General features: G+C 70.1%; 55 protein-coding genes and 2 tRNA genes (2 of these 57 cut by a window edge). 28 read left to right on the top strand and 29 right to left on the bottom strand.

The genetic code is table 11. The features are described from left to right. The 8 genes from BLA60_RS26960 to BLA60_RS26925 all read left to right on the top strand — a co-directional run. Positions 1-264, top strand: the 3' end of a protein-coding gene (locus tag BLA60_RS26960) for a PPE domain-containing protein (RefSeq protein WP_162293014.1). 834 nt of this gene lie to the left of the window's left edge; the window shows 264 of its 1,098 coding nt (coding positions 835-1,098); its start codon lies off the left edge, out of view; it ends in the stop codon at positions 262-264. Further along, positions 257-1,012, top strand: a complete 756-nt coding sequence (locus BLA60_RS26955; protein ID WP_075135798.1) for an ESX secretion-associated protein EspG — start codon at positions 257-259, stop codon at positions 1,010-1,012. The genes BLA60_RS26960 and BLA60_RS26955 overlap by 8 nt, the downstream gene beginning before the upstream one ends. Positions 1,013-1,052: 40 nt before the next feature. Then, positions 1,053-2,999 (top strand): acetoacetate--CoA ligase, encoded by a 1,947-nt coding sequence (locus BLA60_RS26950; protein WP_075135885.1) that lies wholly within the window; start codon positions 1,053-1,055, stop codon positions 2,997-2,999. A gap of 53 nt (positions 3,000-3,052) precedes the next feature. After that, positions 3,053-3,142, top strand: a tRNA-Ser gene (locus BLA60_RS26945). A 30-nt stretch (positions 3,143-3,172) separates the two neighbouring features. After that, a tRNA-Arg gene (locus tag BLA60_RS26940) sits at positions 3,173-3,248 on the top strand. Between the two features lie 196 nt (positions 3,249-3,444). Next, on the top strand, positions 3,445-3,978 hold the full coding sequence (locus BLA60_RS26935) for a GntR family transcriptional regulator (protein ID WP_075135797.1): 534 nt from the start codon (positions 3,445-3,447) through the stop codon (positions 3,976-3,978). Positions 3,979-3,991: 13 nt separating this feature from the next. Beyond that, positions 3,992-4,657 carry a YdcF family protein gene (locus BLA60_RS26930; protein ID WP_075135796.1) on the top strand — a complete coding sequence of 222 codons (666 nt, stop codon included), beginning with the start codon at positions 3,992-3,994 and terminating at the stop codon, positions 4,655-4,657. 654 nt (positions 4,658-5,311) lie between these two features. Next, entirely contained in the window at positions 5,312-6,232 is a 921-nt protein-coding gene (locus tag BLA60_RS26925; RefSeq protein WP_084735293.1) for a NotI family restriction endonuclease, read from the top strand. 8 nt (positions 6,233-6,240) lie between these two features. Here BLA60_RS26925 and BLA60_RS26920 read toward each other — a convergent pair whose 3' ends face one another. The 5 genes from BLA60_RS26920 to BLA60_RS26900 all read right to left on the bottom strand — a co-directional run bounded on the left by BLA60_RS26920 (position 6,241) and on the right by BLA60_RS26900 (position 9,444). Then, entirely contained in the window at positions 6,241-7,242 is a 1,002-nt protein-coding gene (locus BLA60_RS26920; protein WP_084735306.1) for a DNA-methyltransferase, read from the bottom strand. Between the two features lie 637 nt (positions 7,243-7,879). Beyond that, entirely contained in the window at positions 7,880-8,308 is a 429-nt protein-coding gene (locus tag BLA60_RS26915; RefSeq protein WP_075135794.1) for a hypothetical protein, read from the bottom strand. Continuing rightward, complete coding sequence (locus tag BLA60_RS26910; protein WP_154814627.1) at positions 8,305-8,571, bottom strand: hypothetical protein; 267 nt, start codon at positions 8,569-8,571, stop codon at positions 8,305-8,307. Before BLA60_RS26910 ends, BLA60_RS26915 begins: the two co-directional genes overlap by 4 nt. Continuing rightward, entirely contained in the window at positions 8,568-9,173 is a 606-nt protein-coding gene (locus BLA60_RS26905; protein WP_075135792.1) for a hypothetical protein, read from the bottom strand. The genes BLA60_RS26910 and BLA60_RS26905 overlap by 4 nt, the downstream gene beginning before the upstream one ends. 19 nt (positions 9,174-9,192) lie before the next feature. Then, the gene (locus BLA60_RS26900; RefSeq protein ID WP_075135791.1) at positions 9,193-9,444 is read right to left on the bottom strand and encodes a hypothetical protein; all 252 of its coding nucleotides are present in this window, start codon (positions 9,442-9,444) and stop codon (positions 9,193-9,195) included. Between the two features lie 317 nt (positions 9,445-9,761). Between BLA60_RS26900 and BLA60_RS26895 the strand changes: the two genes are divergently transcribed. Next, the gene (locus tag BLA60_RS26895; protein WP_154814626.1) at positions 9,762-11,192 is read left to right on the top strand and encodes a tetratricopeptide repeat protein; all 1,431 of its coding nucleotides are present in this window, start codon (positions 9,762-9,764) and stop codon (positions 11,190-11,192) included. A gap of 201 nt (positions 11,193-11,393) precedes the next feature. On the opposite strand, the gene BLA60_RS26890 is transcribed toward BLA60_RS26895, so the two are convergent. After that, positions 11,394-11,630 carry a hypothetical protein gene (locus tag BLA60_RS26890; protein ID WP_075135789.1) on the bottom strand — a complete coding sequence of 79 codons (237 nt, stop codon included), beginning with the start codon at positions 11,628-11,630 and terminating at the stop codon, positions 11,394-11,396. Between the two features lie 545 nt (positions 11,631-12,175). On the opposite strand from BLA60_RS26890, the gene BLA60_RS26885 reads away from it, so the two are divergent. Next, positions 12,176-13,141, top strand: a complete 966-nt coding sequence (locus tag BLA60_RS26885) for a pentapeptide repeat-containing protein (protein ID WP_075135788.1) — start codon at positions 12,176-12,178, stop codon at positions 13,139-13,141. Between the two features lie 111 nt (positions 13,142-13,252). Here BLA60_RS26885 and BLA60_RS43635 read toward each other — a convergent pair whose 3' ends face one another. Continuing rightward, positions 13,253-13,918 (bottom strand): hypothetical protein, encoded by a 666-nt coding sequence (locus BLA60_RS43635; RefSeq protein ID WP_154814625.1) that lies wholly within the window; start codon positions 13,916-13,918, stop codon positions 13,253-13,255. Between the two features lie 76 nt (positions 13,919-13,994). Continuing rightward, the gene (locus BLA60_RS26875) at positions 13,995-15,371 is read right to left on the bottom strand and encodes an MFS transporter (RefSeq protein WP_075135786.1); all 1,377 of its coding nucleotides are present in this window, start codon (positions 15,369-15,371) and stop codon (positions 13,995-13,997) included. A gap of 63 nt (positions 15,372-15,434) precedes the next feature. Here BLA60_RS26875 and BLA60_RS26870 point away from each other — a divergent pair, with 63 nt between their 5' ends. After that, positions 15,435-16,394 (top strand): helix-turn-helix transcriptional regulator, encoded by a 960-nt coding sequence (locus BLA60_RS26870; RefSeq protein ID WP_075135884.1) that lies wholly within the window; start codon positions 15,435-15,437, stop codon positions 16,392-16,394. 13 nt (positions 16,395-16,407) lie between these two features. Here the strand turns inward: BLA60_RS26870 and BLA60_RS26865 are convergent, their stop codons facing one another. Both BLA60_RS26865 and BLA60_RS26860 read right to left on the bottom strand, forming a co-directional pair. Next, a complete protein-coding gene (locus BLA60_RS26865; RefSeq protein WP_075135785.1) occupies positions 16,408-17,091 on the bottom strand; it encodes a nitroreductase family protein in 684 nt (227 codons plus the stop codon). A 115-nt stretch (positions 17,092-17,206) separates the two neighbouring features. Further along, positions 17,207-19,477 carry a glycosyl hydrolase family 18 protein gene (locus BLA60_RS26860; protein ID WP_075135784.1) on the bottom strand — a complete coding sequence of 757 codons (2,271 nt, stop codon included), beginning with the start codon at positions 19,475-19,477 and terminating at the stop codon, positions 17,207-17,209. 196 nt (positions 19,478-19,673) lie between these two features. On the opposite strand from BLA60_RS26860, the gene BLA60_RS26855 reads away from it, so the two are divergent. The 6 genes from BLA60_RS26855 to BLA60_RS26830 all read left to right on the top strand — a co-directional run bounded on the left by BLA60_RS26855 (position 19,674) and on the right by BLA60_RS26830 (position 23,888). Next, positions 19,674-20,525 (top strand): M23 family metallopeptidase, encoded by an 852-nt coding sequence (locus BLA60_RS26855; protein WP_075135783.1) that lies wholly within the window; start codon positions 19,674-19,676, stop codon positions 20,523-20,525. Positions 20,526-20,586: 61 nt separating this feature from the next. Then, complete coding sequence (locus BLA60_RS26850; protein WP_154814624.1) at positions 20,587-21,375, top strand: hypothetical protein; 789 nt, start codon at positions 20,587-20,589, stop codon at positions 21,373-21,375. A 48-nt stretch (positions 21,376-21,423) separates the two neighbouring features. Further along, complete coding sequence (locus BLA60_RS26845; protein WP_084735291.1) at positions 21,424-21,846, top strand: YbaB/EbfC family nucleoid-associated protein; 423 nt, start codon at positions 21,424-21,426, stop codon at positions 21,844-21,846. 18 nt (positions 21,847-21,864) lie between these two features. After that, entirely contained in the window at positions 21,865-22,224 is a 360-nt protein-coding gene (locus BLA60_RS26840) for a type VII secretion target (RefSeq protein WP_075135780.1), read from the top strand. After that, positions 22,224-23,063 (top strand): WXG100 family type VII secretion target, encoded by an 840-nt coding sequence (locus BLA60_RS26835; protein WP_075135779.1) that lies wholly within the window; start codon positions 22,224-22,226, stop codon positions 23,061-23,063. The genes BLA60_RS26840 and BLA60_RS26835 overlap by 1 nt, the downstream gene beginning before the upstream one ends. Positions 23,064-23,108: 45 nt before the next feature. After that, positions 23,109-23,888, top strand: coding sequence for a DNA polymerase beta superfamily protein (locus BLA60_RS26830; protein ID WP_075135778.1), 780 nt, complete (start codon positions 23,109-23,111; stop codon positions 23,886-23,888). Positions 23,889-23,915: 27 nt separating this feature from the next. On the opposite strand, the gene BLA60_RS26825 is transcribed toward BLA60_RS26830, so the two are convergent. From BLA60_RS26825 to BLA60_RS26810, 4 genes are all read right to left on the bottom strand, one after another. Further along, positions 23,916-24,686, bottom strand: a complete 771-nt coding sequence (locus tag BLA60_RS26825) for an ESX secretion-associated protein EspG (protein ID WP_162293013.1) — start codon at positions 24,684-24,686, stop codon at positions 23,916-23,918. Then, positions 24,676-24,927, bottom strand: coding sequence for a hypothetical protein (locus BLA60_RS44300; protein WP_162293012.1), 252 nt, complete (start codon positions 24,925-24,927; stop codon positions 24,676-24,678). Before BLA60_RS44300 ends, BLA60_RS26825 begins: the two co-directional genes overlap by 11 nt. Before the next feature lie 953 nt (positions 24,928-25,880). Beyond that, the gene (locus BLA60_RS26815; RefSeq protein WP_075135775.1) at positions 25,881-26,495 is read right to left on the bottom strand and encodes a DUF3558 family protein; all 615 of its coding nucleotides are present in this window, start codon (positions 26,493-26,495) and stop codon (positions 25,881-25,883) included. Beyond that, positions 26,488-26,871, bottom strand: a complete 384-nt coding sequence (locus tag BLA60_RS26810; protein ID WP_075135774.1) for a hypothetical protein — start codon at positions 26,869-26,871, stop codon at positions 26,488-26,490. Before BLA60_RS26810 ends, BLA60_RS26815 begins: the two co-directional genes overlap by 8 nt. A 122-nt stretch (positions 26,872-26,993) precedes the next feature. Here BLA60_RS26810 and BLA60_RS26805 point away from each other — a divergent pair, with 122 nt between their 5' ends. Next, complete coding sequence (locus tag BLA60_RS26805; RefSeq protein ID WP_075135883.1) at positions 26,994-27,776, top strand: hypothetical protein; 783 nt, start codon at positions 26,994-26,996, stop codon at positions 27,774-27,776. Between the two features lie 53 nt (positions 27,777-27,829). Then, entirely contained in the window at positions 27,830-28,210 is a 381-nt protein-coding gene (trxA, locus tag BLA60_RS26800; RefSeq protein ID WP_075135773.1) for a thioredoxin, read from the top strand. A gap of 77 nt (positions 28,211-28,287) precedes the next feature. On the opposite strand, the gene BLA60_RS26795 is transcribed toward trxA, so the two are convergent. The 3 genes from BLA60_RS26795 to BLA60_RS26785 all read right to left on the bottom strand — a co-directional run bounded on the left by BLA60_RS26795 (position 28,288) and on the right by BLA60_RS26785 (position 35,186). Beyond that, positions 28,288-29,874 carry an SLC13 family permease gene (locus tag BLA60_RS26795; RefSeq protein ID WP_245812165.1) on the bottom strand — a complete coding sequence of 529 codons (1,587 nt, stop codon included), beginning with the start codon at positions 29,872-29,874 and terminating at the stop codon, positions 28,288-28,290. Between the two features lie 158 nt (positions 29,875-30,032). Next, positions 30,033-34,394 carry an ExeM/NucH family extracellular endonuclease gene (locus BLA60_RS26790; RefSeq protein WP_170108414.1) on the bottom strand — a complete coding sequence of 1,454 codons (4,362 nt, stop codon included), beginning with the start codon at positions 34,392-34,394 and terminating at the stop codon, positions 30,033-30,035. A 93-nt stretch (positions 34,395-34,487) separates the two neighbouring features. Next, complete coding sequence (locus BLA60_RS26785) at positions 34,488-35,186, bottom strand: protein kinase domain-containing protein (protein WP_075135771.1); 699 nt, start codon at positions 35,184-35,186, stop codon at positions 34,488-34,490. 91 nt (positions 35,187-35,277) lie between these two features. On the opposite strand from BLA60_RS26785, the gene BLA60_RS26780 reads away from it, so the two are divergent. The 4 genes from BLA60_RS26780 (at position 35,278) to BLA60_RS26765 (ending at position 37,784) form a co-directional block, all read left to right on the top strand. Continuing rightward, positions 35,278-35,826, top strand: coding sequence for an NUDIX domain-containing protein (locus tag BLA60_RS26780; RefSeq protein WP_075135770.1), 549 nt, complete (start codon positions 35,278-35,280; stop codon positions 35,824-35,826). A gap of 194 nt (positions 35,827-36,020) precedes the next feature. Next, entirely contained in the window at positions 36,021-37,286 is a 1,266-nt protein-coding gene (locus BLA60_RS26775; protein ID WP_075135769.1) for a helix-turn-helix domain-containing protein, read from the top strand. Between the two features lie 138 nt (positions 37,287-37,424). Next, positions 37,425-37,601 carry a DUF397 domain-containing protein gene (locus BLA60_RS26770; protein WP_342744778.1) on the top strand — a complete coding sequence of 59 codons (177 nt, stop codon included), beginning with the start codon at positions 37,425-37,427 and terminating at the stop codon, positions 37,599-37,601. A gap of 9 nt (positions 37,602-37,610) precedes the next feature. After that, on the top strand, positions 37,611-37,784 hold the full coding sequence (locus BLA60_RS26765; RefSeq protein ID WP_075135768.1) for a DUF397 domain-containing protein: 174 nt from the start codon (positions 37,611-37,613) through the stop codon (positions 37,782-37,784). A 251-nt stretch (positions 37,785-38,035) separates the two neighbouring features. On the opposite strand, the gene BLA60_RS26760 is transcribed toward BLA60_RS26765, so the two are convergent. The 6 genes from BLA60_RS26760 to BLA60_RS26735 all read right to left on the bottom strand — a co-directional run bounded on the left by BLA60_RS26760 (position 38,036) and on the right by BLA60_RS26735 (position 46,620). Next, positions 38,036-40,975, bottom strand: coding sequence for an ATP-binding protein (locus BLA60_RS26760; protein ID WP_075135767.1), 2,940 nt, complete (start codon positions 40,973-40,975; stop codon positions 38,036-38,038). A gap of 158 nt (positions 40,976-41,133) precedes the next feature. After that, positions 41,134-42,189 carry a hypothetical protein gene (locus BLA60_RS26755; protein WP_154814622.1) on the bottom strand — a complete coding sequence of 352 codons (1,056 nt, stop codon included), beginning with the start codon at positions 42,187-42,189 and terminating at the stop codon, positions 41,134-41,136. A 148-nt stretch (positions 42,190-42,337) separates the two neighbouring features. After that, positions 42,338-43,333 (bottom strand): LacI family DNA-binding transcriptional regulator, encoded by a 996-nt coding sequence (locus BLA60_RS26750; protein ID WP_245812164.1) that lies wholly within the window; start codon positions 43,331-43,333, stop codon positions 42,338-42,340. Positions 43,334-43,523: 190 nt separating this feature from the next. Beyond that, a complete protein-coding gene (locus BLA60_RS26745; protein WP_245812163.1) occupies positions 43,524-44,369 on the bottom strand; it encodes a carbohydrate ABC transporter permease in 846 nt (281 codons plus the stop codon). After that, complete coding sequence (locus BLA60_RS26740; RefSeq protein WP_084735288.1) at positions 44,366-45,310, bottom strand: carbohydrate ABC transporter permease; 945 nt, start codon at positions 45,308-45,310, stop codon at positions 44,366-44,368. Before BLA60_RS26740 ends, BLA60_RS26745 begins: the two co-directional genes overlap by 4 nt. Beyond that, a complete protein-coding gene (locus BLA60_RS26735; protein ID WP_075135764.1) occupies positions 45,310-46,620 on the bottom strand; it encodes an extracellular solute-binding protein in 1,311 nt (436 codons plus the stop codon). The genes BLA60_RS26740 and BLA60_RS26735 overlap by 1 nt, the downstream gene beginning before the upstream one ends. Before the next feature lie 230 nt (positions 46,621-46,850). Here BLA60_RS26735 and BLA60_RS26730 point away from each other — a divergent pair, with 230 nt between their 5' ends. From BLA60_RS26730 to BLA60_RS26710, 5 genes are all read left to right on the top strand, one after another. After that, a complete protein-coding gene (locus BLA60_RS26730) occupies positions 46,851-49,178 on the top strand; it encodes a beta-xylosidase/alpha-l-arabinosidase (protein ID WP_075135763.1) in 2,328 nt (775 codons plus the stop codon). A 1-nt stretch (position 49,179) separates the two neighbouring features. Beyond that, on the top strand, positions 49,180-50,262 hold the full coding sequence (locus tag BLA60_RS26725; protein WP_075135762.1) for a Gfo/Idh/MocA family protein: 1,083 nt from the start codon (positions 49,180-49,182) through the stop codon (positions 50,260-50,262). Further along, positions 50,259-51,119 (top strand): DUF6807 domain-containing protein, encoded by an 861-nt coding sequence (locus tag BLA60_RS26720; protein WP_075135879.1) that lies wholly within the window; start codon positions 50,259-50,261, stop codon positions 51,117-51,119. Before BLA60_RS26725 ends, BLA60_RS26720 begins: the two co-directional genes overlap by 4 nt. 13 nt (positions 51,120-51,132) lie before the next feature. Beyond that, a complete protein-coding gene (locus BLA60_RS43630) occupies positions 51,133-51,993 on the top strand; it encodes an SEC-C domain-containing protein (protein ID WP_154814621.1) in 861 nt (286 codons plus the stop codon). Positions 51,994-52,087: 94 nt separating this feature from the next. Further along, positions 52,088-53,359 (top strand): phospholipase D-like domain-containing protein, encoded by a 1,272-nt coding sequence (locus tag BLA60_RS26710; protein ID WP_162293011.1) that lies wholly within the window; start codon positions 52,088-52,090, stop codon positions 53,357-53,359. A 69-nt stretch (positions 53,360-53,428) separates the two neighbouring features. On the opposite strand, the gene BLA60_RS26705 is transcribed toward BLA60_RS26710, so the two are convergent. From BLA60_RS26705 to BLA60_RS26685, 6 genes are all read right to left on the bottom strand, one after another. After that, entirely contained in the window at positions 53,429-53,935 is a 507-nt protein-coding gene (locus BLA60_RS26705; protein ID WP_075135759.1) for a polyketide cyclase, read from the bottom strand. A gap of 23 nt (positions 53,936-53,958) precedes the next feature. Further along, positions 53,959-54,801: an SDR family NAD(P)-dependent oxidoreductase gene (locus BLA60_RS26700; protein ID WP_075135758.1), complete on the bottom strand. Its 843-nt coding sequence runs from the start codon at positions 54,799-54,801 to the stop codon at positions 53,959-53,961. A gap of 140 nt (positions 54,802-54,941) precedes the next feature. Beyond that, positions 54,942-55,082 (bottom strand): hypothetical protein, encoded by a 141-nt coding sequence (locus BLA60_RS43625; protein WP_154814619.1) that lies wholly within the window; start codon positions 55,080-55,082, stop codon positions 54,942-54,944. A 37-nt stretch (positions 55,083-55,119) separates the two neighbouring features. Next, positions 55,120-55,560 (bottom strand): lasso peptide biosynthesis B2 protein, encoded by a 441-nt coding sequence (locus BLA60_RS26695; protein ID WP_075135757.1) that lies wholly within the window; start codon positions 55,558-55,560, stop codon positions 55,120-55,122. Further along, positions 55,557-55,811 carry a lasso peptide biosynthesis PqqD family chaperone gene (locus BLA60_RS26690; RefSeq protein WP_075135756.1) on the bottom strand — a complete coding sequence of 85 codons (255 nt, stop codon included), beginning with the start codon at positions 55,809-55,811 and terminating at the stop codon, positions 55,557-55,559. Before BLA60_RS26690 ends, BLA60_RS26695 begins: the two co-directional genes overlap by 4 nt. Beyond that, positions 55,808-56,788, bottom strand: partial view of an asparagine synthase-related protein gene (locus tag BLA60_RS26685; RefSeq protein WP_162293010.1) — the 3' portion only. It continues 435 nt past the right edge of the window; 981 of the gene's 1,416 nt are visible here — the last part of the coding sequence; the start codon falls outside the window, past its right edge — the gene reads right to left on this strand; it ends in the stop codon at positions 55,808-55,810. Before BLA60_RS26685 ends, BLA60_RS26690 begins: the two co-directional genes overlap by 4 nt.

Here is a 56,788-nt window from a genome sequence, read left to right as displayed (position 1 = left end):
GTCCCGGTCGCCGGCGGCCAGGGCCCCGGTGTCGCCGACGACCCCGCCAAGCCGGCGGCCCCGGCGGCCGCGTCCACCGGACGCTCCGGCGGCCCCGGCGTGGGCGGCATGCCGATGGGGGGCATGCCCATGGGTGGCGCCAGCGGCGGCGCCGACGACCTGCAACGCAAGAACTCCCTGCTCAAGGCCGACGAGGACCTGTGGGGCGAGCACGAGACACTGGTGACCCCACCGGTGATCGGCGAGGACCGTCGCCGTGCGTGACCAGGCGTCGGGCTGGATCCAGCTCAGCTCCATCGAGTTCTTCCTGGTGTGGACGTCGCTGGGGCTGGGTGACCCGCCGGTGCCGCTGGAGGTGACCCACGTCGGGCGCACCAGTGCCAGCCGCGCCGGGATGGCCGACGAGGCCTCCCGCGCGCTGGCCGCCCGCGACCTGGGCACCGTCGACGAACCGGCCCGCGACCTCGCCCTGGTCCTGCGCCAGCTCGCCGGCGACGGCCTCACCCTGGACCTGCGGGTCCTGGGCTCAGGCTCCCCGCTGGTCGGCTACGCCACCGCCGGCGAACGCGGCGCGGCCGTCGCCGCCAGGGTCGACGGCGAGATCCGGGTCGGTTCGGTCCGGGCGGGCGCGGTCGCCGGCGACCTGCTGGCGTCGCTGCCGCCGGCGCGGGCCGGCACCGGCCGCCCGGCGAACATCCCGCTGGTCGAGTACGAGAACGCGTGCGCCGAGGCCCAACGCGACGGCGTGACCGGCTTCACCCGCGCCCTGCACGACGCGGGCGTGCGCCAGGAGGACGTCAGCGTGCTCGTGAAGGCGCTGACCACGCGGCGCGGCGGCGGCCAGCTCGGCGCCTCCTACCGGGGCTCCCGGGCCCCTGGCCTGCTGACCTGGCTCGACGGCGAGGACGGCCGGTACGCGCTGCGCCGCCACGGCGTGTGGCTGACGGTCACCCCGGCGGACCTGGCGCGCCTGACGTCGATGGCCGAGGAGATGGTGGAGGACCTGCGGTAGGTCTGGCGCCGTTCGCGAACCATGGGATATGAACGGTGGCATGACCTCCACCCCTGAGTTGTTGTGGCGCCCGGACGCCGACCGGGTCGCGGCGAGCCGGATGGCCGAGTTCCGCGCGTGGCTGCGTGCCGAGCGGGGCGTGGTGGTCGAGGACTACACGCAGCTGTGGGAGTGGTCGACCACCGAGCTGGCGGGGTTCTGGGGCGCGCTGGCCGAGTTCCTCGACGTGCGTTTCCACGACCGCGCCGAGACGGTCCTGGCCGACGAGAGCATGCCCGGCGCCGTGTGGTTCCCCGGCGCGACGCTCAACTACGCCGAACACGCCCTGGCCCGGGCCCCCGGCAAGGCCGACGACGACCTGGCGGTGATCTTCGACCGGGAGGACGGCCGGTCCGAGCGCCTGACCTACGGCGAGCTGCGCGCCCAGGTCGCCGGTGTGCGGGCGTCGCTGGCGGAGCTGGGCGTTGGCCGGGGCGACCGGGTGGTCGCGCTGGCCCCCAACACCCCGGCGACCCTGGTCGCGTTCCTGGCTGCGGCGAGCCTGGGCGCCACGTGGTCGTCGTGCTCGCCGGACTTCGGTGTCCGGGCGATCGCGGACCGGTTCACCCAGATCGAGCCGAAGGTCCTGTTCGCCGTGGACGGCTACGTCTACAACGGGCGCGAGTTCGACATCCGGGCCACGGTGCAGCGGCTGCGCACCGAGATCCCGTCGCTCACCGCGACCGTCCTGATGCCCTACCTGGTGGAGTCGCCGGAGCTGCCCGGCACCGTCGCCTGGGGCTCGCTGCTGCGCGAGGCGGAGCTGGAGTTCGACCCGGTCCCGTTCGACCACCCGCTGTGGGTCCTGTACTCGTCGGGCACGACCGGGCTGCCGAAGGGCATCGTCCACGGCCACGGCGGCATCGTGCTGGAACACCTCAAGGCCCTGGCCCTGCACAGCGATTTCGGCCCGGGGGACCGGTTCTTCTGGTTCACCACCACCGGCTGGATGATGTGGAACTTCCTCATCGGCGGCCTGCTCGTCGGCGCGACGGTCGTGATGTACGACGGCAGCCCCGCCCACCCCGACCTGAACACGCTCTGGCACCTGGCGGAGAAGAACAAGGTCACGTACTTCGGCACGTCGGCCCCCTACATCCAGTCGTGTCTCAAGGAGGGGTTGACGCCGGCCAGCACCCACGACCTGTCGAGCCTGCGGGCCATTGGTTCGACGGGCGCCCCCCTGAGCCCCGAAGGCTTCACCTGGCTGGCCGAGGAGGTGGGGGACGTCCAGATCTGCTCCATCTCCGGCGGCACCGACCTGTGCGCCGCGTTCGTCGGCGCGTCCCCCGACGTCCCCGTCTGGCGAGGCGAGTTGAGCTGTCGCATGCTCGGCGCGGCCGTGGCCGCCTACGACGACGCCGGCAACCCCCTGGTCGACGAGGTCGGCGAACTGGTCATCACCCGCCCGATGCCGTCGATGCCGACGACGCTGTGGAACGACCCCACCGGCGAGCGTCTGCGGGCCGCGTACTTCGAGCCCTACCCGAACACGTGGCGCCACGGCGACTGGATCCGCATCACCCCGAGAGGGTCGGCGGTCATCTACGGCCGCAGCGACAGCACCCTCAACCGCGGCGGCGTCCGCATGGGCACGAGCGAGTTCTACCGGGTCGTCGAGTCCTTCCCCGAGGTCCAGGACTCCCTGGTCATCGACACCTCAGCCGACACCGAAGGCGAGCTGCTGTGCTTCCTCGTCCTGGCCGCCGATGTGGACCTCACCACACTGGAGCCGACGCTGCGGGCCGAGCTACGCCGGGCCCTGTCCCCCCGCCACGTCCCCGACCGCTTCATCCCGGTGGCCGAGGTCCCCAGAACCCTCAACGGCAAGAAGTGCGAGGTCCCGGTCAAGAAGATCCTCGCCGGCATGCCCGCCGAACGGGCCGTCAGCCGTGACGCCCTGGCCAACCCCGAGTCGCTGGCGGTGTTCGTCAACCTGACCCCGTGAGAGCGGCCCCGGCTGCTGTAGTAGGCTCTCGTTCCGAGCGGCCTGGGGCCCCGGGAGGCTTCGCCTAGTCTGGTCTATGGCGCCGCACTGCTAATGCGGTTGGGGGAAACCCCTCCCGGGTTCAAATCCCGGAGCCTCCGCCATTCGGCTCCGGCCGAATGACAACTGAACATGCGCCCGTAGCTCAACGGATAGAGCATCTGACTACGGATCAGAAGGTTAGGGGTTCGAATCCCTTCGGGCGCGCCACATCCCCAGGTCAACGGCCTGGGGTTTCGTGTTTTCAGGGCTGGTTGCCGACTTTCACCGCTCGCTCTGAGCACCGAGTCGAGCGCGTCCGCGCTGACCCGAGACATAGTTGCGTCAACCGTCCGTAAAGCAGTAGGCGTTCTGGAAGCCGAGGGCCTGGCCACCCCCGTCCGCCGAAAAGGGCGACCGCCCACCAATGGAGCGCTACGCCAAGAGCAAGTGGAAGTCCGGTCTGGTCGCCTTCGCCGCCGACCGCGAACACGCCGGCCGCGCCTGGAAGCCCACCGACCAGACCAACACGGTGCGGCTCACCGAGGCCGACCCCCAGGTAGCCGAAGCCCTGGGCGTCGACATCGGCTCCCCGGTCTACGAGCGGTCCCGCCTGGTCAAGGACGCCGGCCAGCCCACGCACACCCTCACCAGCTACTACCGCCCCGAACACGTCGAAGGCACCCCGCTGGTGAACCCCCAGCCAGGCCCAGCCACCCCCGGCGGCGGTTTCGCCGTCCTCACCATGCAGGGCTACGAACCCGACCACATGACCGAGACCATCCACGCCCGCATGCCCACCCCCGAGGAACTAGCGGAGCTGGAGCTGCCCGCCGGCGAACCGGTCATGATCCTCAACCGCACCACCTACACAGCCAACGACGTCCCCATCGAGTTCGCCCGAGGTGTCCACGCCGCCAGTCGCTTCTCCTGGACCTACGACTTCACCCTCCCCGACTGAAAGGACCAAGCGAGTGCCCGACGCCATCCCCGCCGACGTCCGCGACGACGTGGAAACCCTCTGGAACTACCACCGCCTGGGCCACACCCTCAAACCCACCGACGTCGGCATCGGCCTCGGCAGCCACGACATCGGCGTAGCCGACACCACCGCCACCCTCTACCACCAAGGCCTGTTCCCCCTCATCGTCTTCACCGGCGCCAACGCCCCCACCACCATCGACCGCTTCCCCCGAGGCGAAGCCATCCACTACCGCGAACGCGCCCTAACCCTCAACGTCCCCGACGAGGCGATCCGCGTCGAACCCCACGCCCGCAACACCGGCGACAACATCACCCTCACCCGCGACCTCCTGGCCGCCGAAGACATCCACCCCAAATCCGTCTTGATCGTCTCCCGCCCCTACCAAGAACGCCGCGCCTACGCCACCACCCGCAAACTCTGGCCCGAAGTCGACGTCACCTGCACATCCCAACAAATCGACCTCGACACCTACGCCGCCACCATCGGCGACATCCCCCGAATGATCAACGTCATGGTCGGCGACACTCAACGTATCCGCCTCCACGCCCAAGCCGGCTACGCCATCCCCCAACACATCCCCACCGAAGTGCAGGAAGCCTACGAACGTCTGGTCGCCGCCGGCTACACCCGTCACCTCATCTCGGGCGACGCGTAACTGACTACGGGTCGCGCGTGTGGAGGTCGTTTGATGACCGCGTTCAGACTTTCTCTACTTGTTCAAGGCGGGCGCCTAGCGGCGTCCGCTGGCCCGCTGCGCTCATGGCCGAACCGGCACTGCGCGCTGGGCGTGCGGCTGGCGCCGGTCCCAGCGCGCGCCGGTCGGCCGGAGGCGGGCCAGGAGCTGTAGGCCCGCGCCGGACAGAGAAGAGATGTCCTCGCCTGACGGGCAGGCCAACAGGATGGCGGGGATCGCAGTTTGCCTGCGGTTCGTCGGGGAAACGTCCTGCCATCCCGCCGACCTCCACAAGGGCTATCGCACCGCGTCAAGGGGGCAGACCCAGCCCAAAGTGCCGGTATCGAGAAGGTGCCCCCTTGACCCGGCACGATCGGGCTTCGCCAGGTCGACGGGATGGCAGGAAACCCCTCCTTGAGCGTAGTGTCTGCCAACGCAGACATGCTCAGGTGCGCCGCTCCATCGCCAAACCGGTACGTCTGGGGCAACACAAGCTCCTCGTCTGCCAAGGCCGCCCAGACGCCTCTCGTCATCGATGGCCGCAAGTAGGGGACGGTCCACTCAAGCCAGCTGAGAACTCGTAACGGCCACGAGGGCGCAAGTTGGGGCAAGTCGACTCGTCGCTAGCATAGGGAGATGACAGCAGGCAACGATAGAGTGCGGCGTGGCACCTTATTTCCCATTGTCGAGGCGTACGGGTTCCCGCACGACTGTACGACTGCTGAGGCTCAGGAAACGTGGGATGCGCAGCAGTGCCCATTCTCAAATACCCGCTGCGAAAAGAAAGTTCAGTACAACTTCGGCTACTGCTCTGTTGTATACGCAGCAGCTTGGGACAAAGGGCGGCCTCAGCCTTATGCGGTATGCGACCATCGCCTCGACGGTGAGCCAATCAACTGGGCGCTTTCTGACTACTTCGGCGACGAGCAGCCGCAACTAGTCTCAGAAGTGACAGCCCTGAGTGATCCCAAGCTAAACATAGACTACGTGGCTTTCATTGACGACGAAGCTCACGACGAAACCGCTCTGATTGCTATCGAAGCTCAAGCGATCGACTTGCGCGGAGGTGGAGTTGGTCCCGCTTGGCGCGCATGGGAAGACGGAAAACCTGAACAATGGCGAGCCTATTTCACCGCCGAGGCTAAGGACAAGAATCGTCGCGACACAGTCGACTATGGCGTAAACACGGGAAATGTCTACAAGCGCCTAGCGACGCAGGTACTTGTAAAGGGTGAGTATCTGAAGGAAATCGACGTACCGCTATACGTAATAATGCAGCACAGCATTCTCCAGCAGCTACGGACACGCGTGAACTTCACTACGGTAGGTCGGGACGATCCATGGGATATCACTTTTGGTAGTTTCGAGTATACAGGTCAACGAGAATCCAATGGTCAACTGGAATTCAGCTTCGTTGAGGCTGTTCGAACAACTCTCGACAATTATCGATTAGCATTCATGATGAGCAGTGCAGCTCCGACCTATCTTCGCGAGGATTTTATTGAAAAAGTGAAAAAGAAGGCTGGCTCCAGCACGTCGCAAACAGAGCTCTTCTGAGAGTGCGGTCAGAACAGCCTGTTCGGACTGTCGTCGATCTCTTCGTCTTGCAACATGTCTGCCGCGATCTCGCGCACTTTGCTTGCGTTTGACAGGTTCTGGCGAGCCGCAGAAGAGAAGCTCGCTGTCAGCTCAAATCCGATTGCACGTCGACGATTTTTCACTGCTACAGCGAGAGATCTTCCAGTCCCGCAGAATGGGTCGAGCACCACACCGTCTGGTGGGCAAGAGCTGACAATTCTAGGTTCGATCAAGTGGGCCGGAAACGTGGCCGAATGGCCATCGGAACCCGGCGCAACGTTCACTGTTACAACATCCCGCGCGCCAGGCTCAACCGCAGTCATGTCGTAGTAATATTTCGCGCGCCCCTCCTTGGGGCGTTTCACAAAGTGAAAGAAATGTTCGTGAGCAAGCCGCAACCGATCCTTTTCCGGTCGAGGTGGAACATTTCGCTTTTCCCATATCATGTCATTGCGAAGAATCCATCGTTGATCTTGCATGGCGATAGCAAAACGGGCGGGTATGAGCAAAAGTTGTTTTTCTTGCCGAAAGCCGCCCATTGGGGTCTTGCGTCGCATTCGCGGATTGTCGCCCAAGCCTTGACGACCATCAAAACGAATGCTCGACCAACGCGCGAAATATGTATCTCCGATATTGATCCATATGCTTCCGCCTGGCTTTAACGCGGAAGCTCCACGCTGGAAAATTTCCACCAGATGGCTTATGTACCATTCAGGAAGGGGTTCGAGGCCGAGGCATCCACCATGCATCCGATACCAATCGTAGGGTGGAGCAGTCTCCTTATCTCCACCCTCAGCCATCCATTCCTGCAGGATGTCTTCATTGTGATCTAGACCGTAAGTGCGTAGGCCCCAGTATGGGGGTGACGTGATGATTAGATCAATCGACTCTGGAGACAATTTGCCCATAAGGTCATAAGCGTCTCCCTCGTGCACCTCTGCGGCATTCCGCTTCGGGGGCGACAAGGTCTTTGGCACATTCGTCGACATGGGCATTCTCTTTGTCATATTGTTAGCCTTCTGCTGATCTCGACGGTCATCGTATACTGAAGGGCTGTTAGTTCAACCTGACACGCTGTTGACAACTCTCGCCTCTTGTGCTATTAGGGTTGCGAGTGGGTAAGACCTCCATTGACACCCAGGCCAGACGGGCCTGGCGAGCGGGGCCGGTCGCGGGTGCGTCTGCTGCAGCAGGTCACACGATGTGGGCGGAACAGTTGCCACCTCTTGACGCCTGGTTGCTGCAACTGGGTCAGCGCGCACTGTCACGTGAACGACGTGTATTTGCTAGTGAATCGCCAATAGTTGACTGCGGCGACGACAGGCATTGGAACTTGCGCAAGTGTGTAACTAACGCACCGAGCCAGCTCGAGGCAGCTATCGATCGAGGACGTCAAGTTCAGGGCAGACGCGCTGACCTGCCAGAAGATCAACGCCCCACTTTACTCCAGCAAAACCACCACAGAGGACCATCGGTGACCCGATGCAATGAGAGGGAGGTCGAGAGCACCCGTGCAGGTCACGAGCTGAGTTGGTAGACAACGACACGAAATCACCTATGGCGATCATGAAACCGTAGGTTCAAGAGTCGATGACGAACCCGGTGCCCCAGCGAGAATGCGGTGAGTTAGACGTCGATGGCCCAGAGTTGCAGTAGGTCGGTGTGGAAGAGGTGTCTGGTGTCTGGTTTGGGGTGGATACCTTCTGCGGCGAGGAGGGTGCGGAGCTGTGGGGCGTAGGGGACGGTGCAGAGCCAGACGTTGATGGGGGTGTCGTTTTCGGGGTTGCGGCCGATGATGGCGATGTTGGCGGTGTGGCCGTTGGGTGAGCGTTCGATCAGGGCTTCGGGTTTGGCGAGGGTGCGGCGCCATTCGATGAGTTCGGCGGCGCCTTGGGCGAGACGGCCAGGTTCCAGGCAGACATCCAGGGTGATGGTGCCGTGGGCGTCGATGGTCATCTGGAGGGCGGCGATGTTGGCTTGGATGGGGTAGTTGGCCAGCATCGTGGTGAAGCCTTCGAGTTCTGTGGCGTAGGTCTTGGGGCTGTTACCGATCACGGGGTGGTCCGCTGAGGGTCGAGTGTGGTCAGTGCTTCGTAGGAGAGGCCGTCGCCGTATTTGGCGGTGACGTGGGCGATGAGGTGGATGCGGCCTGGGCGGATGGGGTCGCGGCCGGCGAGGGCGTTGCGGAGGGTGCCTTCGGGGATGGTGTCTTCGCCGAGGGTGGTGCATTCGCGGGCGAGGCGGTTGACCGACCAGTTGTGTGTGGCGAGCCAGTGTTTGAGCAGGGTGCCGTTGATCTTGGGCATGGGATCGGTCACCTGGTGAGGGTGCTGGGGTCGAGGATGGTGCAGTGGCGGAGTAGGCGGACGAGGTCGGTGGCGCGTGCCCAGCGGATGGTGGGGTCGGTGTAGGCGACGATGTCCTTGGTGGTGGGGACGGGGCCGCGTGGGCTGGCTTTGTAGAGCTGGGCGTTGACGCCGTGGATGGGGTGGGTGCGGGCGCGGATGGTGATGGCGCTTCGGCGTAGGGCGGGGCAGTGCCGGGTGGCGATGGGGACGCAGGTGGCGCAGATGGGGGGTTCGGTGACGGTCATGTTGTTGGGCCAGCCGGGCCAGTCGGTGCGGTGGTCTTGGAGTAGCCAGAGGACGCCGTCGGTGGTGTGGTCGGCGGGGTTGGCGCAGACCTGGCAGAGCAGGCGTTGCATGGCGCGGCGTTGGCGTTGTGGGTGGGTGTTGCTGTAGCGAGGGCGGCCCTGGTGGGGGCTGTGTGGGGTGCGGTACCAGAGGACGCCGTGGGAGTCACGGTCGAATACGGTTTCGTCGGCGTAGGCGATGCCGACGCCGGGGCGTTCGACGATGACGCTGGGGATGAAGTCCTCGGTGCTCCACGAGCTGACGTACGGGACAAGCGGCTGTGGCATGACGGGTGTCTTTCGGGGGTCAGTGGTCGGTGGTGAGCAGGCGGAGGCCGGGGCGTCTGGTGGTGGCTCGGGCGCGGAGGGCCACGGCCAGAGCGGTCACCTGGTCGGCCAGGGCGAGTTCGTCCTCGGCCGAGATCGGTGGGACTCGGCCGGCGTCGGCGTCGAGGTGGTGGAGGAGGTAGCGGGCGAGACGGGTGTTCAGGTCGGAGATGTCGTGCATGAGGCGACCGTCGTGGTGGGCGGTGTCGTCCGGCGGGGGTATCTGTGGCATCGGGTTCCGCCTTTCGGGTGACGTTGTGTCCCGAAGGAGAATTTGTTTCTCGGGTGTTCGAAGGTCACTCAATTGCACGGGGAGCTTGGAGGGGATTGTCGAATCGGCATCAGCTGTATGCGGGCAACGCATATCTCGTATCCGTGCTGGTCAGCGCCTGGGTAGTATGGGATTGACCGTGGGGCATCACATTCGGCGAAGGTGAGCTGATGGTTTCTGGGGATGGGCCGCGTTACTGCCGCTGTGGTCATCGGTTGGCGGCTGACAACACGGGTTCGTTGTGTGCGTCCTGTGTCGGGGCGAGCCGGGATCGGTTGTTGGTTCCGCCGTCGGTTCCTGCGGATTTCTGGTTCACGGCGCAGATGAGGGATGCCTTCTCGGCGCAGCACATCGGTTGGGTGGCCAGGGCGTATCGGAAGCATCCGCACCACTCGGCGGTCTATGGGCGCGGTGGGATCTCGCAGACGTTGCTTGGGCAGTGGCTGGGGATCACGCAGCCGCAGGTGTGCCGGATTGAGACCGGGCCACCGCCGCGCAACACTGACACCATCGCCCACTGGGCGCGGGTGTTGGGTGTGCCCAGTGGGTTGCTGTGGATCGATCCGCCGGGTGGTCGGCGGTTGAGTTCGGCCAGTGTCAGCGCGTTGTTCGACAGCCATACTGGTGTGGTGTCGTCCCTTGAACTACAGGGTGGGGACTGGACCGACGCCGACAGCCACGAACTCGCTCTTCTGGTGCGGGAGGGTGCCGAGTTGCCGGTCAGCGCCGAGTCGGTCACCCATCTCGTGCACGCGTGGCTGGTCACCGAGCCGCCCCAGGTCGTGGAGCAGGCCAGTGGTCGGCGGGTCGGGGACAACCTGGTGCGCAAGGTCGAACGACGCACGGCCGAACTACGTCGCATCGACGACTACCTGGCCGGTGGAGACCTCCACGCACTGGTCGTGCAGGAGCTACGAGCGACCGCCGCTCTGCTTCGTGAAGCGACCTACACCGAGGCACTGGGGCGGCGGTTGCTCGCAGCTCTGGGCGAGTTGGCGCAGCTGGCCGGGTGGGTGCTCGGTGACGCGGGACGATACGTGTCAGCGGCCCACTACTACCTGGTGGGCGTCAAGGCAGCACACGCCGCCGGCGACGTCGCCCTGGCGGGCAACCTGATCTCGACGTTGGCCTACCAGGTCAGCAACGTCGGCAGCCCACGCGAAGCCGTCCTGCTCGCGTCGAGCGCGAACACCGGCGCCAGGGCGCAGGCGACACCGAAGGTACGGGCGCTGTTCAAGGAACGCCTGGCCTGGGCCTACGCGAAGTCCGGCGAGCGACGCCAGACCGAACGAACCCTGGCCGCCGTGGAAACCGACTACGAACGTGGCGTCGACCTGGACCACCCCGAATGGGTGTACTGGCTCGACGAGGACGAAGTCACGATCATGGCCGGCCGCTGCTACGCCGAACTCGGCGACGCCGACCGAGCGATCGACCTACTGACCGGCGTCCTCGACAACTACGACGAGCGACGAACCCGCGAGTTGGCGTTGTACAAGAGCTGGCTCGCCGAAGCGCACCTCAGCCGGGGAGACCTCGACCAGGCCGTGGCCAGCGCCACCCACGCGCTCGAACTGACCTCCACGACCACCTCTGCCCGCAGCGACGACCGCGTGAGCGCGCTCCGGCGGAAGCTGAGACCACACGGTTCCCACCCACTCGTGGTTGACTTCGAGGAGCGAGTACGGGAGCTTGCCGATCTGGGGTAAGTGCCGATTTATTGCCAGTTTTCAACAGAAGATGATCACAGATGTCGCCAGTTGACGCCAAGAGGCGTACGTCGATAAGAGCAGGTCACGGCAGGTATCGGCAAGCACTGACCAGTACCGTCAGAAGTGGACGGCGGATCAGAAGGTTAGGGGTTCGAATCCCTTCGGGCGCGCCACTTCACACCCCAGAGAGACCACCGTCTAGCTGGGGTTTTCGTTTATCTGCACCACCTCCCTACCCGTTCCGGTCGCCTCAAGATCGCGTTGGGTGCCCGATGGGTGCCCGAACTGTCTGCGGCGTGGCGCCAGGGCAACCGCGTCCTCGGCCGCCGCCGACGCGACCTGCGGCAGCACGTTGGTGTAGATGTCCGCCGTGGTACTCAGCATCGAATGGCCCGGCAGTTCCGACACGACCTTGAGGTCGTAGCCGGCCGCCAACGTCAGGCCCCGCGCTCACATGGCGGCAGTCATGCAACCTGATCGGCGGCAGGCCGGCGGCGCTGACCAGTTCGGCGAACCGGTCGCTGATCCAACTCGGCCGCAACAGACCCGTCCGGCTTCACGAACACGCGAGCCCGGGCTGCCAGGGTGGCTTCGAATGGCCCTGCTCGGATCAAGCCGAGCGCCGGTGTACCGGCTCGCGCATGATCGCCAGCACGCCCTTGGAGTTGGCGTTGGCAAGAACGCAAAATTCATTTCCCACGTTGACCATCCGGTCCTCCACATTCAACTCTGACTCGACTAGGTTGAAACCGCCCGCATGTCGATCATGGCCGTTACACGTTTCATCTCTTCACCTCCGTTGCTGCATCGATCGTGCAGCATGAACGCCCATGGATAGCTCCCGCAAACCCCACCCACAACACCTGCGGCCGGCGAGAACACCGCGCGTCGCACGGACCGCAGGTCTTCGCCGACCCACCACCGATCGCAAACGAAGGGGACGGCCAAGCGGGTCATGGAACTGGACCGCCATCGCATCCGTGATCGCCGCGCTCGCCGCCGCCGCCGGCGTGTACTACACCGGCCAATCACTGGACGCGACCCGCCGCCAGAACACGGTAGCCGAACAAGGCCAGGCCACTGACCGCCTAGCTCAAGCTGCCGAGCGACTTACCCGTGCGGTCGATCAACTCGACCGCTCCGGCGCCGACCACCTCCAAGCTCGACTCGGAGCCATCTACGCCCTCGAACGCCTCGCCCACGACTCACCCCCCGACCACCCCACCATCGTCGAAGTCCTCACTGCCTTCATCCGCACGACAACCCCCCGGCCCGCCCCCGCAACCACCGCAGCAAAAGACAATACCTGCAACGAGCAGACGACCATCGGCGCCGACATCCAAGCCGCGCTCACCGTTCTTGGTCGCCGCAACGCCAACTATGACCAGAACGACATGAATCTACGCAATGCCTGTCTCCGTCACGCTGAGCTCCCCGGAGCGAACTTCAGCGACGCGGACCTCCTCGGAGCAAACTTCAGTGACGCGAACCTCAGCCGCGCGAACCTTCGCACTGCGTACCTCACCGGGGCGAGTTTCGACGGCGCGAGCCTCGTCGAAGCGTCGCTCAGTGAGGCGCATTTGGAACGAGTGACCCTCGTCGGCGCGTTCCTCCGACAATCGAACTTCGACCGCGCCATCCTCGACCGCGCGAATCTCAGCGACGCGAGCTTGCTCCTCGCGGACCTCGTCGCGGCGGACCTCAGTGGCGCGATCCTCGACCGCACGAAACTACATAACGCAGACTTCCGCGATGCGCAGTTCTACGGCACGAACCTCCGTAGCCTGGACCTCAGCGGCTCGGACCTCCGCGGCGCGATCCTCGACGGCGCCATCCTCGATGGCGCGGACCTCTCCGCCGTCGACCTTCGCGGCGCACAACATGATCTCTTCACAAGCGTCAACGACGTTGTGACCAACGAGTTGACCAAAGGCAAGTGGTGGTGACTGGGCGCAGGGGCCGGCCCCGAAGCTGGACCGCCGGCTGCCGGCCACTTGTCCTGAGCGTCCGCATCCGGTATGCGGCTCATGCAGGACCACGACCGTGTGGGACGTCTGTCATACGGAGGCGTTCCACTGCTGTACTTCGACAACCACGTCAGTCAGCGTGGACTCGTCCGTCGATGACTTCATACGGAAAGCTGGCTGCCCGCATCCGTAGCCGGACATCCAGCCTGCCGCTCCGTCCACAGGACCCTCAAGAACGATGTCGTCAACGCTGACGAAGGTTGTCTGCACTGTCGACTGCTCGTTCACCGCCCGCCAGCGGACGTAGAACCGTTGAAGGGAGCAACCGTTCATCGTCAAGGGGAACTCGTAGATGGTTGCCCACTCCGTGCCGCTGAACGCGCGCACGGTCTCACGCCACTCCCTGCTGAGGTCATAGCCCTCCACCGCATCCGGGAATGGTGGGGGTCTGGTCCCCGGTGGGCGTGCCTCCAGCGGATCAGCGAGTTCGCTGCCCGGAATCGGCCAGGTCCATGCGGGCTCGGCCGCCGCCGTCGAAGTCGGGGTCGGAGTTGACGCCGGAGTTGGTATCGGGTCCTGGCGGCTCGATGCGGTTGCCGTGGGCTTCTGGGCGGCTAGGTCGGGCTTGGTCACGTTCAGCCCCGAGGCGTATCCGACAAGTCCGCCGACCAACACCGCAGCTACTACGGCGACGATCCACGGCCACCGCCTTGCCTGCGGTGACGGTTGGTAGTGGGCCGGCTCGTGGTCGCTCATGGTCACCGTGTCGCTTGGCGGTGAGCGAATGTGTCAGGTGCCTGCGGCTCTTGGCGCCGGCTGCCCGCACCGGCGTCTATTGTGGAGTCGCTGTCCTGGGGAGGGCGAGCATCGCGGCGGCGGCCAGGACGTACACCAGGACCTGCCAGGGCATGACCTTGGCCAACTCGTTGGTCGTGAAGTAGACGGTGCCGAGGACGGCGACGCCCACAGCGCCGCCGAGTTGGTTGACGGTGGACAGGACGCCGCCGGCGGCGCCGGCGTGTTGGGCGGGGACGGCGGCCAGGACGACGTTGACCAGGACCGGGGCGGTCAGGCCCAGGCCGAGGCCGCCGACGAACATGGCGGTGGCCAGCGCCCAGTAGCCGGGGGTCGTGCCGTCGCTGACCAGCCACCACAGCAGGGCCTGGGAGGCGGCGAGGGTCAGGGAGCCGGTGACCAGCAACGCCCGGCCGGCTTTCGGGGCCAGGGCGACGCCGGCGCCGGAGGTGATGATCGAGCCGACGGCGTAGGGCAGGATCACCAGGCCCGTTTCCCACGCGGTGCGGCCGGTGCCGATCTGCAGATACGTCGACAGCACCAGGAAGAACGACGCCAGCCCGCCGAAGAACAGCAGCGCCGCCGCCAGGCCCGCGGTGAACGGGCGGATCGTCAGCAGCGTCGGCTCCAGCACCGGGTGGCCGCCGCGGCGCGTCACCGCCCGCTCGTAGGACGGGAACACGGCGAGCAGCAGCACACCGACCGCCAGCACCGCCCAGCCCCACCACGGCCACCCCCAGTCGTGGCCCTGCACCAGCGGCGCCAGCACGAGCACGACGCCGGCGCAGGACAGCACGGCGCCCGGGACGTCGAGGCGGGCGCGGCTCGCGGCGGTCGACTCCGGGAGCACCCGCGCGCCCAGGACCAGCGCGAGGGCGGCGATCGGCAGGTTGATCCAGAAGATCGTGCGCCACCCCAGGCCCCACAGGTCCGCCTCGACCAGCGCCCCGCCGAGCAGCGGACCCGCGACCGACGCCAGGCCCTGCACCGCGCCGAACGCGCCGAAGGCCGTGGCCGGCGCCGCGAACGACGAGCGGATGATCCCGAACACCTGCGGGACCATGAACCCGCCGGCCAGACCCTGCACGGCGCGCACCGCGATCAGCGTGCCGGCCGTCGGCGCCAGCGCGCACGCCGCCGACGCGAGCGCGAACACCGTCAGCGACCACAGGAAGACCCGGCGCCGGCCGTGGTCGTCGCCGAGGCGGCCGCCGGTGATCAGGCCGGACCCGAGGGCCAGCGTGTACGCGGCGATCGTCCACTGCAGTTGGGCGTCGGTGGCGTGCAGGTCACGGGCGATGTCCGGGGCGGCGACCACGACGATCGTCACGTCGAGCAGGTCCATGAACGAGGCGATCAGCACGACCAGCAGCGCGAGCGACGCGCGCCGGCCGGTGACGGTGGGGGAACTCATGGACCGCACCGTGACATCGGTAGCGGTCACCGAATGTCCGCCTTTTCTGCGAGGGTGGACGGCGTGGCCGACACGTCCGCGCGGATCCTGCGCCTGCTGTCCCTGTTGGCGGCGCGCGTCGAGTGGCCGGGCGCCGAACTCGCCGCGCGCCTGGCCGTCTCCCCGAGGACCCTGCGCCGCGACGTCGACACCCTGCGCGAACTCGGCTACCCGGTCGACGCCATCAAAGGCCCCGGCGGCGGCTACCGCCTCGGCGCCGGCGGCACACTCCCACCCCTGGTCCTCGACGACGACCAGGCCATCGCCATCGCGTTGGCGTTACGGACAGCACCGGCGACCGTCACCGGAATTGATGACGCCGTCACCCGTGCGTTGACGACCCTGCGCCAGGTCCTGCCCGCCCGACTACGCGCCGCGACCGACGCGTTCGAGGTCACCACCCTGCCGAACTACTGGGAGTTCGCCGCACCCCCGATCGACGTCGACATCCTGCGCACGGTCGGCGCCGCGATCCGCACCAGCCGCGTCCTGCGCTTCACCCCCACCGACGCCGACCCCGCGCCGCCGCTCGAGGTCGAACCGCACCACCTGGTCGTGTGGGCCGGCCGCTGGTACCTGATCGCCCGCGACCACCGCCACCGCACCTGGCACACCTACCGCGTCGACCGCATCGACCCCCGCACCGCCACCGGCCCCGCCTTCCACCCCACGCCCCTCACCGACGACGACCTCACCCGGCTGGTCGTGCGCAACCCCGACCGGGGCGACACCACCGCGCCGTGGCAGTGCGTCGGCTCGGCCACCCTCCCGCTGCCCGCCCACGTCGTCGCCCGCTGGGCCCCCGGCGGCTCCGTCGTCGAACCCCTCGACGCCGACCACTGCCGCTTCACCATCGGCAGCTGGTCCTGGGCCGGCGTCGCCGGCCTGTTCATCACCTTCGACGCCGACCTGACCGACGTCGAACCGGCCGAACTCCGCGACACCCTCGCCCGAATCGGCCACCGCCTCCACAACGCGTCCTGAGGAAAGAAGGCGCTCAGATGCGGACCAGGACCTGGTCGAGGGTTTTGCGTTCGAGGTCGGGGACGACGCAGTCCGGGGCGGGATAGCCGACCGGGATGACGGCGAACGCCTTCTCGTTCTGGGGGCGTCCCAGTAGTTCGGTGAGGAAACGCATCGGGGACGGGGTGTGGGTCAGGGCGGCGAGGCCGGCGACCTGGAGGGCGGCGAGCAGCAGCCCGACGGCGATGCCCACGGACTCGTCGACGTAGTAGTGCTTGTGGGTGCTGCCGTCGGCCATCAGGTGGTAGCGCTGTTGGAAGACGACGATCAGGTACGGGGCGTCGGTCAGGTGGGGTTTGACGGCGTCGGTGCCCAGCGGGCGCAGGGCGTCGAGCCATTCCTCGCCCAGGCGGCCGGCGTAGGCGCGCTGTTCCTCCTCCTCGGCGGCCTCGCGGATCTGGTGGCGCACAGTGGGGTCGGAGACCAGGACGAAGGTCCACGGCTGCTGGTGGGCGCCGCTGGGGGCGGTGGCGGCGGTGGCGATGGCGTCGAGGACCAGCTGTTCGGGCACGGGGTCGGGGGCGAACATCCGGACGGTTCGGCGCGCGCGCATCTGGTCGCGGAACTCGGCGGCGGCGGCCAGGGCACTGGCCTGCGGTGGGCGGGTCGGGCGGTAGGGCACGGGTCGGTACGGCTCGCCGTAGTTCGGGGTCCACATGGGCGCATGATGGCAGAGAAACGCCCGATTGCTGAAGTGTTGCGTTCGATAATCGAACGGGATGGCGGCCGCCGGCTCAACCACGACGGCCGCCATCCCAGCCCCCGGGACAGAGCTAGCGCAGGCCGCCGTCGACGGCGGTCATCAGGGTTCCGTTGTCGCCGGACATTTCCCAGATCATGGTGCCGAGCAGGTTCTGTTGTTTGACCAGCGCCATCTTGCGGCCGATGGACCACGGGTCGTCGAAGGTCCACCACTGGCCGTTGGGGCCGGTGTAGCCGTAGGTGGCCAGCGCCTGTTCGTCGTGGTGCACGGTCATCGTCGGGAACGCGGCCAGCAGGTTGTTGTAGCCGCGGGTGCCGGCCTCCTCCTGGAACTGGCCGGGGGCCGCGCCGCCGGCCGCCTGCCACTCGCCGTTGCGGCCGCCGTCGGTGACGGTCTGCCAACCCCGGCCGTAGAAGGGCAGGCCGATGGTCAGCTTGCGCGGGTTGACCCCGGCGTCGGTGTACACCTTCAGCGCCGACGCCGAACTGAACTGGAAGCTGTACGGGTCGTCGGTGTCGTCGTACCAGTTCGCCTGGTGGCCGGTGCGGTTCGGTTCCCACGAGTTGTCGCTGCCGGCGCCGTGGTAGTCGTAGCCCTGCACGTTGGCGAAGTCCATGTACCTGAACACGTGGTCGGCGCCCGAGATCTCCCAGCCGGCGGCGATCTTGGCCGGGTCGGCGGGGGTGAACGCGGTCAGCAGGTACCGTTTGCCGGTCTCGGCGCCCAGCGCGTCGAGCTGACGGCGGAACTCGGCGAACAGCAACGTGTTGTTCCGTTTGTCCGCCGGGCTGACGTGGTTGCCCGGGTGCCCTTCGGCGCCCGGCCACTCCCAGTCGAGGTCGATGCCGTCGAAGATCCCGGCCGCGACGCCCGCCCCGCCGGCGCCGTTGTAGGCCGGCAGGTTCCCCCTGATGTACATGTCCACACAGGACTGGACGAACTTGCGGCGGGACGCGTCGGTCGCCGCTACGTCGGAGAAGAACTTCGAGTACGTCCATCCGCCCAGTGACATCAGGACCTTCAGGTGCGGGTGCTTGGCCTTGAGTTTCTTGAGCTGGTTGAAGTTGCCGCGCAACGGTTCCCAGCCGGTGTCGCCGACACCGTCGACCGACTGCGCCGCCGACATCGGTCGCCCGTAGTCGGCGTCCGCGTCGCCGGCGCCGGTGCCCTGGTCGGGGTCCTGCGGGTTCTGGCTGGTGCCCCGGGTGACGCCGTTGAGACACGTCAGGTTGACCGGGTCGATGTTGCCGAAGGCGTAGTTGATGTGGGTGAGCTTGGCCGCCGCGCCGGAGGTGTCCAGGTTGCGCACGAAGTACTGCCGGCCGTAGATGCCCCACTGCACGAAGTACCCGACCCTGGCGTACTTCCCGCTGCCGACGACGTCGTCGGTGGTGGCCGTCGCGGTGTTCGACGCGCCCGACACGTTGTCGTAGGTGTCGCGCGCCTTCACCGTGAACGTGTACGGAGTGGACGGTGAGAGGCCGCCGACGGTGGCCGTGGTGCCGGTGGCGAACGTCGCGAGCGTGCCGCCGGTGTACACCTCGTAGCCGGCGATGCCGTTGGCGTCGGTGGCCGCGTTCCAGGCCAGCGTCACGCTGGTCGACGCGACGGCGCTGACCCGCAGGTTCGCCGGGACGGTCGGCGCGGTGGTGTCGTCGGCGGGGTTCCTGGTCCGCGCGGTGACCGGGGCGCTGGCGGGGGAGGTGTTGCCCCGGCCGTCACGGGCCCGCACGGTGAACGTGTGGTCGGTGTTGGGCGCCAGGCCGCTGACGATGGCGGTGGTGCCGGTGACCGTGGCGGTGCCGCCGCCCTCGACGAGGTACTCGGTGACCGGGAAGTCGCCGGCGGTGCCGGCGGTCCAGGCCAGTGACACGGTCCTGGTGGTGGCGCCGGTGGCGCGCAGGCCGGTCGGGGCGCCGGGCGCCTGGTCGGGCGAGCCGTCGCACTTGTCGCCGTTGATCCGGCAGTTGGTCGGCTGGCCGGTGCCGAACAGTGGGAACCACGGGCTGTAGGGCTCGGTGGTGCCGCCGGGGCGCACGGCCTTGTTGTAGTACTCGGCGTCGATCGTGACGTGGTTGCCGGTGACGGTCTTCACGCCGTAGGTGACGCTGCCGATGGTGGTGCCGGCCGGGAGGTCGAACTCGATACGCCAGTTGTCCGAGGCGGTGGACCCGCCGTTGGCGACGACGTATTTGCCCTGGGTCCAGGAACCCTGGTCGGTGGCGGAGTAGGTGGCGGTGAGGTCCGCGGCGGCCCAGGCGGTGGTGGCGCTGAGCGTGCTCATCGCCACGGCGAGCGTGGCTACCAGGGTGAACATCCGCGTCGGTCTTGATCCGGACATGACTCAACTCCTCGCGTAGACAGGGGACGAGGAAGACGTTTCCGACGGTAATTGGCCTAGACCACTCGGTCAAGGTCTAGACCAATTCAGTTGGTTGCCGGATAACTCGTTGAAGAACCTTCCCGAAACCTCTATACGTCGGCGGCTCCATGTGTTCGTATGGTCACACCATGTTGGTGTGACACTTGGAGGGAAAGTGAAACGTTCACGATGGTTGGCAGCATTAGCGGGCGCGGCACTCGTCGCCACCACGGTCGTCAACGTGGTCGGCACCCCGCAGGCCAGTGCCGCGCCGGCGTTCCAGATGCCCTTCCCCTGCGGGCAGGCGTGGCAGGGGCAGACCAGGACCAACCACAGTCCGGCCAACGCGGTCGACTTCAACCGCACCAACGACGCCGGTGACCCGGTCGTCGCCTCGGCCGCCGGCACCGTGTCCCGGGTCGCCAACGAGGGCAACACCAGCTACGGCCGGTGGATCGAGATCAACCACGGCAGCGGCTGGACCAGCCGTTACGCCCACCTGTCGGTCCAGCGGGTCAGTGTCGGCCAGGCCGTGAGCCGGGGCCAGCGGATCGGCGACGTCGGCAACACCGGCGGCTCCACCGGCGCGCACCTGCACTACGAACAGCGCTCCGGCGGCTCCGCCGTCAAGATCAGGTTCAACGGGGCGCAGATCCTGTACTGGGGCAGCCGCAGCTACACCAGCCAGAACTGCGGCGGCGGGGGCAACCCCTACACCCCCACCGAGGTCTGCGGCGCCGGCTACTCGGTGATCAACTCGCACGCGCTGGGCTCCGCCGGCCGCGTCTACCTGCTCTACAAGTCCGGCGGCATGAACTGCGTGGTCACCCTCAAGTCCACCAACCTGGGCAAGGGCACGTCCATGTCGGCCTTCCTCGAACCCCAGGGCTCGGCCAGGACCACCGACTCCGGCTCGTTCTCCTACTACGCCGGACCGGTCCGCAAATCGGCCCCCTCGACCTGCGTCAAGTGGGGCGGCAAGATCGGCACCAACACCTACACCAGCCCGTTCCAGCACTGCGGATGAACCGGCTCGTGCCGGGTGGGCGACCGCCCTCCCGGCACGAACCCCCTAGGCTGCGGTGATCGTGGACCCAACGCGCGTACCGCCGGCGGTCGCGGCCAGGATGGTCGCGGCCAGAGCCCGTCTGGCCTGGGCGTTCACCTGGCTGCCCGGCGCCGTCGTGCTCGCCTGCGCCGGCATGGTCGCACTCGCGGCCCTCGACGACTTCGCCTGGTGGCAGGTACTGCCGGTGATCGGCGCCCTCGTGCCCTTCCTCGCCTGCCAAGCCGCCAACCCGCCACCGCCGCGCTGGCCGCACACCGCGTTCCTCACCGCCGCCGGCCAACTCCTGCTCGGCGCCATCCCCGCCTACGGAGTCGCCGCCGCGACCGCCGCCGGCCCGGCGCTGCCGCTGTTCCTGATCGCCTGGATCGGCCTGATCGCGTCGATCCCGCTGGCCAGAGGTGCGCTCAAGGCCCTGATGAGCCCGCTCACCCCGGACCTCGGCGCGACCCCGCTCACCCTGCGGTTCGGGGTGCGCACGGCGATCGAACGCGCCGACACGATCACCACCGGCGTCACCCTCGGACTCACCCACCTCGTCGCGCACGCCCGCCGGCACGCCGCGTACTCGCGCGGCAACCCGACCGAGATCGCCGTGCCGCTGGGCGAGATCCTCGGCGTCCGGCCGGTGGTCCTGCCGGCCATGCTGCCCTGGCTGTCCCTTTCGGACGGAACCAGGCTGCTCGCCACCGCCGGCCCGGCCGTCGAGCTGGCGACCCGCTCCGGTGAGTTCCTCATCCCCACCGACGACGCGGCGCTGCTCACCGAACTCATCGCCCGTCGATGCGCGTTCGCCGGACAGACACGGTGAGGATCTGTTAGGAACGGCTGTCGTCACCGACATCGAGAGGGGAGTGACATGGCCGGTATGGACCCGGGCCGGACCGCACGTGACCTGGAGCAGTGGGCCGCTGGACTGGAACAGCGGGCGCAACGCTTCACCGACCTGCACCAGCGGATGAACGCCCTGCGGATCACCGAGACCTCCAGCGACGGCGCGGTGCGGGTCACCGTGGACGGGAACGGGTCGCCGACCGAGCTGACGCTCACCGAACGCAGCGCCGGAGTCGAGCCCGGACAACTGTCCGCCGAGCTGATGTCCTGTCTGCACCGTGCCCAGGCCGGCCTGCGCGCCCAGGTCGAGCAGCTCACCGAGGAGACCGTCGGCGACGACGAGGCCGGCGCGGTGATCGTCGACCAGTACACGCAACGTTTTCCCGACCGAGGGGAACCGGACGACTACGAGGAACGCCGGATCGGCGACGACGTGGACGACGACTGACGAGGAGAGGAAACCCCGATGCCTGACGGCTTCTTCACCGTCGACACCGACGAGGTCCGCGCACACGCCGGCACCGTCGAGGAGTTCGGCGGCCGGGTGGACGTCGCCGCCGACGCCGGCGCCCATCTGACCACATTGGACGACGCGTACGGCCTGGCCTGCCAGCCCTTCGCCCAGATGCTCGTCGAACCCCAGGCCAAGGGGACCGAGAGCATCGCGACCGCCGCCGCCAAGCTGCACTCGTTCGCCGCCAAGCTCAACGACACCGCCACCGACTACGACGAGTGCGAGCGCCGCCTCGTCGAGGTCATGGAGGACCTGCTGGAAAGCCTGGAGGACGCCGCCGCGTCCATCCCCGACGTCGCCGGAGGTAACTGATGGGCGTGGACGCCACCACCGACAACCCGCTCGTCGAGGACGGCACCGACCTGCGCAACAACTACCTGCAGGACGCGAACCCGTTCGAGAACATGGGCGCCCCCAGCGAGAACGGCCCCGGTTTCATGGCCGGCATCACCGCGTTCGAGGCGGGCTGGGCGATCGCCGAGGGCATCGACAAGGGCGACTGGAAGATCGCGCTGTCGGGCATCGTCGCCGCCGGCCTGGACATCGCCGCGGCCGCGCTCGACCCGATCGCCTACGTCGCCGGTCAGCTGTTCTCCTGGATGCTCGAGCACATCGAGCCGGCGCGGGCCGCGCTGCACGCCCTGTCGGGCAACCCGGACATGGTGAAGTCCTACGCGCAGTCGTGGACCAACATCGAGCAGGAGATGCTGAAGGTCAGCGACGAGTACCGGGACTCGGTCACCGCCGGAACCGGCGGCTGGACCGGTGAGTCCGCCGAGGCCTACCGCAACCGGGGCGCCGAGCTGGCCGGGATCTGCGGCGGGGTCGCGGGGGCGGCGCACGGCATCGCGACCCTCACCCTCGGCATGGCCGAGGTCGTCAACGGCGTGCGCACGGCCGTGCGGGACATCCTCTCGGCCATCGCCGGGTCGCTGGTCAGCTGGGCCATCGAGATCGCGGCGTCGCTGGGCACCGCGACCCCGCTGGTCGTCGCCCAGGCGACGTCGACGATCGCGCGCGTGGTGGCGAAGGTCGCCCAGATCATGAGCAAACTGTCCACTGTGATCGGTGCGGCGATCTCGCTGCTGGTGGCCGTGCGGGACATCGTCGACGGCCTGATCCGCGCGATGAACGCGCTGGAGAACGGCTGAGGAATTCGCTTGCCGCGACAGGACTTTTCCTGGATCTTTCCCGCTGTGGACTACCAGCACAGCAGCCAGGAGAAGGCGGAGGTGGCGCGCCGGTTCACGATCCTGCGTACCCAGGTCGGTTCCGGTGTCCACGGCGTCTCGATCGACAACCAGGACGACCGCGACGAGATGGGCGTGTGCGTCGAGCCAGCGCGCTACGTCGTTGGCCTGGCGCGTTTCGAGCAGTACGAGTACCGCACCCAGCCGTTCGGTCACCGCTCCGGCCCGGGCGACCTGGACCTGATCGTGTACTCCCTGCGCAAGTGGATGCGCCTTGCCCTGCAAGGGAATCCGACGGTTCTGCTGCCGCTGTTCGTCCCCGAGCCCGAGGTGGTGTCGGCCAACGAGCACGGCCGGTACCTGCGGGCGCACCCCGAGCTGGTGCTGTCCCGCCGGGCAGGGAGCCGGTTCATCGGCTACCTGCGTTCCCAGCGGGACCAGCTGCTGGGTCTGCGCGGGCGCAAGCACACCAACCGCCCCGAGCTCGTCGAGCTGTTCGGCTTCGACACCAAGTTCGCGTACCACATGGTGCGGCTGGGGGTGCAGGGCGTGGAACTGCTGTCCACCGGCCGGGTCACCCTGCCGATGCCCGACGGGTGGCGCACCTGGCTGCGGGAGTTACGCCGCGGCGAGCACTCGAAGGAGGAGGCCCTGGCGGCCGCGGCGGACCTGGAGGCCGAACTGGAGGCGCTGCTGACCACCAGCGACCTGCCCCCGGAACCGGACCACACGGCCGCCGACACCTGGCTGGCCGAGGTCTACCTGTCCACTTGGGACGGTCGGTAGGTCCGGGGGCGTCCCGCTGGTCATCGGCTAGGGAAGGGCCTGGTCCATCCGGACCAGCTGGTGGACGAGGTCGTCGCGGGCGGCGGGCGCCACCCGGACCTGGTCGTCGTCGAGCTGGGTCAGGGAGAAACGACCCTCGGTGGTGTCGGTGTAGCGCAGCGGCCGGGGCGCGCGCCGGCGTCCTGCCCCGTCCCGCTTCGCGACGGTCAGTTCGCCGTGGCCGGTGCTGGGGAGCGTGGCCAGCCGCTTCGCGTCCCGAACGTCCGGACCGGCCGGCCGCAGCCCGACACCGGAGGCGGTGCGCTGCCGGCCGTCGCGCCGGGTCGCCCGAACCTCCGCCGCCGACACGGTGAACGAGCGGCCCCGGCCGGCCGGTATGTCCGGCGCCTGCGCCACGAGCCGCTCGGCAAGCCGCCCCGACCCGACCGAACTGAGCCGAACCACCCCGTCACCCTGCTCGACGGCCAGCACCGCCTCCTTGCCGGTCCGCGCGGCCACCACACCGACGGTCCGCCCACCGTGCGCGATCCACCCGTAGTACTCGACCTCCGGCCGACACAACACGGCCAGCGACCCGGCGACCTCCCGGTCGAGCCGCCCGTGCCGGTCACACCAGCCGAGCTCGGTGAGCAGTTCCCGCCCGCGCCGGCGCTGGTCGTCGTGGCCGTCGGGGGGCAGCCACCGCGCCGCGGGCGCCACCGTCTTGTGCAACTCACCGAGGTTCGCGTCGGCCACCACCCACGCGAGCAACGCCACCGGCACCGTGACCGGCGTGGACAACACCACGTCAGTCCTCACCAATGGTCTGCGGCGCCGTGACGACATCGGTGCCGAACAACTCGTCCGGGTCACCGCCCCGCAGCCACTCCGGCCGCTGGTGCTCCTCGTCCTCGTCGCCCTGCCCCCGGCCCGCGCCCAACGGCATCCCCGCCGCGCCGGCGCCGCCACGCCCACCGACCGCACCGGGCGTGGACCCCGCTCGCGCGGCCGGCCCAGCCGTGTCCGTCCCGAACCTGGCGCCGGGTCCACCGAGACCCACGCCACCTCTCGGCGCACCAGCGCCGGGTCCCCCGCCACCTCGCGGGCCGGACCCGGTCCCACCGCCGGACCCATTGCCGGACCAGCCGCCGCGTGGACCCGGCACACCGCCGGGTGTCCGTGCGCCTGGCAGACCACCGCGCGGTCCGAACCCGCCATCAGGCCCACTCCGCAGCGGAGGCCCGACCACGTCGTTGCCCGCCACCGGCCCGCCGGCAGGCACCACCGGCCCCCGCCCCGGCGGCCCACCCTCCACCGGAACCCCCGGCACGAACGCCTCCGGCGACGTACTCGCCGCCGGCTCCGCATTCCCACCGCCAGCCCCGGAACCCCGAGCGGTCACCCGATCGGCCCGGTCACCTGAATCGGAATCCGACGGGTAGGCAGTGTCGAACGCGCCCTCGGCGGACCCGGTCGGACGCTGCCCGTCGTCAACGCCGATCTCCACGTTGTCGTCGGACAACTGCCCGAAGCTGGTCGGCAGATTCACGGTGTTGTACTGGGATGCCCCCGAGTACCCGTTCATCACGTCAACATTGTTCTGAGCCACCGCATTACGGTCGTCGATCTGCCGTTCGTACTCGGCCACGGCGCCGACGTTGATGAACGTCACCACCGGATTGGCCAACTCAGGCTCCGGCGGCGGCGGAGCCACTCGCGTCCTTGCCTCGCTGAACGACCCAGCCTGCCGTTCGGTCAGGAGCTGTGCCGTCGTCAGCGCCGTACTCGACAGGTCGTGCTCGACCGCCAGTGGTCCCGCTCCAGTTGACGCGGCGTCGGCGGCGTTCCCCTGCCAGCTCGACTCCATCTCAGCTACCAGCGCTCGGATCCGTGCGGACCGTTCCTGGTAGGTGCTGACGACCATCTCCAGGATTTCCGCACTGCCGGAGAGTCCGTCCGGTCCCCGGCCCTCGCTGAAGTTCCGGTAGATGGCATCGCTGTTCATGCCGAACATCAGCGTCCCCCTCGGATGGTCGCCAGCGCCGCCGCCGCGACCTGTTTCGCTCGCTCGCACGCCCCCCGTGCGTCCAGGTCAGTGTTCGCGGTGGCGCGAAAAGCCATGTCGTCGGCCACGCCGACCACGATGTTGCAGGTGCCGGTCGGCCGCCGGTCGAGGCGCTCGGTGAACACGGCCGGATAGTCGTCCACCGTGGTGGGTTCGAAATAGTCGAATTCGCGTTGGGCACGGTAGTTGTCCGACAGGCCGCCCTTGTTCGATGTGAGGAAACCGATGGTGACCGCATCGCTGGTGGTGCTGGACGACCATGAGCAGAAGGGTCCGGCGTTCTCAGCGATGGCGCCGGTGGTCTCCGGAGTTCCGGATCCGGGGATGTCGAGGGTGGTGAGCTGATCGGTTGTCAGAGTCTCGCACGGCTCGGTGAGATAGCGGCTGACGTCGAGCGGATCGACCACTCGCGGCGCCTCGTCCGCAAAACTCGTCGAGGTGTCGGCGCCACCGGTGGGAACCGGCGAGCCACCCGCCTCGGAGGAACAACCGCTTGCCACCAGCGCGACGAGCAGGGTGGTGGTGGCTGCGGCACGGATCAGCGGGGCGCGATGGTCAGTCAACGTGAATACCTCGGAGCTGGGACGCGTTGTCTTCTTCGGTGGTTGTGTAGTCGCGCATCGCCGCGCTCAGCTTCTTTCGATAGGAATCGACGTATCGGAGCATCGCGTCGTTGTGCCCAATGGCCTTCGTCAGAGACTCGGCCAAGGTTGCCGCTTGGAACCGGCTCATGAGATCGTCCGCCGGCGGGGCGGCCATGTTCAGTGCCTGTTCAAGTCTCGGTCTGTCCGCGATGATCCCCGCGCGGATCGCGTCCCATTTGGCGGCGATCTCCGTGAGTGCGTCAAGCGAGGCGAAAACGTACCTGCCGTCGGCGCCCCCGCCGCCGCTACCAGTGATCACATGGCCGGCCTCGCCCAACGGGCCGTCGTCGCGCATTGTTGCCTCCCCAGGTCGGCGACCATTCTACTGTTCGTGTCCAGCGGGACACGCAGTGCTATTGGTGAGGACTGGTGATTCTCGCGATTGTGCGGGGGTGGTGGGCGGTCGAGGGTGGGGTGATGGACACGCCCGAGGTGCGGATTTACGACATCATGGCCTGCGACGTCTACTGGGACTTCGCCGGTTCGCTGCCGCGTGAGCAGCACAAGTTCCTGGTTTCGCTGTATCCGACGCCGGGGGCCAAGGCGCCGGACCTGATCGAGCGGATCACCGCGCGGGGGCCGGACGGTTATCAGGTCGAGTTCGTCAACCAGGAGTTCCATCGGGGGAATCTGAACGGGTGGATCTACGACCGGACGGTCGACGCCTACTGGTACATGGTCAATCTGGCCACCGGGTTCCTCGCGCCGGGTGAGTACACGATCGAGATCGAGGGGCGGGACGGGCGGCTGGTCAGTGCGTCGCGGGTCCAGGACGGGGAGCGGTCGGCGGCGTTGGTGGCCAGTTATCTCACTCACCGTGAGGTTCTGGCGCGCTCGTTCTTCCCCAGTCGGGTGACGCCGGCGTTGGCGAAGGGGGTGTCGCTGGATCGGATCGTCGCCGGGCAGCGCACGCTCAAGGAGCTTGACGGGACCGACGCCTACTACATCCACCGGCTCGCGGAGTGTTCCACGCCGGCCGGGTTCGACACGCAGAACCTCGTCTGGTGGGACAACATCTTCGTGCAGCGTGACGTGGGCGGGAACCGGTGGGCGGGGTTGAACCGAGGAAAAGTCACGATCCGGGCCGAGTTGGCGGCCGGTCGCGACTACGGCTACTTCGTCGAGATCACCGACGCGAACGCGCAGAACGAGACCAACATCTGCGTCTTCCAGCCGCACCAGTTCTTCCGCACACCCTGAACGGAACACCCCGGGCCGCCTGGGCGTTGGACTGGGTGACCAAGGGAGGACAGATGGCGACGGTTGAGCTGACCGCGGACAACTTCAACGAGGTGGTGAGCGCCGAAGGCACGGTGCTCATCGACTTCTGGGCGGCGTGGTGTGGCCCCTGCCGTGGCTTCGCACCGGTGTTCGAGAAGGCGTCGGAGGAGCACGGGGACATCACCTTCGGCAAGGTCGACACCGAGGACCAGACCGAGATCGCGCAGGCGTTCGGTATCTCCTCGATCCCCACGGTGATGGCCGTGCGTGACGGTGTCGTGCTCTACGCGCAGCCCGGTGCCCTGCCGGCGCCCGCGCTGGCCGAACTGATCGGCAAGGTGCGCGAGGTCGACATGGACGAGGTCCGGGCGACGATCAAGGAACAGCAGGCCGGCGAACAGCAGAGCGGCTGACGGATCGCGCGGCGTGCCCGGCCAGCGATGCGACGGTCGCGACCGGCGGGGGGCCGGCGGTCGCGACCGTCGACGGGTCAGCCGCCGATGCCGATGGCGGCGACCATGACCGGGATCCCGACCATGATCAGGATGGCGCCGAGGACGTCGAACGACACGCCGGAGCGGATCATCGTGGTGATCGGGACCGCGCCGGAGCCGTAGACGACCGCGTTCTGCGGGGTCGACACCGGCAGCATGAAACCGAACGACGCGGCGAAGGTGGCCGCCAGTGCCGGCACGAACGGGTCGACCCCGGCGGCGACCGCCACCGGGATCACGATCGGCACCACCACCGACGCCGAGGCCGTGTTGCTCGTCGTCTCCGACACGATGATCGCCAGCAGTACGGCGAAGATCGTGATCGTGACCCCGCTGGACAGGCCGAGGCCGTCGGACGCCGAGTTGCCGATGGTCTTGGCGAGGCCGGTCGCGGCCAGCAGCGAGCCGAAGATGATGCCCGTGCCGAACAGCACGATCGTGCCCCAGTCGATCTCCGCCGCGTCCCGCCAGCGCAGGGTGAACTCGCGCGTGGGCCAGTCGACCGGCAGCAGGTACAGCAGGCTCGCGCCGAGCACCGCGACGATGCCCTCGTCGAGCCGGTCGGAGATCTCCGTGTAGATCGCCGACTCGGTGCCGGCGACCAGCGCGATCACACCCGGGAAGATCCACAGCGTGACGGTGATGCCGAACGCGATCAGCGTGTTCTTCTCCGCCCGCGACAGCGGACCCATCTGCGCGCGCTGCTCGGCCACGTACTCGGCGACGCCCTCGATGCGTTTGATCTCCGGGCGGTTCAACAGCAACAGCACCACGGCCAGGATCACGAACATCACCGCGCACACCGGCAGCGCCATGCCCATCCACGCGGCGAACGAGATCCGCTCGCCGGTGGCCTCCTCGATCAGCCCCCGGCCGATCAGGTTCGGCGGGCTGCCCACCGGGGTCAGCAGGCCGCCGACGCTCGCGCCGTAGGCCAGCATCAGCATGATCGCCGCGCCGACGCGCAGCCGCAGCGGGTCGAAGTCGGCGGCGACCAGGCCGCGTTCCTGGAGCAGTTTCGCGATCACCGACAGGATGCCCAGTGCCGTGGGCAGCAGCATCGCCACGGTCGCGGTGTTCGACACGAACGCCGACAGCACGCACGTGATCAGGCCGAACGCGACGATCACGCCGGTGGTGGAGCGGCCGAGGCGGGGCATCGCCAGGATGCGGAACGCGAACCGTCGCGCCACACCGTGTTTGAGCATCGCCTGCGCCAGGATGAACGCGCCGATGAACGTGAACACCGTCGACGAGCCGAACGGTCCGAGCGCGTCGTCGGGCGGCACCACGCCCAGCACCACGATCGCCGCGACGCCGATCAGGCCGCCGATGGGGATCGGCACCGCCTCGGTGACCCACAGGATGATCACGCCGAGCAGCACGCCGGCCAGCGTCTGCTGGTTGTCCGGCATGTCCAGGGGTAACAGCAGGAACACGACCGACACCAGCGGTGCCAGCCACAGGCCCACCGTGCGGCGGGCCTTCTCGAACTTCTCCTCGCCGGGCGACAGGCGCTGTTCGCCCAGGCTGCGATAGGTGGCGTGGCCCAACAGGGCCTTGTCCACATCAGTCCGCCTCACTGACTCTTCCGACACCGTGCCCTCCACCGGATCGAACTTGATCACGCGGAATGAGTGCATCTTCGCACGGAGTCACGTGGTGCGGGTCACAGAAATGCGACGGCCCGCCCGGCGAGGGGCCGGGCGGGCCGTCTGGTCAGGCGACGATCACACGACGATCACAGCTGTCGGCACTGGCCGCTCACCGCGCCGCGCACGGTGTTCGGCCGGCCGTCGTCGGTCGGCGCCGGGTCGTTGTTCTGGCAGCTCAGGACACCCACGATGCGGTTGCCGGCGACCACCGAACCGCCGCGGTTGCCGGTCAGCGTGACCGGTCCGGTGACCGTCGCGCCGTCCAGGCGCACCGCGCCCAGGTTCCCGCGCAGCGCCACGGTGCCGGTGATGCCGGCGCCCTCGACGGTGACCTCGCCGGTCGACCCGGTGATCGACACGACGCCCAACAGGTCCGTGCCGGACACCGACACGTCGCCGGCGCCCGAGGCGGTCAGCGTGCCCAGGATCGTGCCGTCGGTGGCGGACAGCGACCCGCCGCCGCGCACGGTCACCGAGCCGAGGACCACCGCGTCCTCCAGGCAGGTCTGCCCGCTGGTGACCTCGACCTTCCACAGCCGCAGGCCGGTGATGGTCTCGGTGCACTCCGGCTCCGGCGCGCCGATCGTCGCCCGGGACTCCGGGTCGGCGGTGACCGGCGAGTTCGCCGCCAGGTAGGCGGTGAGCATCGTCAGGTCGTTGTCGCCGGTGGTGGCCCGGTCGGTGCCCTCGGCCAGGGTGAAGAAGTTGTCGCCACCGGAAGCCAGGAACGAGTTCACCGTGACCCGGTAGGTCGCGGCCGGGTCGATCGACTCGCCGTTCAACGTCATCGACGTGATCCGCTCACCGGCCGGGTTGTCCGGCAGGTAGGTGTAGGCGAAGCCCTTCGACACGCCGAGGTGCAGCTTGGGCCGGGACGCGCCGGCCGGCTGCCACTGCTCCTCCAGCACCTGCTTGAGCTGCGCACCCGTGTAGGAGGCGGTCACCACGTCGTTGGCGAAGGGCTGCACCGAGAACGCCTCGGCGTAGGTGACCACGCCGTCGGGCGCGTGCGTCAGGTCGGCCCGCAGCCCGCCCGGGTTCATCAGCGCGATCTGCGCGCCGCCCCGGCCTTCCTCGGCGGTGCCGGCCAGCTGCACGTCGGCGACGAAGTTGCCCAGCGTGGACTCGGCGCCCCGGTCCTCGGTGCCGTCGGCGCCCCGCGCGCGGGTGACGTCGGCGGTGATCGAGCCCAGCGGGCGCTGGCCGAGCACGTCGGCGTTGGCCTTGGCGTCGGCGACCAGCTGCGCGACCGCCGGGTCGGGGGTGCCGCCGACGACGTCGAGCAGCTCAGCGCCGGAAGCCACGATCTCGCCGCCGTCGACGGTCAGCGTCGCCTTGCCCAGCTTGCGCCCGTACTCCTGGGCCTGGATGACCGGCCGCAGCCGCTCGCTGCCGGGGATGGGCGCGGTGAACGCGTAGGGCTGGTGGGTGTGCCCGGACATCAGCACGTCGACGTTGGCGCTCAGGTCCATGAACTCGCCGAACACCGGGTCGGCCCGCAGGTCCTCGACCGAGCCGATGTTCTCCGTCGCGGCGCCCTCGTGGGCGAGCAGCACCACCACGTCGGCCTCGCCGTTGGCCTCGTCGCCGTCCTTGAGCTGGCCGGCGACCAGTTCGGCCTCGGCGACCGGGTCGCGGAAGGTGAGCCCGGCGATGCCGTCCGGGCTGACCAGCGACGCGGTCTGCTCGGTGACCACCCCGACGATGCCGACCCGCACGCCGCCCACGGTCTTGACCTCGTGGGCGGGAAGGGCGCGCTCGTCGCCCCGGTAGACGTTGGCGCCCAGGTAGCTGAACTCGGCGCGCGGGATGACCCGGTCGGTCAGGTCGGTCATGCCCTTGTCGAACTCGTGGTTGCCGACCGCGGCCGCGTCGACGCCGATCAGGTTCAGTGCGTCGAGCGTCGGGTTGTCGTCGTCGATCGCCGAGACGAACGTCGACGCGCCGATGTTGTCGCCGCCGGAGAGGAACAGCGTGTTCGGGTTGGCCGCCCGCTGGGCGTTGACGAACCCGGCCAGCTGGGCGGCGCCGCCGATCTCGGCGCCGTTGTCGTCGGTGCCCAGCGATTCGAGCCGGCCGTGGAAGTCGTTGATGCTCAACAGGTTCAGCTCGACCGGGCCGGCGGAGCCGGTGGACAGGCCGACGACGATCGGGTTGTGGTCACTGGCCCGGTACGGGTCCTCGGCGTAGAAGGCGGGCAGGCCGTCGTACTGGAACGCGTAGGACTCGTGCGAGTTGATCTGCCACACGTCCACGCCGGTGACCCGCCCGGCCAGCGACGGCGAGGCGACCGCGTGGTCCAGCGAGCCGGACTCGCCGCCGAACACGTAGCTCGACTTGCCGGTGTCGTTGAGGTCCACGTAGGACGCGTCGTAGAGGACCGCCATCGGGTCCTCCTGGGTGTAGGCGTTGAAGTCGCCCAGCAGCAGCACGTCCTCGCTGCCGCTGTCGGCCTTCAGACCGTCCACGAACGACACCAGCGAGCGGGCCTGGCGGACCCGGTCGCCGTTGAACGCGCCCTGGCCGTCGCCGGCGTCGGCGTTGTCGCCGGTCGCCGAGTCCGAGCTGGACTTGGACTTGAGGTGGTTGACGACCACGGTGAACGTCGCGTCGCCCGAGGTGAAGGTCTGGGCGATCGGCTCGCGCGCGTTGAACCACACGGTCTCGTCGTTGATCGAGCGGGACTCGCCCTTCGGGGTCACCGCCGCCGGCTTGAAGATGATGGCCGTGGTGATGAAGTCCTGCTGGGCTGCCCCGGGCAGCTCGGTCGGGGTGCGCACGTAGTCCCAGGTCCCGGCGCCCTGCGCGGCGTTGAGCGCCTCGACCAGCCGGCGCAGCGCCAGCTGCGGGTCGTTGTCCTCGAAGCGCACGGAGTTCTCGATCTCCTCCAGCGCCACCACGTCCGCGTCCAGCGCGCCGATCGCCGAGACGATCTTGGCCTGCTGTTTGGCCAGCCCGGCCTCGTCGTCGGCGCCGCGCGCGTCGCCGCCGAAGTGCACGAAGTAGTTGAGCACGTTGAAGCTGGCCAGCCTGATGTCGCCGCCGACGGCCTCGGGGCCCGGGGTGCGCGGGTTGGTGGACTTGAACGTGGTCCGGTCGATCGCCGGGGTGGTGGCGGTCACCGGGGTGGCGGGTTGCAGGCGCCACTCGTCGAACCCGTAGGACAGCACCGACGGGCCGAACGCCTCGACGCTGTCCCCGACGCGCAGCGGCGCGTCCGGGTAGACGTAGGGCGGGGCCTCGCCGGCATTGGACAGGTTGGTGGTGCGGCCGTCGTCGACCAGCACCCGGCCCAGCGTGTTGGCCGTCGCGGCGGCCTTCGCCTCCGGCGTGCCGGGGCGGTGCAGGTCGGTGGGGATCCGCGCGGCCTCGGTGCCGGCGGCCAGCACGACCTCGCCGAAGCGGTTGGTGTTGTAGACCTCGGAGACGGTGAAGTCGCCGACCGGGGCCACCACCATCGACTCGACCGACTCGCGCGCGGCCGCGTCGGCCGGCAGGGCCAGCGGGACCACGGCCGGCAGCGGCGCGTCGTTGGCGCACACCTGCACGTCGGCGCGGGCGCCGATGGTGATCTGGGTGAGGCCGAAGTACTCGCTGACCGTGCCGCGCACCCGCACCTGGTCGCCGACGGCGACACCGGGGTGGTTGGCGGAGTTGGTGGTCAGGTACACGAACACCGCGTCGGAGGCGACCCCGGCCTCGGGCGCGCGGTCGCCGGAGCCGGCGGTCTGCACGTAGACGCCGTTGTAGCCGCCGGTGCGGTGGTCGGCGGTGACGACACCCTCGACGACGACCTGCGAGCCGGCCAGCGGCGAGGCGTCGCCGGTGCCCTGCACCTCGGCGATCGTGTTGGTGACGGTGAGGTCGCAGCCGACCGGGTCGGGGCCGGGGTCCTCACCGGGGGTGTTGCGGGCGCCGAAGGAGTTCGGCGCGGGCGCCTGCCAGACACCGTCGACCTTCTGCAGCGAGTGGCCGACGGGCGTGGTGGACGCCTCGGCGACGCCGAGGTCGGTGGCGGTCGTGCCGGCGGCCGGGCCGTTCGACGCGGCCAGCTGGCCCTCGTAGGACAGGAACTCCGCGACCGTCCCGTCCGGACGGACGAGCGCGACGGCGTCCGGTGAGCCGTTCTGGATGCCGTCGGTCGGGTAGGTGGCGACCGTGACGCCGGTGTCGTCGACGGCGCCGGACAGCGTGCGGGTGTCATACACCGCGCCGCCGTTGCCGTTGTAGAGCGCAAGTTGCCAGCCGGTGAGGTCGAACCCGGTGGGGGCCTCGACCTCGATCGCCTCACCGGTGTCGGTGCCGACGTTGTCGTAGTGCAGTTCGCTGATGCTCGGCGCGGTCGGTTCCTCGGCGAGCGCCGCCGGGCCACCGGCCATGGTGGCCGCGGTCGCGGCGGCGACGACTAACGATGGGCCGACGACTCGTAGCCGGCGTGTACTTGGCATTCTGGCGGGCCTCCCGTGGGCGGTGCGAACCTGCCGGAGCCTAAGTTCGTTTGGTGTCCGGAAAAATGCGCGCAGATGTACGTAACGCGATCGTTAAGAGCAGTGGACACTGACTGGAACCGCCTGGTCACCGGGCGAGTCCGGGTGGCGCGAATGGAGCAGTTGTGACCACACCTGCCGGGTGCCCGGCCGGTCGAACGGGTCGCGGGCCCGCAGCGCCCGGCCGAGCCGTCCGGCGGCGCCGCGGCGGCCGGCGAGTGCGCCCAGCAGCACCCCGAGCGCGTGCGCGTCGGTGGCCGGCGTGGGGGCGCCGCCGGCCAGCAGTTCGGGCGCCGGCGGGGCGAGCACCGCGCCGGCACCCAGCGAGGCGAGCGCGAAGTCGGTCAGCACGACCCGGTCCGGGGTGACGATCACGTTGCCGGCGTTGAGGTTGCGGTGCAGCAGCCCGGTCTCGTGCAGCGCGGCCAGGCCGGCGGCGACCCCCGCACCGATCCGCGCCGCCTCCCCGGGGCCGGGCCGGCCGACCCGCAACCGTTGGCGCACGGTCGGACCAGGCACGATCTCGCTCACCACGGCCAACAGGTCGCCGTCCTCGACGAGGTCGAGCACACCGGCCAGGTGCCGGTCGCGCAGCCCGGTCAGCCGGGCGGGCGGGGCCAGCCAGGCATCGGGGAGCAGGCGCAGCGCCACCGGGATTCCGAGGTCCCGGTCGCGGGCGACGAACGTCTCGCCGAGGCGGTCACGCCACACCGGGTGCAGGAGTTGGTAGCGTCCGCCGACGCGACGTCGCATGCCGTCATGGTGGCCGGCGGAGGTGGACCAGCGGTGTATCGCGAGTGGATGAGCGGCCCGGTTCCCCCTGCCGCCACCGTAAAGTCAGTTCGTGGTTGAGCCCCGCTGGTCGAGGTTGTCCACGACGGTGGTGTTCACCTCGCCGTGGCTGGAGGTGCGCCGCGACGACGCGCTGCGCCCCGACGGCTCCCGCACGGTCTACGACCACGTCGTCGCCCCCGCGTCGGTGACCGTGCTGGCGCTCGACGGCGGCGGGCAGGTCGCGGTGACCCGGCAGTGGATCTACGCGCACGGGCAGAGCCAGTGGCGGCTGCCCGGCGGCGGCGTCGACCGGCGCGACCGCGACCCGCTGGCCGCCGCGCGGCGCGAACTGCGCGAGGAGACCGGGTTACGCGCGGTGCGCTGGACCAGGCTGGGCACGATCCACTGCGCGGACTCGTTCACCAACCACCGCGACCACGCGTTCGTCGCCACCGGGCTGATCGCCGGCCGGCAGAGCCTGGAACCCGGCGAGTCCGACCTGTCGGTGCACTGGCTGGCCTACGACGAGGTGCTGGCACTGGTCCTGGGCGGGGAGCTGCCGCACGCGGGCAGTGCGTTCGCCGTCCTGTCCGCGCGGGTGCGCGGCCTCGGCCGCTGAACGCGTTTCCTGTTTCTCGTTCGAGCAGAAACGGGAAACGCCTTGCCCGGTCAGCGTGATGTGCAGAATTCTTTCCTCACCGGAACCCATTTCGAGGAGGAACCATGTCCGCACTCACCAGAGGACACAGCTGGAGCGGTTGAGACCGGAGTACTTTCGCAGGTAGCGGTGACCCCGCGACCTGGGAGGGTACGGTGGCCGACACCTTTGGCGCCCGGCTACGGGAATTCCGTGTCGCGTCCGGCCTGTCGATCGCGGAACTGGCCCGGCGCGTCAACTACAGCAAGGGATATCTGAGCCGTATCGAGAACGACCTGCAACGGCCGACGGCCATGCTGGCCCGGCTCTGCGACCATCTGCTCGGCACCGGCGGCGCGCTCGTCGCGTCCCTCGGGACCCCGCCGCGCGACGCCGGGCCCCCACCCGACCCACCCGATCCCGACGACCTGGTCGTGCTGGCCTTCGACGAGCGCGAGCTGCGCGTCCAGTGGCTGCCCCGCCCGACGCTGCTGTCCGGCGGCGGCCTGTTCGGCGACCCGCTGGTGCGCGGTTCCCGCCCGCGCACCGACCGGTCGACCGTCGGCGTGCTGTGGTCGGCGTTCGACAGCCTGCGCGCCCTGGGCACGATGACCAGCCCGGTCGTGGTCCTCGGCCAGGTCATCACCCAGCTCAACGCGGCCAGAATGCTGGCCCGCGACAGCGACGACCCGGTCCGCACGGAGCTGCGGCTGCTGTCCTCGCGGCTGGCCGAGTACGCCGGCTGGATGAGCCAGGAGGCCGGCGACGAGGCCGGCGCGCTGCGCTGGACCGACCGGGCGGTGGCGCTGGCCGAGTCCGGCCGCGATCCCCGGCTGGCGAGCTTCGCCCTCTACCGCCGCGCCGAGTTGGCCATGTACCGCTTCGACGCGATCAGCACGATCGAGCTGGCCAGGCTGGCCCAGGCCGACTCCGCCGCCGGCACCCGCATCCTGGGCCTGGCCGCGCAGTGCGAGGCCCAGGGCCACGCCCTGGCCGGCGACCACGCCGCCTACCAGGCGGCGATCGACCGCGCCGCCGAGCTGTTGGCCGTCCCCGAACGTCCAGGCCCCACACCGCAGCTGGGGTCGACCAGCGTCGCCGACCAGATCCCGCTGGTCGCCGGTTGGTCGCTGTGCGAACTGGGTCGCCCCGGCGAGGCCGCCGAACTGCTGGACCGCCACGCCGCGGCGATCCCGCGCACCGCCCGCCGCGCCCGCGCCCGCTTCGGCGCCCGCCGGGCCCTGGCCCACGCCCAACACGGCGACGTCGACACGGCGTGCACCGTCCTGCGCGACGTCCTGCCCGACGCCGCCCACGTCGACTCCGCCACGATCCGCGTCGACCTGCGCCTGCTGACCAGAGTCCTGCGCCGCTGGCACGGCCACCCCCGCGTCCGCGAACTCCAACCGGACCTGCTGGCCCTGCTCCACCAGCCCCGCTGAGCACCCAGCCTGGCCGTCGAGTGGTTGGGCCGATCGGGTTGGTGGAGTTCCACCGGGCACCGCCGGTCGTGCATCGTGAACGTCACTGGGTGTCGGCGCTGTCGACTCCTTGCCGAGGTCATCCCCACGGGAGGCGACATGACGGCGGTGTCCGAGCAGAGGTGGCGCAAGTCGAGCCGGTCTGGTCCGGACACCAACTGCGTCGAGCTGAGCGACACCGGTCTCGTGCGCGACAGCAAGAGTCCCGCCGGCCCGACCTTGAGCGGTGATGTCCGCTCGATGCTCGCCACCGTGAAATCGGGCCGAATTCGGTAGGACGGGCACATGATCTCCGCCGATCTCCGGTGGCGGCGCAGCAGCCACAGCGGAGACACGGACTGTGTTGAGGTCGCTGACAACCTCCACGCCGTTCGTGACAGCAAGAACCCGGGTGACTCACTCACCGTGGACATCGGCCGGCTACTGGATGTGGTGAAGGCCGGCCGGCTCGACCACTGATCCACGACCCACCGCCTTCACCGGGTGGCCCCACTGTCGCCCGGATGGCCACGTGTCTTCACCGGGTGGCCGTGCTGTCGTCGCCTGGGTGGCCGCGTGTCTTCACCGCGCCGCGCGCCCAGCCAGGGCCCACCCTCCCCGGGGGCACCCCCTCACCCATTCTATCGGGGTGGGTGGGGTTGGTGGGGGGTGTGCGTGGGGGCTGTGGACAAGTGTGGGGGCTGTGGACAGTCGGTTGCCTCCGTTGGTTCTCAGTGGTTGTCGATGGTGTTGGCGGCGCAGCGGGAGCAGGCGAGGCCGGCGAGTTCGGCGCGGACGCGGGCGGCTTCGGGTAGGCCGAGGGACTCGTAGCCGGTGAGGGCGGCCAGCCAGTGGGTGGTGGCGGTCGAGTGGTGGCCGGTGAGGTGCAGCAGTGCGCCGAGGCGGGCGTTGGCCCTGGCCTGTTTGGCCCGGTCGCCGGTGCCGGTCGACAGGGTGAGCGCCGCCTGGAACTCGGTGACGGCCGCGCGGGGGTTGCCGCCGGCGGCGGCGGTTTCGCCTCGGTCCAGGCAGAGTTGGGTGCGTAGGCCGGGGTCGACGACGAGTTCGGCGACGGCCGCCGCGCGCTGGTGGTAGTGCGTCGCCTCGGGGAGGCGGCCCAGGAGGCGGTGGGTGTTGCCCAGGTTGTTCAGGGCGTAGGCCTCGCAGGCGCGGTCGCCGGCCGCGACCGCCAGGTCGTGGGCCTCGGTGTGGTCGGCGAGGGCCTCGGTGAGTCGGCCAAGGCGTTGGCGGACGCCGCCCAGGTTGTCCAGGACGTGCGCGACGCCCTGGTCGTGGCCCAGCTCGCGCAGCAGGCCCAGCGCGGCCACGTGCCGCCGCTGGGCCTGCGCCAGCCGGTCGTGCAGCTCGTCGAGCTGGCCGAGGTGGTCCAGGACGGCGGCCTGCCCGTGGCGTTCGCCCAGGGCGCGGTAGCTGGCGAGGGCGGCGGCGAACTGCTCGCCGGCCTCGTCGTGGGCGCCCAGGTCCTTGGCGGCGGTGGCGATCACCCGGCGGGTGTCGGCGGCGCCTCTCGGGTCGCCGTGGGCGAGCCACAGCGGGAGCGCCGTGTGGGCGATGGCGTGCGCGTCGGCCAGGGCGCCGGCGTGCAGGCGGGCGGTCGCCAGGCCCAGGCGGACGTTGGCCTGGCCCTCGCGGTCGGTGACCACGCCGTCGGCCAGGCGCAGCGTCTCGGTCCAGTCGCGCAGGTGGCCGGCGGTGTACAGGTAGCGCCACAGCAACACCGCCAGCTGCCAGGCGTGCTCGGGCAGGCCGTTGGCGGCGGCGTGGCGCACCGCCGACACCAGGTTGGGGCGTTCGGTGTCCAGCCAGTCCAGCGCGGCGTGCGGGTCACCGAACGGCGGCAACGGGCCGGCGACCGCCGGCTGGCGGTCGGCGCCGTGCGGGAACGCGGTGGCCATCGCCGACGCGGTGCCGGCCCGGTAGTGGTCGAGCAGGCGCACCACCGCCGCCGCCTCCGACGTGTCCACTTCGGACGATCGGCGGGCGAAGTCGCGCAGTGGGTCGAGCATCTGGAACCGGCCGGGCGCCGGCTCCTCCAGCAGGCTCGCCCGGTGCAGGCCGACCAGCAGCTCCCTGGCCGCCGGCAGCGGGCGGTCCAGCAGCGCCGCCGCTCCGCCGGCCGACAGGTCCGCCACCGGCGCCAGCGCCACCAGTCGGAACAGTCGCCGTGCCGCGGGGCGCAGCTGCCGGTAGGACACCGCGTACGCCGCGTCGGCCAGCCCGCTGACCGGGCCGGTCTCGGCCAGCAGCGCCACCAGGTGCTCCAGCGGCCAGCGGGTGTGCCGGCGCAGCTGCGCGGCCACCAGGTGGATCAGCAGCGGCACCCGCCCGCACCGGGCCACCACCTCACGCACCAGGTCGGCGCGGGCGCGGATCCGCTCGGGGTCGACCAGCCGCCCGAACAGTTCGCTGGCCTCGGCCACCGACAGCGGCTCCAGGTGCAGGTGGTCGGTCGCGGCCAGGCCGGGGCCGGCCGAGCCCAGGTCACGGCTGGTGACCAGCGTCAGACAGCCGGGCGCGGCCGGCAGCAGACCGGTCACCTGCTCCTCGCCGGCCGCGTTGTCCAGCACCACCAGCGTCCTGGTGCCGGCCAGCCGGTCGCGGTAGAGCTCCGCGCGCGCCGGGGTTGCCTGCGGCAGCGCCTCCGGCGGCACGCCCAGGTCGGCCAACAGGCTGGCGAGCGCGTCGGCCGGGTCGGTGGGCTCGACGCCCGGGGTGAACCCGGCCAGTTCCACGAACAGTGTCCCGTCGGGGTACCGGCCGGCCAGCCGGTGCGCCACGTGCACGGCGAAGGCCGTCTTGCCGACGCCGGGCAGCCCGCTGACCCACACCACGGTGGCGTCCCCGCCCCGCGCCAGCGCCTCCACGGCGGCGACCTCGGCGTCGCGGCCGGTGAACCGGGGCGGGTGCGCCGGCAGCGCGTTGTGCCGGGTGCCGTACTGCGCCAGCCACACCATGTCCCGCAGCTCACGCGCGGTCTCCATGCCCAGCTCGGCCAGCGCGTCGCGGGTCTGGTGGTAGACGGTGACCGCCCGCACCTGGTCACCGCCGGTGACCAGGGTCCGCATCAGCATCGCGGCGACCCGCTGCTCGGCGCGGTTGTCCTCCCACACCGCGCGCAGCCGGTCGCGGACCGCCCGGTGCTCGCCGGCCGCCAGCTCCAGCTCGGCCAGGTCGACCAGGGCGTCCACCCGGGACTCCTCGGTCGGCGCGCCGGCCGCCCCGCCGGCCCGGTCGATGTCCAGGTCCGACAGGAACCGCCCGCGCCACAGGTCCAGCGCCTCGGCCAGCAACCGGCGGCGCACCGGCGGCGGGGCGCCGGCCGCCCGCCGGCACAGCGCGGTGAACCGCACGGTGTCCAGCAGGTTCTCGTCGACGCGCAGCTGGTAGCCGGTCGGCGTCTTGTCGATCAGCACGTCGGTGGCGCCGGCGTCCCGGAACACCTTGCGCAGCCGGGCGACGTAGCTGGTGATCAGGTCCGAGCGCGGCTGGTCCTGGCCCAGCCACACGGTGTGCCGCAGGTACTCGCGGGAGACCGCCCGGTTGGCGTTGCGCAGCAGGATCACCAGCACGTACCGCTGTTGCAGGTCACCGGGGTCGACCTGGACGCCGTCGTGCCACACCTCGAACGGCCCGAAGAGGCGGAAGTCCATCGCGGTCAACCTCTGGTCCAGGCCTGGTGCGGGACCGGGAGGCAGGCTTGCCCGTCGGGGGCATGGGCCGGTTCACCGAGCGGGGAGCGGGGAAGCCAGGGCGTCCTCCGCCAGGGAGGGCGGAGGCGCCCTGGGCACCGGGTACGGGTCACGGGGGGTCAGCCGTGGGCGCGTTCGTCCTGGTGGAAGACGCCGTCGGGGACCGCGTCGCGGGTCAGCTGGTACCAGGCGCGCAGGTTCGTGGGCGTGTGCCAGTCCGGCAGGGTCTCCGCCAGGGTGCGGTGTTCGGCCAGGGCGGTCGCGCACAGCTCGTGCCAGCCGGCGATCGGCGCGGGGCGGTTGCGGAGCTGGGCGTGGAGGGTGAGCTGGGCGCTCAGCGAGTGCCTGAACGCCGTCGCCTCCGGGCGCGGGGAGCGGGCCAGGGTGACCAGCGGCCGGCCAGCGCACTCGGGGCAGTCGCAACTCCAGCCGGGTGGGGTCTGGGTCGCGAGCGTGGTCAGGGGGCGGTAGTCGAGCAGACGCGGGACGAAGGCGGCGATCGACGGTAATCGCGGCGTGCCGGGGCCGCCGCGCGGATAGACGTGGCGCAGCGCGACCGTGGTGCCGATGGCGGCGGCGTGCGCGCCGTGGAAGCTGGCGGCGATGGCCGACACGTCGGCGCGCAGCAGCAGCACCGGCACGTCGGCGGCCAGCAGGGATAGGAAACCCCTGATCAGGTACCGCACGCTGAACGGGTCCTTGGCGTGTTCGATGGCCACGGCGACCGGAACGCCGAAGTGGTTGAGTTCGGCGACCAGGCCGTCGACCGAGTGCTCGAACCAGCGGGCGGCCAGCGGCAGCTGCGCGATGACCTCGCCCGGCTGGCGGCTGGCCTCGCTGAGGATCCGGCGCAGGCCGGCCCAGTCGTGCTCGGCGAGGTAGCCGGAGTCGGTGACCGCGGTCAGGCCGAGGTCGTGCTGCTCGGCGGTCCACTCGGCGCGCACGCCGGCGAGCGCGGTCGAGCGGCGGCGCCCGGAGTAGCGGTTGGCGTCGCACAGGATCGGGCCGGTGAAACCGTGCTCACGCAGCGCCCTGACCACCGGTCTGGGGGTGTGCCCGGTGAGTACCAAACCGGCGCCGTGCGCGCTCGCGACGCGTGCGGCGTTCTTCGCCTGCCCAGGTTGACACTGGACGAGTAGCTGCCCACGCAACTCGCCGAGATTGCTCCCCACCATGTTCTATACGGTGCAGCGAACGGGGTGCGCTGTCACCGTATGTCATCCAAATGCCGCGAGGACCGATCTAACGGTGGATGAGATCGTCGCCCTACGCACATGAACCGCGTTCTGCGGAGCGATGACCTACCGTGACGGGGGAGAAATGTCACGCGGAGTGTTCGGCGGTGCTGTCCCGGACGACGAGGTCGGTGGCCAGTTCGACCCGGGGACTGTCCGGTTGTTCCCCGCGGGCCAGGCGCAGCAGGGTCCGGGTGGCCAGCATGCCCATCTCGCTCAGCGGCTGACGCACCGTGGTCAGCGGCGGCGAGGACCACTGGGCCTCCGGCAGGTCGTCGAAGCCCACGACGCTCACGTCGTCGGGCACCCGCAGACCCCGCTGACGCAGCCCCTCGTACACGCCCAGCGCCATCTGGTCGCTGGCCGCGAAGATCGCCGTCGGCGGCCGCTTGAGGTCCATCAGCTCGCCGGCGCCCCGGAACCCGGACTCGTGGTAGAAGTCGCCGGGCCGGATCAGCGCGTCGTCGACCTCGATGCCGGCGGCGTCCAGCGCGGCGCGGTAGCCGTCGAGTCTGGCCCGGCTGCACAGCAGACCGGGCGGGCCGGCGATGAAGCCGATCCGGCGGTGGCCGCGCCCGGTCAGGTGTTCGGTGGCGGCCATGCCGCCGGCCCAGTTGGTCGCGCCGATGGTCGGCACGTCCAGCGCCGGCCCGCCGGCCGGGTCGATGACCACGGTCGGCACGTTCAGCCGGCGCAGCTCGGCCTGGTGGGCCGGCTGGAGGGTGGACAGCACCAGGATGACGCCGTCGGAGGCGCGGGCGCGCAGGTTCTCCAGCCACTGCCGGGTGGCCCCGGAGTGCCGGTGCACGGCGCTGACCACGGTGCCGATGGCCGCCGCGTGCGCCACGTCCTCGACCCCGCGGATGATCTCCACCGCCCAGGGGCTGTCCAGGTCGTTGAACACCAGGTCGATGAGTCCGGCGCTCTCCCGGCGGCGGGACACCCGCCGCCGGTAGCCGTGCTGGGCCAGCAGCGCCTCGATCCTGGCCCTGGTCTGCGGGGACACGTCCGACCGCCCGTTGAGCACCCGGGACACCGTGGGCACCGAGACCCCGGCCTCCTGGGCGATCACGGTGATGGTCACCTTCTTCTCCACTTCCGCCTCCCCGGAATTCATGGTTGTGGTCGCTTCGGGCAGGCAGGGCTCCCGTTGGCCACGTACCGGTGGCTGGGTTGCGTCACGTCCCCCTGAGGCGCGGTTGACTGCCTCCTCACGTGAGCTTCACAGACGGCCATGACACCCCTCGAAACAGTTCCGAAACTCTTCCGGAAGGCTACCTGCTGCCCAGGCCGGCGAGCCCGGCGATGAGCCAGCGCCGCGCGACCAGGTACAGCACGAACACCGGCAGGGCGGTCAGCAGCACCGCCATCATCATTCCCGGCAGGTTGATCTGGAACTCCTGCCGATAGCTCTGCAGACCGAGCGTGATCACCCGCAGGTTCGGGTCGACGGTGAGGATCAGCGGGAAGAGGAACTGGTTCCACGCGCCGAGCGCGGAGTAGGTGCCGACCGCCGCGATGCTGCCCCGCGACATCGGCACCACCAGCTGCCACATGATCCGGAACGGCCCGGCGCCGTCCACGGTCATCGCGTCGTACAGCTCGTCGGACACGTCGCGCAGCGAGCCGGCGAGCACCAGGACCGCCAGCGGCAGCGCGAACGCGACCGTCGGCAGGATGATCGCCGTCAGCGAGTCGTAGAGCTGCATCCGGTTGATGATCAGGTACAGCGGGATGATCGTGGCCTGCGCCGGGATCGCCAGGCCCAGCAGGAAGATGCGGAACGCGAAGCCGGAGATCCAGCTGGTGGAGCGCACGATCGCGTACGCGGCGGGAATCGCCACCAGCAGTGTGAGCGCCACACAGGAGAACGTCACGATCGCCGTGTTGAGCAGGTAGCGCACGAAGCCGGTGTCCAGCACCCCGGCGATGTTCTCCAGCGTGATCGCCCTGGGCAGCGCGATCGGCCCGTGGTCGAGGAAGTCGTCGCGGGTCTGCAGGCTCCACGAGATCATCGTGTAGATCGGCACGCCGACGATGACCAGCCACAGCGTCACGAAGCCGCCGGCCAGCCAGTTGGGGCGGGTGCGCACCGGGGTGCCCGCGCGGGCGGTCGTCACATCCCCTCCAGGGTGGAGCGCATCTTGGTGAAGCCGGAGAACTTCACGATCACCAGCGAGACCGCGGTCGCCACGACCACCAGCACGGTCGCGATCGCCGACGCGTAGCCGAACTCGAAGGACCGGAAACCGCGGATGTACATCTCGAACGGCACCGTGTACGTCGCCGTACCGGGGCCGCCGTTGGTGAGCAGCAGGATCGTCTCGAAGTAGGTCAGCGAGCCGACGATCATGATGGTGGACGAGGTGATGACGGTGTTCTTCAGCTGCGGCAGCGTGATGTGCCGGAACTGCTGGAAGCCGCTGGCACCGTCCATCAGCGCGGCCTGGTAGAGCACCTTCGGGATGTTCCGCGCGGCGGCCTGGTAGAGCAGCATGTGGAACGGGATGAACTGCCAGCCGGTGACGAACAGGATCGCCCCCAGCGCGCCCGGCCCGGTGCCCAGGATGTTCTGGAACGGCCCGAACTCCGCCGCCAGCCCGAAGTACGGGTCGAACAGCCGGTTGAACATCAGCGCGATCGCCGCCGTGGACAGCAGCAGCGGCAGGAAGAAGATCGACGAGAGGATCGCCCGGTTGCGCTGCTGGCCGGCCGCCCACACCCCGAGCAGCAGCGCGATCGGCGTCTGGGTCGCCCAGCCGAGCACCACCAGCAGCAGGGTGGTGCCGATGACGTCGAGCACCCGGCTGTCGCCGAACAGCCGCACCCAGTTGTCGACGCCGACCAGTGTCGGGTCGCCGATGCCCTCCCACGACGTGAACGACAGGTACACCACCAGCACCAGTGGGAACGCCGCGAAGAAGCCGAAGAACAGCGCCGCCGGCGCCAGGTACCAGGAACTCGGGCGGGAGGTCGCCGGCCGCGCCGACTCCCGGGGCCGGGGACGGGCCGGTGTCCGGCCCGCCCCCTTCCCGGTGGCCGCCCCGACGGTGGCGACCACTACGCGGCGTCCTCGTTGGCCTTGACGAACCCGGCGGCGTCGAGCTTGCCGAGGAACACCTGCGCGAGCGCGTCGAGCATCGGCTGGGCCTGGTTGCGTTCGACGGCCTGGTCCCAGGACAGCTGGAAGGTCGGCGCGTCGGCGACCATGTCGTAGACCAGCTTGACGAACGCGGGGTCGTTGGCCTTGTCCATGCGCTCCTCGAGGTTGCGCACCGCCGGCACGTCGCCGGCCTTGAGCCAGGCGTCGATGTAGGCGTCGGAGGCCATCTCCTCGCGCAGGAACTGGATGGCGGCGTCGACGTTGGGCGAGGACTTGCTGACGGAGAAGTAGTTGGTCGGGTTGCCGACGATGGCCTTCGGGTCGCCCTGGCCGTCCTCGACGACCGGGAACGCGGTGAAGCCCTGGTCTTTCTTGGCGTACTCGGGCTGGTCGGTGACCTGGTTGGTGTACTCCCACGAGCCCATCAGGTGCATGGCCGCGCGGCCCTGGGCGATCAGCGTGGACGCGCCGGCGCCCTCCCAGCGCACCGAGGCGTACTTGTCGCCGAAGCCGCCGCGGTCGATCAGGTCGGTGATCATGGTGATCGCCTGGCTGACGGCCGGGTGGCCCCAGGCGCCGGCCTCGCCGGCGGCGATCGCGTTGAACACCTCGGGGCCGCCGATCCGGTCGACCAGGTACTCGGGCCAGACCAGTTCGGTCCAGGCGTCGCCGCCGGCGAGCGCGAACGGGATGATTCCGTTGTTCTTGAACCGGTCGACGGCGCTGAGCAGTTCGGTCCAGGTCGTGGGCGGTTGGATGCCCTCGTCGGCGAAGACGGCCTTGTTGTGGAAGAGGATGATCGGCTGCATGCCACGGGCGGGGATGCCGTAGTACTTGCCGTCGATCATGCCGGCGTCCAGGACCGAGGGCAGGAAGGCGTCCTTCCACTCGGGGTTGTCCGACAGGTGCGGGGACAGGTCGACGAGCAGGTCCTCCCTGGCGTAGCTGCGGATGCTGCCGCCGCCCCAGTTGTAGAACACGTCGGGGCGGTTGGTGGAGCCCATGGCGGTGTGCAGCCGGTCGCGGTAGCCGTCGTTGCTGGTGGAGACCAGTTCGCCGGTGACGTCGGACCGTCCGTTGAAGGCGTCCAGGGCGACCCGGTGGGCGACGTTCTGGGCCTCCTCCTGGAGTACCCAGATCGACATCTTGCCGCTGTCGCCGCCGCTGCCGCCGGTGGCGTCGGTGCCGCAGGCGCTGGTGCCGAGCAGGCCGGCGCCGACCCCCGCGCCGACGAGCCCGAGGAAACTTCTCCTGGGGAGAGTGGACATGAGCCCCGCCTTTCCACGATGTGGCCGTTCGGCGCCGGGGCTCGCCGACTGGCGACCGCCCCAGCGCGATCACAAAAGTTTCGGATGAAAATCGATACTTGCGACGAGTTAGATGGCAGGTTACGGCGACGTCAGCAGGCCGTCAATCCCTTGATGCGGCTGTAACAAGAGGGTTAGCGTGGACACAGAGGTTCCGGAAAATTTCGGAATATGAGGGACGGGATTGCGGCATGCTCAACGAGTCTGAGGGGGCGGCCACGGTCGTCGAGCCGTGGCGGGACGCCCGGCGCGCGGTCGACGAGCGGGTGGCGGACCTGCTCGGCCGGATGACCCTGCGGGAGAAGGTCGCCCAGCTGTACGGGATCTGGCTCGGGATGGCCGACGGCGACGGGGACGTCGCGCCCTTCCAGCACGATCTGGTCGACGCCGACCTCGACTGGCCCTCGGTGATCAAACAGGGACTCGGTCAGCTGACCAGGCCGCTGGGCTCGGCGCCGGTGACCCCGGTCGCCGGCACCACCCGCATCGCCGAGATGCAGGCCGACATCGTGGCCGCCAACCGTTTCGGTATCCCGGCGATGGTGCACGAGGAGTGCCTGTCCGGGCTGATGGCCTGGGGCGCCACGATCTACCCGACCGCCCTGGCCTGGGGCGCGAGCTTCGATCCCGGTCTGGTCGGCGCGATGGCCGGCCAGCTCGGCGCGATGATGCGCGAACTCGGTGTGCACCAAGGACTCGCGCCGGTGCTCGACGTCGCCCGCGACCCGCGCTGGGGGCGGACCGAGGAGACCATGGGCGAGGACCCGTACCTGGTCGCGACGCTGGGCGCGGCCTACGTGCGCGGCCTGGAGACCGCCGGGGTCGTCGCCACGCTCAAGCACCTGGTCGGCTACTCGGCCTCCCGGGGCGCGCGCAACTTCGGCCCGGTCGCCATCGGCCGCCGCGAGCTGGCCGACGTGCTGCTGCCGCCGTTCCTGCACGCGCTGACCGAGGGCGGCGCGCGGTCGGTGATGCACTCCTACGCCGAGGTCGACGGGGTCCCGCCGGCCGCCGACGGGCAGCTGCTGACCCGGCTGCTGCGCGAGGAGTGGGGGTTCGCCGGAACCGTGGTGTCGGACTACTTCGGTGTCACGTTCATCGAGACCCAGCACGGGCTGTCCGACACCGCGGAGGCCACCGCCGCGCTCGCCCTGACCGCCGGGGTCGACGTCGAGCTGCCGACGGTGCGCTGCTACGGCGACGCGCTGGTCGCCGCCGTCCGCTCCGGACGCGTCAACGAGTCCTTTGTGGACCGGGCGACGGCCAGGGTGCTGCGGCAGAAGTGCGAGCTGGGCCTGCTCGACCCGGACTGGGAGCAGCCCACCGTCGACGGCCGGCGGACCCTGGACCCCGAACCGGCCAGGGTCCTGGCCCGCCGGATCGCCCGCGAGTCGGTGGTGCTGCTGACCAACGACGGCACGCTGCCGCTGGCCCCCGGAGCCCGGGTCGCGCTCGTCGGCCCGCAGGCGGCCACCGTCGAGGCGATGATCGGCTGCTACACCTTCCCCAGCCACGTCGGCAGCCAGTTCCCAGGAACCTCGCTGGGCATCGACATCCCCACCCTGCTCGACGCGCTGGCCGCCGAACTCGGCGCCGACCGTGTCGAGCACGCGCCCGGCTGTGACGTCCTCGACGACAACCGCGACGGCATCGCGCAGGCCGTGGCCGCCGCCGAGCGGGCGGAGGTGTGCGTGCTGGCGCTGGGCGACCGGGCCGGCCTGTTCGGCCGGGGCACCTCCGGCGAGGGCTGCGACGTGACCGACCTTCGGCTGCCCGGCGTCCAACCCGAACTGCTGGAAGCCGTGCTGGCGACCGGGACCCCCGTGGCGCTGGTGCTGTTCTCCGGCCGCCCCTACGCGCTGGGCCGCTACGCCGGCCGGCTGGCCGCGATCGTGCAGGCGTTCTTCCCCGGTGAGGAGGGCGGCCCGGCGGTCGCCGAGGTGCTCTCCGGGGCCGCCGAGCCGGGCGGGCGGCTGCCGGTCAGCGTGCCGGCCGACCCGTTCGCCTCGGCCGCCGGCTACCTCACGCCGGTGCTGGGTCGGCTCAACGGGGCCAGCTCGGTCGACCCGACCGCGCTGTTCCCGTTCGGCCATGGACTGTCCTATTCGGACTTCACGTGGTCGGCGTTCCACCAGTCGGCGCAGCGGGTCGACACCACCGGCGAGGTCACCGTCGGCCTGACGGTGACCAACACCGGCGACCGCGACGGCTCGGACGTCGTCCAGCTGTACCTGCACGACCCGGTCGCCCAGGTGACCCGCCCGGTGATGCGCCTGGTCGGCTACGCCAAGGTCCGGCTCGCGCCCGGCGAGTCCAGCACCGTCGAGTTCCGGGTGCCGGCCGCCGCCGCGTCCTTCACCGGCCTGGCCGGGCGGCGGATCGTCGAGCCGGGCGAGGTGGAACTGCGGATCGCCGCGTCCAGCGCGGTGGTCCGCCACGTCGCGCGGGTCGAGCTGACCGGGCAGGAAGTCACGCTCGGGCAGACCCATTTCGCCACCGTTGGCGTTAACGTCAGCTGACATGGCGACCTTCGACAGCGCGATCGTCGGCACCGGCGAGATCGCGGGCTTCCACGCGGCCAGCCTCAGCCGGCAGGCCACCCGTTCCCGGATCGTCGCGGCCACCGACATCGACCGCGCTGCCTTACGCGCCTTCGGCGAGAAGTGGTCGGTGCCCGCGCTCTACCCCGACCTGGACACCCTGCTCGCCGCCACCACCCCCGACCTGGTGCACCTGTGCACCCCGCCCGGCCTGCACGCCGCCCAGGCCGTCACGGCGCTGCGCCGGGGCGTGCACGTGCTGTGCGAGAAGCCGCCGGTGCTCAGCCTCGCCCAACTCGACGAGATCGCCGAGGCGGCCGCCGAGGGCGGCGCCACGTTCGCGACGGTGTTCCAGCACCGCTTCGGCAGCCGCGCGGAGGCGTTACGCCGGCTGGTCGGCGACCCGCGCCTCGGCCGGCCGACCACCGCGGTCTGCCACACCCTGTGGTTCCGCCCCGACGAGTACTTCGCGGTGCCCTGGCGCGGCGGCTGGGACGTGGAGGGCGGCGGCCCGACGATGGGCCACGGCATCCACCAGTTCGACCTGCTGCTCTCGATCATGGGGGAGTGGCGGGAGGTGGTGGCCGTGGCCGCCCGCCAGGCCAAACCCACCGCCACCGAGGACCTGTCCTGCGCGATCGTCACCTTCGCCAACGGCGCGGTCGCCACCGTCGTGAACAGCGTGGTGTCCCCTCGCGAACGCAGCTACCTGCGGTTCGACTTCGAACACGCGACCGTCGAGCTGGACCACGTCTACGGCTACGGCGACGAGGACTGGACGGTCACCGCCGCCCCCGGCCACGCCCAGGACGTCGCCCAGGCCTGGGCGGGAGGGCCGACCGGTGTGCGCAGCGGGCACGACGCGCAGCTGGGCGCGGTGCTCGACGCGCTGGCCGCCGGCACCGAGCCGCCGGTGTCGCTGACCGACACCCGGGCCACCGTCGAGCTGATCGCCGCGACCTACGCCTCGGCGTTCACCGGCGAACGTGTCCGCGCCGGCGACCTCGGACCGGACTCGCCGTTCTACCGCCGCATGGACGGGACGGGCGCGCCGTGGTCATGACCCTGGTCGAGGAACACGGCCTCGCCATGCGGATCCGTTGCGACGGCACGGAGATCGCCCGCTACGTCTACCGCCCCGACGACCCGGCCCCGGAGTCCCCGAGGCCCTATCTGCATCCTCTGCGGACCCTCGGCGGGCAGGTGGTGTCGCTGCACCGCCCGCACGACCACGTGTGGCACAAGGGGATCGCCTGGTCGCTGCCCAACGTCGGGCCGGCGAACTTCTGGGGCGGCACCACGTTCCGCCGCGACCGGGGCTACGAGCAGCTGCCCAACAACGGCGCCATGCGCCACACCGGCTTCACCGAGGTGACCGCCACGCACGAGGTGGTGCGCCTGGCACACACCCTGGAGTGGGTGACCGAGCAGGGCGAGGTGTGGTTCACCGAGGCCCGCACCCTGTCGTTCGGGGTGGCCGACGGCGCGTGGGCGCTGCGTTTCGGCACGGAGTTCACCAACGTGTCCGGCCGCGAGATCGTGATCGGCAGCCCGACGACCGAGGGCCGCCCCAACGCCGGCTACGGCGGCCTGTTCTGGCGCGGACCGAGGTCGTTCACCGGCGGCAGCGTGCACGTGCCCGGCCGGGTCGGCGGCGACGAGCTGATGGGCGTGCGGGCCCCGTGGCTGGCCTTCCGCGGGCGCCACGACGGCGCCGGCGGCCAGTCCACGCTGGTGTTCGTGGCGCCGGAGGAGCCGAAGTGGTTCGTGCGGTCCGAGCCGTTCGCCGCGGTGTGCCCGGCGCCGTTCTTCGACCGCGAGGTGCCGGTCGCCGCTGACCGCGCGCTGTCCCACCACTACACCGTGGTGATCGCCGACGGTGCGCCGGACCCGGCCGCACTGGCCCGGGTGGTGGCTTGAGTAATCTCCGCCCATGGCGTTACGTGGTGTGGTAACCGGAGACGAGATCGATTTCGCGGTCCGCGATGCCCTCGACGCTGGCGCGCCGGACGCGACGATCGCCCGGCTGATGGCGGCGGTGGATGACCCCGCGCTGCGCGGCGTGGAGTTCTCGGTGGCGAACGCGATGCTGGCGGTCAGCGAGGTGCAGCTGAAGTTCGGCCGCCCGGCCGACGCGGAGGCGACCTTACGCAGAGCCGTCGCCGACGACGTCCGCGACGAGGACGTCGAGGTCCTCGCCTACCTGGCGGCGTTCCTGGCCGACACCGGCCGGTCCGAGGAGGCGACCCGCGAGTGGACCCGGCTGGTCGACCTCGGCCGGGCCGGCGCGACCGAGCACCAGGTGTACGGCGAGGCCCTGGAGGCCGCCGGCGACCTGGACGCCGCGGTCGCGGTCTACACCGCCGGCCAGGCGCTGACCGAGGGCGGCCTGGCGACCCAACTGCGCAAGGCCGCCGACCGCGCCCGCGCCGGCCGGCCGACCGCGCCGGCCCCCCAGCGGACCGTCCCGCCGACCGTGCTGTTCTGGCCGAAGTCGGAGCACACCCGCGCGGTGGCCACCTGGCCCACCCTCAAGGACGACCTCGGCGCCGACTGGGACGACCACCGGACCCTGGTCGAACGCGCCCTGTCCCGGGCCGACACCCCGACCTACGGGATCGCCGACCACAACGCGTTCGCCGTCCGCACCAAGGGCCTGCCCCCGATCGGCACGACGCTCAGCTCCTACCTGCGGACCCTGCCGGTCGCCGGTACCTGGCCCCCGGAGGGCGGCGCGGCCTGCTGGTGCGGCTCTGGCCAGCGCTACAAGCGCTGCTGCCGCACCCGGGGGTAGTTGGTCAACTATTTGCATACCCATTCGGCTGCTCGTGCAGGACTAACGACGCGAATTACGATCCGTCTCCTTGTCGCCGACGAAGGAGACGCCCGTGAGAAGACGCCTGTCCAGATCCGTGATCGTGGCCGCGCTGAGTATCGGACTACTGAACGTGGCGGCCGTGGCCGCCTCCTCGGAACCCGAGGTGGCGAACGCGCCGGTGGCCATCAGCCCGGACCTGGTGAACGAGAACGTGCTGTTCGCCTTCGACCACCCACCGATCGTCGCCAGGGCGAAGGCACTGATCGACGCGTCGACGCCCGGGTCGAAGATCGACCTGCCGCTCTACTACTTCAACCAGCAGACGATCATCGACTCGCTGAAGCTGGCCAAGGAACGCGGCGTCGACATCCGCGTCCTGCTCGACGGCCACATGCGGGGCCAGTGGCAACACACCGCGCTGAGGGCGTTCCTCGGCGCGGACAAGTCCCAGCCGTCCTACGTCGCGGTCTGCGGCAACCGGGTGGCCGACGGCGACTCCTTCGTCGCGTCCCGGGGCTGCATCGGCACCCGGCAGTTCGGCGGCGACAACGACCCGAGCTATGCCCTCAACCACAACAAGTTCATCACCCTGTCCGGTGTCCTGCTGACCAACGGCACCGTGGCCACCAACGTCACCTACATCTCCTCGGCCAACCTGGACACCTACGACGCCTACCAGAGCGCGCTGACCGTCACCGACCCCAAGGTCCACCTGTACTACTCGTTCTACTTCGCAGACCTGGAGTTCCACCAGAGCAGCACCGGCGACGACGCCTACAACCGCCGGTGGGGCGCGGCGGCCGACCCCTACCAGCTGTTCGCCTTCCCGTTCCACGAGACCGGCGCCGACAGCCCCTACGACGGCACCAACGACCCGATCGCGAACATCCTGCGGACCGAGGCGTGCACGGCCGGCGGCAGCATCAAGGTCGCCAACTACCGGATCCAGCGCGCCGCCGTGGTCACCCAGCTGATCGCGGCCGCCAAGCGCGGCTGTGTGGTCCAGGCCGTGTTCGGCCAGTCCGGTGACAACCCCGAGACGCCGGACGACGAGACGTTCGCGGCGTTGAAGGACCTCGCCGCCCCGGACAGCGGCATCATCGTGCGCCAGTGCGGCAGCGCCGCGGCCTACGGCGGCATCCCCATGCACGAGAAGTTCCTGACGATCAGGAAGGACGCCTCGACCGCGCCCCAACTCCTGGTCGGCAGCGCGAACCTCACCTACAAGGGCCTGCGCCAGTCCGACGAGAACGTCCTGCGTGTGCGGGACGCCGACATCATCGCCAAGTACACGGCCCGCGCCGACGACTTCTACCGGCTCTGCAAGGTCTGGACCCCGTGAACCCGACGGCGTGGCGCCGAACGACTCCCGCGCCACGCCGTCCCCCGGCCGGCGGCGCCGACATCACCCTCAGGACCCGGTCAGGGACCGCTCGGCCAGCCGCTTCAGGTTCAGCAACTGGCGCCGGGCCATCACCAGGTCACCCACCGACAGGCCGAGGGCGACCAGCCGATTGGTGCGCAGGACGACCTTGAGCAGCAGCCGGGTCGTGTCCGGCCGCTGGGGGACCAGGACGTAGGACAGGTAGGCGCCCATGATCCTGCCCGTCAGCTGGCGCCCCGCCTCGACCGAGACGATCCGGCCCAACTGCCGGCGGCCCGCGGTGGTGAACCGCTCGCCGACCCGGGGATCCGCCAACCCGACCAACGTTCTCGGCGAACGACGGCCGAGGTTGTCCAGCCAGTCGTAGGAGTACGGCGCCAGCCGCACCTGCGCGACCCACGGCCAGACGACCCCGGCCGGGGCGTGGACGTCCACGCCCCGCCAGGCACTCAGCGTGGGCGCGGTGACGAAGTCGTCGCACGGGTAGCGGAGCAGGGTCTCGCCCTCGCTCACGCCCCACCGGTCACCGAGCATGACTCCATCATCCACGGGGTTTCTCAGATCAGGCCGCGGTGGGGGGCGCGGGGTTCGAGGGCGGCGGCCAGGTCGGTGGCGAAGGCGTCGGCGATGTCGTGGACGTCCCAGTGGTCGCGGTCGAGGATCGGGTGTTTGACGGCGGTCTGGCCCAGCACGTACAGGGTGCCGCGGCGGAACCGCAGGAGTTGGCCGGTGACGCCGGCGGCCAGGTCGCTGAGCAGGTAGGTGACCAGCGGCGCCATGTGTTCTGGCAGGTCGTCGGGGTTGCCGGTGGGTTTGGTGTCGGCGACGGCCAGGCGGGTCCAGGCGACCGGGCAGACGGCGTTGGCGCGGACGCCGTGCTCGGCGAGGTCGCCGGCCCAGGCGAAGGTCATCGAGGCGATGGCGCCCTTGGACGCGGAGTAGGTCGCGGCGGTCGACTGGCCGACCAGGGCCAGTGAGCCGGCGTTGACGATCGACCCGCTGCCCTGGGCGACCATGTGGCCGGCCGCGGCGATGCCGCAGTTCAGGGTGCCGAGCACGTTGACCTCGATCAGCGCGCGGGCCTGGTCGGGGTCCTCGGCCCACAGCGGGGCCTGGTGGCGCAGCCCGGCGTTGTTGACCAGGCCGTCGACGGCGCCGTACTCGGTGACGCACCGGTCGACGAGTTCTCTGGCGTACCCGGGGTCGACGACCGACCCGGGGCTGGCGCTCGCCCGGCCGCCGTTGTCCCGGATCTCGCGGGCGACCTCGGTGACCACGTCCGCGTCGATGTCGTTGACCACCACCGCCGCGCCGGCCTCGGCGGCGTGGCGCGCGTAGGCGCGGCCCAGACCTCGGCCGGCTCCGGTGATGACCACGGCCTTGCCGTCCAACACTCCCATGGGGACAGCGTGACGCCGGGAAAGCCGGCAGCGGCGGGAAAAGCGGTGAGCAGCCGGTGTGCGGCGGTGGGCGGCGCGCGACGCACAGCGGGGGTGGTCGCGGCACGGCACCCGGTCTCCCGGGTGCCGTGCCTGGCGGATCAGAACCAGCCGGGACCGATCGGGTCGGGGAACCCGGCCACGACGAAGCCGGTGGCGCCCCGGAAGGTGCCCGCCTCCTCGAAGGTCGGCGGCTCGTAGACGACCGTGCCGGCCTCGTTCTCGACGATGTCGTTGTGCATGATCACTCCTTTCACTTGTGGGATTACGCGGTACCGCTCAGGAGCGAGCAGTACGAGGGGGGACCACCAGCTGGCGGCCGACCTGCTCGGGTCCGACGTTCTCGCGGACCAGCCGGCCGTCCACCTCGATCCACGCGTGCGCGGAGAACGGCGGCGTCAGCACCACGCCGGTGCACCAGCTCGCCCACGTCCCGTGCAGCCGGCACAGCAGCACGGCGGCGATCGAGCGGGGCAGGCAGGCGCGGTAGGCGTTGAGGCCGAGGCTGGAGGACAGCACCGAGTGCACCGCCAGTTCCGCCTCGGCGAACGTGGCCGGCCGGGCGCCCCGGCGGACGAACTCCAGCACTCGGCGCAGCCGGTGCGGCGGCAGGAACACCAGCGGCCGGGCCACGGCGATCGCGATCCGCGTGCGCAGCCACAGCAGCGGCGGCCGGTTCCGCAGCCGGTCGTCCCACGGGATCATCACGTTGACGGTCACGGCGCGAGCACCCCCGCCGCGCGCATGGCCGCCAGCAGCGCGGCGACGTCGGCCGCCGCGCGGTCGGGGTCGACGGCGAACCGGCCGACGACCCTGGCCACCGCGTCACGTTCGGTGCCGCCCGCGCGCAGGGTGTCGACCACCAGGCCGGCGGTCGGGTTGAGCTTCCAGTAGCGGCCCTGGCGCTGGTCGAGCAGCACGACGCCGTAGTCGGTCTCGGTGACGGTGACGTGTCCGGCGAAGGCGGTCATCGGGCACCTCGCAGCCACAGCTCGGCGGCCAGCGTGGCCGACAGGCCGGCCTCGGCCAGTTCGGGCGAGTCGGGCACGGCGCAGATCCGCCGCAGCCGGTCGGTGTCGACGAGCCCGGCCCTGGCCAGCGCCGAGTCGTCCCACAGGGCGGTGAGCGCCTCGCGGTGGCGGCGCAGCCCGCCGGCGCTGGCGGCGCTGCCGGTGGCCTTGGTGCGCCTGGCCAGCACGTCCTCGGGCACCACGCCGCGCATCGCGGTGGTCAGCAGGCCCTTGTAGGCGAACGGGGAGGTCCGGTCCTGTGGCCGCACCGACAGCGCCGAGGTGACCACGTGGTCGTCGAAGTAGGGCAGGGCGATCGGGACGCCGGCCGCGCGGTGCACGTCGTGCCAGGCGGCCATGTCGCGGGTGGTGAGGTCGATGGCTTCCAGCTCCAGATGCCGTCCCCTGGTCGGTGCCAGCGGTTCGAGGTCGGGCGCGGCGGCGGCCAGCGCCTCGGTGATGAGGTCGACGCAGTCGTCGGTGAGCCAGGCGGCGGTGCGCGGGCGGTACTGCCAGGCCAGGCGCACGGTGGACAGTTCGTGGGCGGTGGTGTCACGCGGGTCGATGCCGGCGAACGCGCGGCGGAACGAGCGCCGGTCGCCCAGGGCGGACAGCACGTCGCGCCACGGCCAGGAGAACAGCGCCCGGTAGCCGCGCAGCCGCTGGGCCGACAGCCACGGCCGGGTCAGCAGCAGCGAGTGGTAGTGCGCGGGGAAGCCGAGGAACAGGTGGTCGCCGCCGATGCCGGTCAGGTGCAGCCGGGAGCCGCGCGCGGCCATCCGCCGCACGGACGCGGTGGTGCGGTGGCGGGTCGTGACGATGCCGCACGGGTTGTCGAAGCGGTCCCGCTCGTCGACCAGACCCTCGTAGAACAGGCCCCATTCCTCGGGCGGGTAGAGGTCGTGGTCCACGCCGGGCAGGTGGGCCGCCGCGCGCCG

The sequence above is a fragment of the Actinophytocola xinjiangensis genome, from assembly GCF_001921215.1.
In the GTDB taxonomy this organism is placed as follows: Bacteria; Actinomycetota; Actinomycetes; order Mycobacteriales; family Pseudonocardiaceae; genus Actinophytocola; species Actinophytocola xinjiangensis.
This window is presented reverse-complemented; position numbering and strand designations above follow the sequence as displayed.

What these genes read in the sequence shown, in the direction of transcription:
- BLA60_RS26950 (WP_075135885.1), top strand. Translation starts at nt 1,053, where the DNA reads ATGACCTCCACCCCTGAGTTGTTGTGGCGCCCGGACGCCGACCGGGTC.
- BLA60_RS26935 (WP_075135797.1), top strand. Translation starts at nt 3,445, where the DNA reads ATGGAGCGCTACGCCAAGAGCAAGTGGAAGTCCGGTCTGGTCGCCTTC.
- BLA60_RS26925 (WP_084735293.1), top strand. Translation starts at nt 5,312, where the DNA reads ATGACAGCAGGCAACGATAGAGTGCGGCGTGGCACCTTATTTCCCATT.
- BLA60_RS26920 (WP_084735306.1), bottom strand. Translation starts at nt 7,242, where the DNA reads ATGTCGACGAATGTGCCAAAGACCTTGTCGCCCCCGAAGCGGAATGCC.
- BLA60_RS26905 (WP_075135792.1), bottom strand. Translation starts at nt 9,173, where the DNA reads ATGCCACAGCCGCTTGTCCCGTACGTCAGCTCGTGGAGCACCGAGGAC.
- BLA60_RS26900 (WP_075135791.1), bottom strand. Translation starts at nt 9,444, where the DNA reads ATGCCACAGATACCCCCGCCGGACGACACCGCCCACCACGACGGTCGC.
- BLA60_RS43635 (WP_154814625.1), bottom strand. Translation starts at nt 13,918, where the DNA reads ATGAGCGACCACGAGCCGGCCCACTACCAACCGTCACCGCAGGCAAGG.
- BLA60_RS26875 (WP_075135786.1), bottom strand. Translation starts at nt 15,371, where the DNA reads ATGAGTTCCCCCACCGTCACCGGCCGGCGCGCGTCGCTCGCGCTGCTG.
- BLA60_RS26865 (WP_075135785.1), bottom strand. Translation starts at nt 17,091, where the DNA reads ATGTGGACCCCGAACTACGGCGAGCCGTACCGACCCGTGCCCTACCGC.
- BLA60_RS26860 (WP_075135784.1), bottom strand. Translation starts at nt 19,477, where the DNA reads ATGTCCGGATCAAGACCGACGCGGATGTTCACCCTGGTAGCCACGCTC.
- BLA60_RS26845 (WP_084735291.1), top strand. Translation starts at nt 21,424, where the DNA reads ATGGCCGGTATGGACCCGGGCCGGACCGCACGTGACCTGGAGCAGTGG.
- BLA60_RS26840 (WP_075135780.1), top strand. Translation starts at nt 21,865, where the DNA reads ATGCCTGACGGCTTCTTCACCGTCGACACCGACGAGGTCCGCGCACAC.
- BLA60_RS26835 (WP_075135779.1), top strand. Translation starts at nt 22,224, where the DNA reads ATGGGCGTGGACGCCACCACCGACAACCCGCTCGTCGAGGACGGCACC.
- BLA60_RS26810 (WP_075135774.1), bottom strand. Translation starts at nt 26,871, where the DNA reads ATGCGCGACGACGGCCCGTTGGGCGAGGCCGGCCATGTGATCACTGGT.
- BLA60_RS26805 (WP_075135883.1), top strand. Translation starts at nt 26,994, where the DNA reads ATGGACACGCCCGAGGTGCGGATTTACGACATCATGGCCTGCGACGTC.
- trxA (WP_075135773.1), top strand. Translation starts at nt 27,830, where the DNA reads ATGGCGACGGTTGAGCTGACCGCGGACAACTTCAACGAGGTGGTGAGC.
- BLA60_RS26790 (WP_170108414.1), bottom strand. Translation starts at nt 34,394, where the DNA reads ATGCCAAGTACACGCCGGCTACGAGTCGTCGGCCCATCGTTAGTCGTC.
- BLA60_RS26785 (WP_075135771.1), bottom strand. Translation starts at nt 35,186, where the DNA reads ATGCGACGTCGCGTCGGCGGACGCTACCAACTCCTGCACCCGGTGTGG.
- BLA60_RS26770 (WP_342744778.1), top strand. Translation starts at nt 37,425, where the DNA reads ATGACGGCGGTGTCCGAGCAGAGGTGGCGCAAGTCGAGCCGGTCTGGT.
- BLA60_RS26765 (WP_075135768.1), top strand. Translation starts at nt 37,611, where the DNA reads ATGATCTCCGCCGATCTCCGGTGGCGGCGCAGCAGCCACAGCGGAGAC.
- BLA60_RS26760 (WP_075135767.1), bottom strand. Translation starts at nt 40,975, where the DNA reads ATGGACTTCCGCCTCTTCGGGCCGTTCGAGGTGTGGCACGACGGCGTC.
- BLA60_RS26755 (WP_154814622.1), bottom strand. Translation starts at nt 42,189, where the DNA reads ATGGTGGGGAGCAATCTCGGCGAGTTGCGTGGGCAGCTACTCGTCCAG.
- BLA60_RS26735 (WP_075135764.1), bottom strand. Translation starts at nt 46,620, where the DNA reads ATGTCCACTCTCCCCAGGAGAAGTTTCCTCGGGCTCGTCGGCGCGGGG.
- BLA60_RS26730 (WP_075135763.1), top strand. Translation starts at nt 46,851, where the DNA reads ATGCTCAACGAGTCTGAGGGGGCGGCCACGGTCGTCGAGCCGTGGCGG.
- BLA60_RS26725 (WP_075135762.1), top strand. Translation starts at nt 49,180, where the DNA reads ATGGCGACCTTCGACAGCGCGATCGTCGGCACCGGCGAGATCGCGGGC.
- BLA60_RS26720 (WP_075135879.1), top strand. Translation starts at nt 50,259, where the DNA reads ATGACCCTGGTCGAGGAACACGGCCTCGCCATGCGGATCCGTTGCGAC.
- BLA60_RS43630 (WP_154814621.1), top strand. Translation starts at nt 51,133, where the DNA reads ATGGCGTTACGTGGTGTGGTAACCGGAGACGAGATCGATTTCGCGGTC.
- BLA60_RS26705 (WP_075135759.1), bottom strand. Translation starts at nt 53,935, where the DNA reads ATGCTCGGTGACCGGTGGGGCGTGAGCGAGGGCGAGACCCTGCTCCGC.
- BLA60_RS26700 (WP_075135758.1), bottom strand. Translation starts at nt 54,801, where the DNA reads ATGGGAGTGTTGGACGGCAAGGCCGTGGTCATCACCGGAGCCGGCCGA.
- BLA60_RS43625 (WP_154814619.1), bottom strand. Translation starts at nt 55,082, where the DNA reads ATGCACAACGACATCGTCGAGAACGAGGCCGGCACGGTCGTCTACGAG.
- BLA60_RS26690 (WP_075135756.1), bottom strand. Translation starts at nt 55,811, where the DNA reads ATGACCGCCTTCGCCGGACACGTCACCGTCACCGAGACCGACTACGGC.